Genomic DNA, 57,671 nt, shown 5'->3' with positions numbered 1-57,671 from the left:
GACTCGGGCTGCAGCGCGGTGTTGATCATCCAGTACAGCGGGAACAGCATCACGCACAGGATGAGGATGCCGGCCACCGCCGTGCCCCAGCGGCGCTTCGGCCTGCCGGCGGCCGGGGCCGGGGCGGCGGGAGTGGTGCTCGTCATGCCGGTCACTTCCCCTCGTTGCGGTTGGCCCGCAGGTAGAACACCGCGAACACGGCGGAGATCAGGATCAGGATGTTGCCGACCACGGCGCCGGCCCCGAAGTCCAGTTGGACGAAGGAGTTCTGGTAGGTCAGCGTGCCCAGGGTCTGCGTGGAGTCGGCGGGGCCGCCGTCGGTGAGCGCCAGGACCAGGTCGAGGATCTTGACCGTGGACATGAAGCCCAGCACGAGCACGACCGTGATGACGGGTTTCAGCAGCGGCAACGTGACCGAGCGGAACGTGCGCCAGGCGGTGGCGCCGTCGAGCGAGGCGGCCTCGTAGATCTCGCGCGGGACCTCTTGGAGGCCGCCGTAGAGGATCACCATGTTGAACGGTATGCCGATCCAGATGTTCACCAGGATCACCGCGAGCAGCGCCACGTGGGTGCTGGTCAGCCAGGGGGTGTGGCCGATGCCGAACAGTCCGAGGAAGGAGTTCAGCACGCCGGTGTCCTGGTCCAGGATGCGCCGCCAGACGATGCCGGACACGACCATCGGCACCAGCCAGGGCAGAAGGATCAGCGCGCGCAGGACCCCGCCCAGCGGAAACCTGCGGTTGAAGAACACCGCCAGAGCCAGACCGATGCAGAACTGCCCGATCAGCGAGCCGAGCGTGAAGACGATCGTCTGCCACAGGGCCTTGCCGAACAGATCGTCGCCGAAGACGTTGCGCCAGTTGTCCAGCCCGTTGAAGGGCGCCTTGCCGGTGAAGAAGGTCGACGGCGTGTAGTGCTGGAAGCTCATCACGATGTTGCGCACGAGCGGGTAGCCGAAGAACAGCAGCATGAACAGCACGGCGGGGGCCACGAAGCCCCACTGCGCGAGTGTGCGGCGTCGGCGGGTGCGGGCCGGGTCGGGCGTGGCTTCGGCCGTCGTACCGGTGGCCGCGACGCGAACAGTGGTGGTGGACACGGTGGTTGCCTCACTTCCCGCTCTCCACGCGCGCCTGCGCGTGCTTCAGTGCCGATGCGCTGGAATCGCCGGTGAGCGCCGACTGGAACGCGCTCTGCAGGGCGAGCGAGATCGAGGTCCAGCCGGAGCCGGCCTTGGCGGTGCGCGAGCGCGCCACCGCGACCTGGTCGGCCAGCGAGCTGAGCGAGGGTACCTTCGCGCGCCAGGTGGCGGCGGCCTTCTGGTTGGCCGGGATCATCCAGCTGTTGAGCGCGTAGGTCACTTCCTCCTGCTCGCTCGTCATACAGTTGACGATCTTCGCGGAGGTCTTCTCGCGCGTGGTGTCGCCGATGTCCGGGATGGTCAGTTCACCGCCGCCCAGCGGGCCCACGGAATCGTCCCCTGACTTGGGCACGGGGATCCGTGCGATGCCCCAGTGCAGGCTCTTCTTGGTGTTGAGGGTTTCGACCTGCCACGGACCGTTGATCATCATGGCGGCGTTTCCCGCCATGAACTGGTCGTTGACGTCGGCCTGGGTCCAGTTGATCGTCGACTTCGACAGCGAGCCGTCGGAGAGCAGGGACTTCCAGTAGTCCAGCGCCTGGACCACCTGCGGGCTGTCCAGGTCGGTCTCGTCGCCGCCGTTGGACCACATGAACGGCGTGAACTGGTAGACGCCGTCCTCCGCGCCGCCCGCGCTCAGGGCGATGCCGTACCGGTGTCCCCGGGTGAGTCTCTTGGCCGTGTCGCGCATCTCGTCCCACGTGGTGGGCACCTCGAGGCCGGCCTTGTCGAGGACGTCCTTGTCGTAGAAGAGCGCGAGGGTGTTCACCGTGCGCGCCGCGCCGTAGTACGTGCCCTTGTAGGAGCCGTAGTCGATGATGCCCTGCGGTACGTCGGTGGTGTCGACGCCCAGTTTCCTCAGGTCCATCAGGCCGCCGGTCTCCGCGAAGGTCGGCATCTCGGAGCCGTCGAACTGGATGATGTCCGGCAACGACTTCGAGGACGCCATCCGCAGCGACTTGGTCATGACCTGGTCGGCCGGGACCGACTGCTGCCGCACGGTGACGCCGAGCCGCTTGCTGCAGCGTTCGAGGGTCGCCGCGTCCCAGCCGTGGTACGAGTCGTCCGTCGAGGAGTTCAGGACGGTGTACACCTCGGGGTCGCGGGACTGGCCGCAGCCGGCCAGTGCGACGGTCCCGGCGAGCGTGGCGGCGACGGCGAGCGGGACGAGGACGCGCCGACGGACCCGCCGGCGTCGGGGGCGCGCCCCGTTCGGAAGGTGTGCTGTCACGATGATGCCCTTGTGTGGGAGGGGTACCGGTTCCGGCGGACGCCCGTGCCCGGCGGAAGGGAAGGAAAGGGGGCGGGCCACTGGCCCCCCGACGCGGCTCCGGCGGACGCGCGTCCGGGACGGTGGCTCACACCTGCGTGTCCGGCGCGGCGCGGCACACGGAAGGGTGGCCCGTCAGCGAGCTCTCAGCAGGTGGTCCGGGGCGAGCCGGTCCGGCCGCCCCAAGGGCGTCCCGCGCGCGGCGGCGCCGCGGTCCTCCGACGCCGAGCCGTCGGACGGCAGCGCCCGCAGACCGTCCGGGGCTGTGACGTACGGCGCACGCGGAGCGTGGCGGTACGCGTCCCGCCCCTGCCGGCCGATGTCCATGGGCCGGCGATGACCCTGCCCTCGGACGGGGATGTTGAAGCGCTTCGACATGTTCGACATGTGTGGCCCTTGCTGTCGCGCAGTCCAGCGGCGTTGCCGGACGGTTTTGTTTGACGGGATGACTAATACGCCAAGAGACTGCCCGCGCGCTAGCCCCGTGCGACCGCTTTCTTCCTTCGCGGATCACAGCGAGGACCGGAATCACCCCTTCGACTACGCCTGGTCGGAGCCGTCTACGCCCGCTCCGGGCGGCTTCCTGGGGCTGGTGGAGGAATTTGTTTTGTGTACGATCAAATTCGCCGTGGCGATGCCCGTGCCCCAGCTCGACAGCCTCCGCTACTCCTGAGGAAGATCATGAAGTTCACCGACGGCTTCTGGCGTGTTCGCGATGGCGTACGGATCGCCTACGCCACCGAAGTGCGTGACGTCCGCCTTGAATCGAAGCGCTTCACCGCCCATGCCGCTGTGCAACGGGTGACGCGGAGGGGCGACACCCTCAACGCGCCCCTCATCTCCGTCGACTGCTTCTCGCCCGCCGAGGGCGTCATCGGCGTCCGCCTCACCCATCACTCCGGCAAGCGCCGGACGGGCCCCGAGTTCACGCTCGGCGGTGACAAGGGCGGTGCGGGCGAGGTCCGCACCGAGGGCTCGGTCACCGAGCTGACCAGCGGCCCCCTCAGCCTGCGTCTGGACACCTCCGCCCCCTTCACGCTGAGCTTCCTCGACGCCGACGGCCGCGAGCTGACCCGGGCGGGCGCCAAGGGCGCCGCCTTCGCCACCACCGATCAGGGTGAGCACCACATGGTGGGCAAGCTCGCGCTCGGTGTCGGCGAGCAGGTCTACGGTCTCGGCGAGCGCTTCACCCCGTTCGTCAAGAACGGGCAGGTCGTCGACATGTGGCAGGCCGACGGCGGCACCAGCAGCGAGCAGGCGTACAAGAACATCCCGTTCTACCTCTCCTCGCGCGGTTACGGCGTCTTCGTCAACCACCCCGGCAAGGTCTCCTTCGAGGTCGGCTCGGAATCCGTCGGCCAGGTGCAGTTCAGCGTCGAGGACCAGTCCCTGGAGTACTACGTCGTCGCGGGCCCCGCCCCGAAGGACGTCCTCACCCGGTACACGGCTCTCACCGGGCGCCCGGCCCTGCCGCCGGCCTGGTCCTTCGGGCTGTGGCTGACCACCTCCTTCACCACCTCCTACGACGAGGCGACCGTGATGTCGTTCGTCGACGGCATGGCCGAGCGCGGTATCCCGCTGTCCGTGTTCCATTTCGACTGCTTCTGGATGCGCGAGTACCAGTGGTGCGACTTCCAGTGGGACCCGGACGTCTTCCCCGACCCCACGGGCATGCTCGCTCGGCTGAAGGCCAAGGGCTTGAGGATCAGCGCCTGGATCAACCCCTACATCGCCCAGAAGTCCCCGCTCTTCGAGGAGGCTGCCGAGCTGGGGCACCTGGTACGCCGCGCCGACGGCGACGTGTGGCAGTGGGACCTGTGGCAGGCGGGCATGGGCCTGGTCGACTTCACCAGTCCCGAGGCCTGCGCCTGGTTCCAGTCCAAGCTCCGACCGCTGCTGGACCAGGGCGTCGACTGCTTCAAGACCGACTTCGGCGAGCGCGTCCCCACCGACGTCGTCTGGCACGACGGCTCGGACCCCGAACGGATGCACAACTACTACACCGAGCTGTACAACAAGACCGTCTTCGAACTGCTGGAGAAGGAGCGCGGGCGGGGCGAGGCCGTGCTGTTCGCCCGCTCCGCGACCGCGGGCGGCCAGCAGTACCCGGTGCACTGGGGCGGTGACTGCTGGTCCTCCTTCGAAGCCATGGCCGAGTCGCTGCGCGGCGGGCTCTCACTGTCGCTGAGCGGTTTCGGCTTCTGGAGCCACGACATCGGCGGCTTCGAGGGCACCCCCGACGCGTCGGTGTTCAAGCGCTGGCTGGCCTTCGGCCTGCTGTCCTCGCACAGCCGTCTGCACGGCTCGTCCTCCTACCGCGTGCCGTGGGAGTTCGGCGACGAGGCCGTGGACGTCGCACGCCGCTTCACTCTGCTCAAACACCGTCTGATGCCGTACCTGTACGGCGTCGCCGTCGAGGCCCACCGCACCGGCGTGCCCTCGATGCGCCCGATGCTGCTGGAGTTCCCCGGCGACCCGGCCTGCCGCCCGCTGGACCGTCAGTACATGCTCGGCGCCGACCTGCTGGTCGCGCCGGTCTTCAGCGAGGACGGCGAGGTCGAGGTCTACCTGCCCGAGGGCGCCTGGACACAGCTGCTCACCGGCGAGACGGTCACCGGCCCGGCCTGGCGCACCGAGCGCCACGGCTACGAGAGCCTTCCGCTGTACGTCCGCGAGGGAGCCGTCCTGCCACTGGCCGCCGACGGCCGGCGCCCCGACGGCGACTGGCTGGACGGCATCACGCTGCTGGTCCACCCGACGGGCGAGGACGGCTACGAGCGGACGGTGACCGTCCCGGACCAGTCCGGCGTCGCCGGCGCCACGTTCCGCGTCCGGCGGGAGGGCGACACGTTGCACGTCACCGCGCAGGGCGCGGAGGGCGGCGTCAAGCCGTTCACCGTGCGGGTCATGGGCGGCCCGAGCGCCACCGGGACCGGTGAGGTCACGGTGCACCTGGCCTGAGGGGTCATCGCGTCCCGCCCGGTGGGTGGGGGCCGCGACGGGGATGACCGAGCGGCCGGCGGACGGGGCGCGAGACGTTCCCGGCAGGCGGTGCCGGGCACACGCGGGGCGAAGGGAGGGGAGCCGCGGCGGGAGGCCCGTGCGTGCGCGCGGGCGGCGGCACGGGCGGTAGTACGGGGCGGTCGGTACGGGGCGGTCGGCGGCGCGGGCGGTACGAAGGCAGCCGCGGCCGGCGGGGCAGGGCGCGGCGGGGCAGTCCGGGACCGTCGAGGGCGCCGGAAGGCCGTGATCCGGACGGGCGCCGCACGGTGCCCGTCCGGATGACGGGAGAGTGAGCCGGGAAGGGTCAGGGCGTGGCCGGCGCCCGTCCCGAGCTGGCCCGGACGGTGAGTTCCGGGGCGATGAGCACCACGTCGTCCGCGCCCCGCCCGTCGAGCTTGCCCACCAGGAGCTCGACCGCGCGCCGGCCCATCTCCTGGGCGGGGACGGCGACCGAGGTGAGCCGCACCGAGGCCTGGACGGCGACCTGTTCGGGGCAGACGGCGACCACCGACACGTCCTCGGGCACGGCCCGCCCCCGCTGGCGCAACAGGGCGAGCAGGGGTTCCACCGCTGACTCGTTCTGCACGACGAAGCCCGTGGTGCCCGGACGCTCGTCGAAGATCCGGGCCAGGGTCGCCGCCATGGCGTCGTAGCCGCCCTCGCAGGGCCGGTGCAGCACCGCCGGCCCGAGGTCGCGCGCTCGCGAGCGCAGCCCGTCCAGGGTGCGTTCCGCGAAGCCGGTGTGCCGCTCGTAGACGGCGGGGGCCTCACCGACGAAGGCGACGTCCCGGTGGCCGAGCTGTGCCAGATGTTCCACGCAGAGCGCGCCCGTCGCGCCCCAGTCCAGATCGACGCAGGTCAGACCGGTGGTGTCAGTGGGAAGACCGATCAGCACGGAAGGCTGGTCGCTGTCCCGCAGCAAGGGCAGCCGTTCGTCCTCGAGCTCGACGTCCATGAGGATCATCGCGTCGGCGAGTCCGCTGCCGGTGACCCGGCGCACCGCGTCGGGGCCCTCCTCGCCGGTGAGCAGCAGGATGTCGTAGCCGTGCGCGCGGGCGGTGGTCGTCACGGCGACGGCGATCTGCATCATCACCGGGACGTACATGTCCGTACGCAGGGGGATCATCAGGGCGATGATGTTCGAGCGGTTGCTGGCCAACGCGCGGGCGCCCGCGTTCGGGTGGTAGCCCAGTACCCGGATGCTCTGTTCGACCCGCTGCCGTGTGCCCGCGGAGATGGACCGCTTGCCGCTGAGTACGTAGCTCACCGTGCTCGCCGAGACTCCGGCGTGCTGGGCGACCTCGGCGAGGGTGACCATCCGGCTCTCCAAGCGTAGTGAAGCGCTTCGACAGTGCGCGCGGACCACAGAGGATGTGGCAGGGACGTCCGACCTTAACGCCAGTCGCGACGGAGTGTCCATTGAGCATCGAATCGCTTCAATGGGTCTTCCGCGAGGGCCATCGCTCCGCGGTCCGGATCCGCCCTCCGCGCACACGAGAACGCCCCCGGAAGCAGCCCGCCCCCAGATCCTCACCCCTCGCGCGCTTCCGGTTCCTGCCTGCGCGCGGCCCCTCGTCAGGGATCACCGGTGGTGGACCAGGGCTGGGCCGGTCCGTCGGCCGCGCCGGTGGCGGCATCAGGCGCCCCGCCCGCGATCGCCCGCAGGGCCGCCTGCCGGACGCGGGCCGCCGCGTGTCCGGGCAGGTATCGGTCGCCGTGCAGACGAGTCGCGGCGCTGACCACGGCGTTCCTGTGGGCCCGGTCGGTGAGCAGGTCGGCGCAGTGCCGCGCCAGGCCCTCGGCGGTGTCGGCGATCGCCAGGTGCTCACCGGCGACGACGTCGAGGCCCTCGGCGCCGATCGTGGTGCTGACCACCGGCACACCGTGCGCGAACGCTTCGAGGATCTTGATGCGGGTGCCGCTGCCCACGCGCAGCGGCACCACCACCACGTCGGCGGACCGCAGATGGGGTGTCATGCTCGGCACCGCGCCGGTCACCTCGACGTGCGGACCGGCCAGTGCCGCGGTCCGCGGGGTGGAGGCGCCCGCCAGCACGACCCTCGCACCCGGTATCCGCTCATGGATCAGCGGGAGGATCTCGCGGGTGAGCCAGCCGGCGGCGTCCGCGTTGGGGGCCCAGTCGAAGGAGCCCTGGAACAGGAGGGTCGCGCCGCCGGGGCGCGGCGGTCCCGGCGGACGAGCGGGGTAGGCGTTCGGCACCACCACGGCCGTCGCCCGCGCGCCGCCCAGCCGGACCGCGTCCCCGGCGCAGGCGGCCACGGCCACGTCCGCCTCCCGCGCCGCCCGCCGGTGGACCCGGCGCCACCAGGCGATCGAACGGCGCGCCTGCACCCGCTGCCACGGGGTCAGCGGCGCCCCCCACACGCCCTGGCCGAGCCGTGCCCAGCGGCGGATCAGCACGTCCTCGAAGTCGTCCACGTCGACGACGGTGCGGCCGGTGAACCGGCCGCGCAGGGGCAGCCAGGTGCGCTCGCGGTTGAACCACACGAGGTCGTAGCGGGTGTCGGTCGACCAGTGGGGCAGTTGCCGGCCGAGTGTGCGCCGCTGATGGGCGGCGTAGGCGGCGGACGGTCCGCGCGCCGTGATCTCCAGCAGCGCGCGGGCCCCCGTGTACGGCGGAACGGCGGCCACGCCGGTGCGGGTGAAGCGGGTGGTCTCCCGCGGTGGCAATGTCGTGCCGGGCGGCGCGAGGAAGAGCGCGTCCACCGGGCCCAGCCCTGCCAGGGCGCCGGTGACCACGTCCATCCTCCGCACCGCGCCCCCGGCGGGACGGCGGGGCAGGATGTCGCTGACGAACAGGGAGCGGATCACCGGCTGCCCTCGCTTTCCGACGTCGCCACCGGGCTGACCTCCGTGTCGTGGCAGTGGCCGCGCTCGGCCGGACCTTTCCTGTGCCGGGCGGCGGCCAGGAGTGTGTACGCCAGGCCCACGACCCAGCCGATCACCGTCGCCCACATGACGCCGTCGACTCCCCCCGCGTGGCCCAGCCCGTAGGACAGCGGCAGCCGGACCACGCCCAGCGACAGCACCGTGCAGACCAGCGGCACCACGGTGCGGGCGATGCCGTTGAACCAGCCGTGCAGCACGACCGTCAGCGTGTAGCACAGGAAGAACGGCGCCGTGATGAGGATGTACCGCTCGGTGATCAGCCGGGTCTCGGCGCTGCCGGAGAACAGCGCGGCGATCGGCCCGCGACCGGCGAGCAGCAGCAGGGACACCACCGCGGTGAGGGCGACGCCCAGCCACACGGAGTGGCGGACGCCGTCGCGGACGCGCTCGGCCTGCCCGGCGCCGGTGTTCTGCGCGGTGAACACCATCAGCGCGCCGGACAGGTTCAGGAACAACGCGCTGGTCAGCAGCTCCAGTCGGGAGACGACGGTCAGCGCCGCGAGCGCCTCGTCCCCGAACGGCGTGATGATCCACACCAGGACCAGGACACCGACTCCGATCAGCAGGTACTGGACGGCCATCGGGGCTCCGATCCGCAGGCCGCGCCGGACCTCGGCGCGCACCGTGCCGGCGGTGACCGTGCCCGCCGTGGACGGCCGCCGCAGTTGCTCGCGCACCAGCCGGGCCAGGCCCGCCGCCGCGGCCAGCGCGTTCGCGGCCGTCACGGCCAGGGCCGCGCCCGCGACGCCGAGCCGGCAGGGGCCGACGAACAGCCAGGCGAGCAGCGCGTTCAGCACGCTCGCGGCGATCATCAGGCCGGTGGCCCGGCGGGCGTCGCCGCGGCCGGTCAAAACCGCGCACACCGCGCCGAGCGCGTACACGGCGATCATGCCCGAGCACAGCGTCACCACGAAGGTGCGCGCCTCGGCGGCGACCTCGCCCCGCACGCCCGCCAGGGCCAACAGCGGCGCCGTGACCAGCATGGCGGCCACGGCGCAGACCGCCGACCACACGACGGTGCAGACCGCGAGCGCCCGCAGCGCGCTGGGGTCGTCGCGCCGGCCGGCGCCGGCGAGGTGCCCGAGCCGTACCGAGAACGCGCCCGACACTCCCGTGAACAGTGAGGTCAGGATCGCGTACAGCGGTTGCGCCGCACCCATCGCCGCCAGCCCGGTGACGCCCACGTAACGGCCGACGACCGCGCTGTCGACCAACAGGTAGCCCTGCTGGAGGAGGCTGGCCAGGGCCAGCGGGGCCGCGATGCCGACGACGCCCGTCAGGACCGGGCCCCGCGTCAGGTCCGGCACGTCACTCCCCGGGCATGGTCAGCAGCTCGTCGAGCCACGCGTCGTCGGAGTCGTCGACGTCGTCGCCCAGCGCGTCCGCGTCGTACTTGGTCTCGATGAGCCGGGCCACGGCGACCACGGTGCGCTCGCTCATCAGGTCGATGGCGTCGAACTGGCGGCCGATGCAGGCGGAGATGCTGCTGCCGATGGTCAGCGCCATGATGGAGTCGGCTCCCAGGTCCCGGAAGTCGGCGTGGACGTCGATCTCCGGGTGTCCGAGGACGTGCGCCAGGCAGCGGCCCACCATCCGTTCCGTGTCCGTGTAGTCGCCGTCCGGCTGTCCGGTGAGCCGTACCTCGGTGGACTCCACGGCCTCACGGACGCGGGCCAGGTTCTTCTTGGTCCGCTCCGCGAGCGCGGCCAGGCCCGTCGCGATCTTTTCCTGGACGTCCTCGGAGAGGGCGACGTCGTACGTCGGCAGGACGCTCATCAGGTCGCTGTCGTAGTTGACCTCGCCGGCGAAGAAGCCCGGCCGGTCGCCGCGCAGCGCCGCGTCGATCAGGCCGAGGCCGGCGCGAGTGCGCAGCGAACGGAACGCCAGGTCCTCGTTGACGCCGGTGGCGACCGCCATGCCGACCTCCCGCCAGGCCACCCATTCGACGCTGACCACGCGGTGCTCCGGAGTGTCCAGGGCGCGGGCCAGGTGGTCCAGGTAGTAGTTCGCGGCCGCGTAGTCGGCCTGTCCGAGGGCCGGGAACACCGCGGCCACCGAGGACATGTGCAGCACGAAGTCGGGCCGGTCGTCCCGCGTCAGGTGGTGCAGCAGGAACGCGCCGCGCAGCTTGGGCCGCAGAACGGCCGTGAAACCGGGTACCTCGCGGTAGGCGATGAGGCTGTCGCCGGGCACACCGGCGGCGTGGACGATGCCGTCGACGCGACCGTGCGCGGCGCGGATCGTGTCCAGCACGGCCGCCAGCGCTGCCTCGTCGGCTGTGTCCGCGGCCACCGGGTGCACGGTGGCGCCGAGTTCGGCCATCTCGCGGACCGCCGTGACGCGCGCCGCCGCGGGGTGCTGCGGGTCGGCGGCGACGGCGTCCCACTCGGACTCGGGCGGCAGCGCGGTGCGCCCGAGCAGGTACAGGTGGACGCCGGGAGCGGTGGCCGCGAAGTGCCGGGCCGTCTCCAGACCGATGCCGCCGAGACCGCCCGTCAGCAGATAGGCGCCGCCGGGCCGCAGGTACGTGTCGCGGACCGCTTCGATCTCCGGCAGTTCCGCGAAGGACTCCTGGAACTTGGCCGTGCCGCGCAGCGCGTACACGCCGGCCTGCCGGGCGAGGATCTCCTCGCGCAGCACCGCGGGCGGCACCGCGTCGTCGGCGTCGACCAGCCGGACGGTCACGTACGGGTACTCGCGGGCGATCGCCTTGACCAGCCCGGCGAGTGCCGCGTGTTCCGTGACGACGCCCGCCTCGCCCGGCGCGACCGCCAGCGCCCGCCGGGTCAGCACCACCAGGTCGACCGTCGCGCTCGCGTGCATCAGCGCCTTCGCCAGTCGGAACAGGCCGGTCAGGTCCTCGTCGACGCGGCGGTCCAGCTCCGCGGGATCGGCGGCCGGTCCGTCACCGAAGGCGGGAGCGTACACGAGGTGGGTGTATCCCTCGTCGACGAGTTCCTCGGCCAGTTCCTCCGGCTCGGTCCCGGGGGCGCCCGGCGTGCGCAGCACAGCGTCCGGCGGCAGGGCGGCGGCCACGACGTCGGTCGCTCCGGGGGCCACCAGCGCCAGCACGCGGGACGACGCCGCGTCGTACCGCGCGAGGGGCGCCGAGGTGAACTCCACCGCGTGGGTCAGCGGATGCGCCGCCCGCGGCCCGGCCGACGCGAACCGGTCACGCCAGTCCTCGGGGAAGTCGACCCAGGCCCGGGACTCGTCGAACTCGTACGGCGGCAGGTGCACGGTCCGCGGACCGAGCCCGTCGTACTGCGCGCTCAGGTCGAACGCGCCGCCATCGGCCCAGTGACGGGCGGCGTCGGTGCGGGCGGCGTCCGGCACGTCGCCCGCCTCGGTGGCCGCCAGCGCCGCCCGCAGGGCGGGCAGGTCGGTGACCGTGTAGGCGAGCCGGTGGCGGTGGTGGGCGCGGGAGACGTTCGACGTCCAGCACACGTCCCGGATGTCACCCTCGATCCGGCCCGCGTCGATCGCCTCGCGGTGACGGACGACCAGCCGGCCGAGCGACGCCGGGCTCTGCGCGCTGAGCGTGAACAGGTAGGGCGGCCGGCCCTCCGCCGGCTTCGGCGGCTCCGCGGTGAACTCCTCCAGCACGACGTGCGCGTTGGCCCCGCCGAGGCCGAACGCGCTGACCCCGGCGCGGCGCGGGGCGATCCCGTCCGGCCATTCCTGTGCCTCCCGCGGCACGTACACCGGGCCGCTCGCGAGGTCGATCGCCTCGTTGGGCCGCGTGTAGTTCGCCAGCGGCGGGATCGTGCGGTGTCGCAGCGCCAGCGCGGCCTTGATCACGCCCATCACGCCCGACCCCTCGAAGAGGTGGCCGATGTTCGCCTTCACCGTGCCCACCGCGCAGAACCGCCGGTCGTCGGTCCGGGCCGCGAACGCCCGCCGCAGTCCCTCGAACTCGATCGGGTCGCCGACCCTGGTGGCGGTGCCGTGCACCTCCAGATAGCCGATCGTTCGGGGGTCGACGCCCGCGTTGCGCCACGCGGCGTCCAGCAGATCGGCCTGGGCCCCGGCGTCCGGCGCGGTCATCATCTCCGAGCGGCCGTCGTGGTTGACCGCGCTCCCCTTGACGACCGCGTACACCTGGTCGCCGTCCGCCAGCGCCCGGTCCAGCCGCTTCAGCACGACCGCCCCGGAGCCCTCGCCGAAGCCGGTGCCGTCCGCGTTCTCGTCGAAGGTGCGGGTCACGCCGTCGGAGGACTCGATGCCGATACGGGTGTGCGGGTGCTGCACCGGCGCCATCACCACGCGGGTGCCGGCCACCACGGCCATCTCGCAGTCGCCCAGCAGCAGCGCGGCCCTGGCCTGGTGCAGCGCCAGCAGCGACGCCGAGCAGGCGCTGTCGATCACCATACTGGGACCGCGCAGGTCCAGCAGGTAGGAGATCCGGTTGGCCAGCATCGTCACGATGTTGCCGGTGATGCCGAGCTGGCCCAGTGCGGGATCGATGCGGCAGAAGTAGTCCAGGTAGGACCCGCCCGGGTTGCCGGCGTAGCCGATGTACACGCCGGTGCTGCTGCCCGCCAGCCGCTCGCCGGTGTACCCGGCGTCCTCGAGCGCGCGGTACATCGTGCGCAGGACCAGCCGCTGGTGCGGGTCGGTGACCGCGGCCTGCCTCGGGGTCATGCCGAAGAAGTCGTGGTCGAAGAGGTCGATCCGGTCCAGGAAGCTGCCGTCGTGGAACGCGACGCGCTCCTCGTCCGGCACCAGGGCCGATTCCCGGTGGTAGCGCAGGAACTCCTCGACGTCCCGGCGCCGCCGCGCGGGGAAGGGACGGGTGAGGCTGCGGCCGGTGCGGACGACGTCCCAGAAGGAGTGCTGGTCCGGCGCGTCGGGCACTTCGACGGACAGTCCGACGATGGCGATGTCCGTGGTCATACGTGTTCCTCCGTGGGCTGTGCCGCGATCCGTGCGATGAAGGCGGTGAGAGTGGTGCCGTCGGCCTCGTCGAAGTGGGTGACGCCGGCCGCGCGCAGGGCGCGGACCGTACGCACCCACTCCACCGGGCGGGAGATCTGCCGGCTGAGCAGTCGGACGGCCTGGCCGGCGTCGAACTCGGCCCCGGTGACGCTGGACATCACCGGTGTGTGCCCGGCGCGGAACTCGTGGTCGCGCAGGACGTCCGCGAAGGCCCGGCCGGCCGGGGCCATCGCCGGTGTGTGGAACGGGCCGCTGACGCGCACCGGCAGGACCCGGACGCCCGGGCCGCGCAGCGCCTTGGCCGCGAGCGCCAGTTGCCGCCGGTCACCGGCCACCGTCACCTGCTTGTCGCTGTTGCGGTTGGCGACGTGCACCAGGTTGAACCCGGCGGTGCGCAGCGTCGCCTCGACCCGTGCCGAGTCCAGACCGACGACCGCGACCATCGCGCCACCGGTGACGCCGGCCATCAGTTCGGCGCGGCGCCGGACCAGGGCGAGGCCGTCCATGAGGCCGACGACACCGGCGGCCACCAGCGCGTTGAACTCGCCCAGGCTGTGCCCGGCGAAGTAGTCGTACCGCCGGCCGGCCCGCTCCCGGTCCATCCAGGACAGCGCGTTGACGAGGAAGACGGCCGGCTGCGCGTACCGGGTGTCGGCGAGCCGGTCCTCGGGGTCCTCGCGGCACAGCTCCGCGACGGAACACCCGAGCAGCTCCGAGGCGGCCGCGGTCTCCCGCGGGTACCGTTCGAACAGTCCTTCCCCCATGCCTCTGCGCTGTACGCCCTGACCGGGGAAGACCAGACAGTGCATTCGTGCACGCTCCTCTTTCAGGCTGCTGGTGCGGGGATGCTGCGGTAGCGCAACCCGTTGCGGCTGCCGCGCAGGCTCTCCCGGGTGAAGACCCGGGCCGAGGGGCCCGGGCCGAAGTCGACGATCCTGTCGGGCCGGCAGCCGTCGATCGCCGCGCGGACCGTGCCGGGCCAGTCCAGTGGCCGGCACACCGCGTGGGCGAGGACGTCCGGCAACAGGTCACCGCGGTGCTGGAGGTTGACCGGGGCATCGGCGACGTACACCGGCAGGTGCAGCCGGTCGCCGGTCAGTGGATACGTCATCAGACGGCGGTCCTCGAGCGTCGCACGCACCGCGGCGTTCAGCAGCGGTGTGTGGAACGGCGCGGTGCTGCGCAGGTAGGCCCAGCGCACCCCGGCTTCGGCGAGCCGCCGCGCGTTCCGTGCCCGGAAGCCGGCGAGGTCCGCCGGATCACCGGCCAGCACGTGCGAGCGGCCGGAGTTGGCGAGGGCCAGGTGCACCGGGGAGTCCTGCGTGAGAGCGCTCAGTTCCTCGGCCGGCATGCCCGTCACCGCCGCCATCGGTGTGGCCTCGCCGGTCCGCGGCGGTGCCAGTTGGTGGCAGCGGATCAGGGCCAGCGCGGTCATGGTGATCATGTCGTGGCAGAAGGCCGTGTACTGCCGGCGACTGGTGATGCGGTACCCGGCGACCACCGCGCCGATCAGGCCCAGGCTGTGGCCGATGGCCGCCACCGGCGCCGGCCGGTCGCCGTCCGCGCCGCCGATCGCGGGCTGCAGCAGGCAGAGTTGGTAGAGGTGGGCGCACAGACCGTCGACGATGGAGTGGTCCAGGACGGCGGCGTCGGGTGACTCGCCGCGCAGCCAGGCGGTCAGCGGGATGCCACCGGGCAGTTCCCGGCGGTAGGCGTCCGCGCCGACGTGATCTAGCACTCCCGCCACCGCCTCGGCGGCAGTGGTGAAGTACCGGGCGTTCTCGGGGCGCGCGTAGAGCGCCCGCAGCGCGGCGAGCGGCGGGCCTTGCATGCCCGCCATGCCGCTGAACAGGTATAAGTCTCGCACGTGTCATTCCCTGAGGTGGTACTACCGGCCACTGGCCGGAGTCGGCAGGAGCTGCGGGAGGGCCGCCCCCTCGTCGACCAGCCGCCGTGCCGCCCGCTGTTCGAGCTGACGCAGGCGTTCGAGTCCGCGTCGGAGCCGATCCGCCGGCAGCGCGGGCAGCCCGGCCTGGAAGGCGGTGACCCGGTCCGACAACACGGTGGCCGTCTGCGCGATGCGGGCGTAGGCGGCGCGCACCTGCTCACCGTGCGCGGTGTGGGCCAGGAACCGGGAGAACAGTGCGCGGGAACCGGCCAGCAGGGCCAAGCTGTTGACTCCGGGCGCGCGGTACGCGGGTGACACCGAGGCGCGCTCCACGACCAGGTTGTCGCCGATGACGTCGTAGAGTTCGAAGCCGTCACGGAACCGGCCGAGGAAGGCACGGTAGGCGGCCTCGAACCCGTCGCGGTCCGGCGCGGAGATCTGCCGGACGGTGGCGCAGCCGGTGAACCAGCGGTCGGGTTCCCGGGCGTAACCGTCGCGCAGCACGTCCCAGCTCACGGTCAGCGGGAAGTACTCGTGGTCGTCGGCGACGTTGTCGACCAGCAGGACGTCTGTGCCGCTCGCTCCGCACAGCAGGAACGAGTGCAACAGGCCGTACTCCTCGGGAACGGTACCGGCCCGGCGCATGAACTCCACCCAGTACGGGAAGTGGTGCCGTGGCGCGTAGAAGAGAACCGGTTGTCCGGCGGCGAGGAACGCGGTCACACCGGACTCGAAGCGGGCCAGGTCCACGGTACCCGCCGAGAGCACCTCGAAGCCGAGCAGGCGCAGGTCGTCGTCGGTCACGTACGGGGTGTCGAAGGCCCAGCGGTCCTCGCCCCGCAGGTAGCAGTGGCGGTGGATGGCGGAGGTGGAGCCCAGCGCGCCGTACATCAACAGGTCGGACCAGCGGGTGCGGCCGCCGACGCAGGCCAGGAGCTGGCTCTTGCGGCAGTGCAGGTGGTTGTTGGGATCGCGGGTGCGGATCAGGTCCACGCCCGATAACTTGATCGACTGATCGATGGACAACAGCGTCAACCTCCGTTCGGCGGGCCCGCGTCGCGGATGGCGGAGCGAGGAGACACACCCCTCACCGAGGGCTGCGGGTCTCACGGGTCGGCTCCGTCCGCGTCGGGACGACGACGCCGGGCAGGTGTCCACGGGTTCACCGTGGTCGCACATCGATGTGCGGATTCCTCTCGCAGCTCACGCCGTGGACTTCCCGCCGTTGGGTGACCTGGGCGCGGCGTGCGGCAAGGAGGGGCGGATGGGTTGGTGGGGACCCGTCGATGGCGTCTTCGGCAGCGACACAGGCAACCGCTCAGGTGTTCGCCTGGTGTGCTCCATGATGTCAGCGGCGCAGGCACCGGTCAATAAAAGTCATACGATTTAGCGTCCGTGACCGCCGACTTCACCTCAAAGGTGATGGTTCGTCATGCGCTGTGCAGCCATGCGGAGTTGGCCGTGTGACACCTCCGCATGCGGAGACAGGTGTGAACACTCCATGGGCCGGGCCTCCTGCCGCACCCGCCGGTGCCCCGTCGCCACCGCCCGTCCTTGCGAGCGGCGGGAAGGTCGCGGAGACCGGTCAGGCGGGCAACGGCGATCAGCGGGGCGACGCGGCCTGAGGCGTGCCGGCACGGCCCGGAGCGATCCGAGGTCCTCCCGGGCCCGGGAGGGTACCGTGCCTCCTCCCCTTCGGGCAGCGGTCGTGCCCCGGCGACTCGTGACGTGCGCGGGGGGCCGGCCATAGCGTCGACAGGTGAGCCTTTGGACTTCCCTGGAGCCCGCCTCCGCGACCGTGGATCCGGGTGGCAGTACGCGTGTGCGGCTGCGGTTGCGCAACACGGGTGACGTCGTCGACGAGTACCGTTTCGAGCCGGTCGGTGACATCGCGCCCTGGACGACGGTGGAGCCGCAGACGCTGCGGTTGTTCCCCGGTACGACGGGGACGGTGGAGCTGACGTTCGCGCCGCCCCGTACGCCGGACGCGACGGCGGGCCCGAATCCGTACGCGGTGCGGATCACGCCGACCGAGCATCCGGAGGCCGTCACCGTCCCGGAGGGCAATCTCACGATCACCCCGTTCACGGAGGTGCGGGCGGAACTGGTGCCGCCGACGGTCAAGGGCCGTTTCCGGGGCCGTCCCCGCCTGGCGGTGGACAACCTGGGCAACACCAAGGTCACCGCGTCGGTGAGCGGCAGCGACAACGGCGACCAGTTGTCGTACGACATCCACCCGAGCAATGTGCAGATCGAGCCGGGCCGGGCCGCGTTCGTGAAGGCCACGCTGAAGCCCCGGAAGGTCATCTGGTTCGGGGGGAAGGAGCAGCGGCCGTACACCCTGGCGGTGCAGCGCTCCGGCGCGAAGCCCCTTCCCGTGGAGGGCACGTATCTCCAGCGCGGGTTCCTGCCCCGGTGGCTCGCCACGTTCTTCGGCGTGCTGATGGCTCTCGGCATCACCTTCGTGATGCTGTGGATCGCCTACAAGCCGAACGTCGGCAGCGGTGCCACCGAGAAGGTCGCCGAGGCGGGCAGCACCCTCGCGCCCGCCCCCTCCGCCACGGCACCACAGCCGCCGCCTCTCAGCTCAGCACCCGAGACGCCCTCCCTGCCGCCGCAGGAAGCGAAGGACGGCGCCGACGCGGGACAGAAGGGCGGGGACGACGGGGACAGCGGGGACGGCGGGGGTGGAGAGGCCCCTGCGGCCACCGTGACCGCCAAGCCTCCGGCGGACACCGCCGCCACCGCCGTGCGGCGGCTGGCCAAGGACGACCCGGGCGGCCGGCACATCTGCTATCGCGCCTTCGTCGCCGGAGAAGGCTGGCAGAAGCCGGTGTGCGACGGCACGATGACCGGCCGGACGGGCAGCGACGCCAAGATCAAAGCACTGAACGTCTCCACGACGGGAGTGGACGGCTCGGCCGCCAACGCCTATGTCAACGACCCCCAGTCGACCGACGGCAAGGGCCACTACGTGAAGTGGACGGCCATCGTCGCGGACGGCGAGGACAATTACATCGGCAGCGCCGACGACGACGCCCCGAGCATGTCGGGCTTCGCGATCAACGTCGGCAACGGCCGGATCTGCCAGACCTCCAGTGTCTGGAGTCGAGCCTGGGGCTCCCAGACGTGCGGTGACCAGCGCCCGGGCCTCGTCTTCGCGGGCACCTTGGACAACGGCGTCTGGCTCGAGGCCGTGAAGCTCACGGTCTGACAGCGGAGGCGGCGGGCTCCCCGGAGCCGTGCTCGCGGACGTGCCGGTGCGTGGCCGCCAGGCCGTGGTGTCGGTGCGCTCCGCCACCGCCGCCCGCGTGCGTCATGCGCCGCGGCCGCCGACGGGCCGTGTGCTCGCTCATCCTCGTCGCGGCAGCCGACTCCGTGCGGCCGAGTCTGCCGTCGTCGCCGAGCGCGAACCGGCAGAGCATGGTCCTGTGGGGCCCGGCACAGCGAGCGGCCCCGCCGGAACACCTCCCGGCGGGGCCGCTCGTCGCGCTGCCGCTAGTTGCCGCGGCTCGCGGGATCGTGGGCGACGTTGTCGTGGCCCTCGCCCTCGTGGGCCGGGATCGCGCCGGCTGAGCCGGTCCCGGTGCCGGCGGCCCGGTCACCGTGCCCCGGCCACCAGGCCGCGTGCCCGATGAGCGCGGTGAGACTGGGTGTGAAGAACATCGACATCACGAAGGCGGCGACCGCGATGCCGAAGGAGACGGCGAAACCCATCTCCGTGAGCAGCGAGTTGCCCGCCAGCATCATCGTGGCGAAGGTGGCCGCCAGGATGAAGCCGGCCGCGGCGACGGTCGGCCCGGCGTGCCGGAGTGCCATGCCGGCGGCCTCGCGCGGCTCGCGGCCCTCGCGGGCCTCCTCGCGCAACCGGGCGATCATGAGGATGTTGTAGTCCGTGCCGATGGCGACCACGAAGAGATACATGATCACCGGCAGCATGAACATCAGGCCCGAATGCCCCTGGCCGTTCTGGAAGATCCACACGGTGGCACCGAGAGTGGCGCCGAAGCCGAGGCCCACGGAGGCCATCAGGTACCAGGGTGCGACCACACTGCGCAGCAGCAGCCCCAGAATGATCATGATGAGGATCGCGGCGACGGGGAAGACCGTGCGGTAGTCGTGGTTGACCGCGGCGTCGATGTCCTTGTAGATCGAGGACATGCCGCCGACCAGGGCCTCGGTGCCGTCGGGGGCGTCGGCGTGCGCGGCGTCGCGCACCCGGCCCACGGCGTCGATGGCCTTGTCCGTCGACGCCTCGTACTTCAGCGTGACCGTGAAGTCCGCGGTGGTGCCCGCCTTGTTGACCTGGGTCATCCGGGCGTCCGCGACCCCGTCCACGGCGCCGAGCTTGCCCGCGTAGGCGTCGAACGCGGCCCGGTCCAGCGGCTTGCCGTCGGTGCTGGACAGGTAGACGTCGGTGGGAGCGGCCGCGCCCGCCGAGTACGCCTTCTGCATCTCGTCCTGGGCGACCATGGACTCCTTTGTCTTGGGCATGGACCCGGACGCCAGGTCGAAGGTGGCGTTGAAGTTCAGGATGCCCAGCGACAGGACGACCAGGACGAGTCCGGACAGTCCGGCGGTCAGCGCCGGGCGGCGCTGCACCCCGCGGCCGAGGGCGGCGAAGCGGGCGTTCTCCGGTTCCCGCTGCCAGGACTTGGACGGCCAGAAGACCTTCGGCCCGATGAGCGAGACCACGGCCGGGATCAGGGTCAGGCCCGCGACCAGCGTGGCGGCGACCGCGATGGCGAGCGCCGGCCCCATCTGCTTGAGGAAGCCGAGTGTGGACAGCACCAGCGCGAGGAAGGCGATGATGACCGCCCCGGCGGCCGAGGCGATGGCCTCACCGACCCGGTCGACCGCGTTGACCATGGCCTGCTTGGGTTCGTCGCCGGCGCGCAGGCGTTCGCGGTAGCGGAACATCAGGAACAGGAAGTAGTCCGTGCCCACGCCGAAGAGCACGACGATCAGGATCGACGAGATCGAGCTGTTGGCCTGGAGGCCGAACAGCTTGGTGGCGTAGGCGATCAGCCCGTTGGCGACGGCGGACACCAGGCCGATCAGGATCAGCGGCAGGATGGCGAGGATCGGCGCCCGGAAGATGATGAGCAGCGTCACCAGGATGATGACGAAGGTGCCGATGCCGATCAGTGCCTGTCCGCGTTTGGACGAGTCCTGTTGGTCGAGTGCCTGGGCCGCGGAGCCACCCAGTTTGACCTCCAGGTGCGTGCCCTTGGCCAGCTGCTTGACGCTTTCGCGCAACACCTTGGCCGCGTCGGCCTGTTCGGGCTGGCCGGCCTTCTTGCTGTCCATCTGGACCAGGGTCAGGTCGTACCTGCCGTCCTTGGACGGCTGGCCGGGGACGACCTTCTGCACCTGGTCGATGTGCTTCTTGCCCAGCTCGGTGGTGATCCGGGCGACGTCCTGCTTGTCGGCGTCCGTCAGCCGGCCGCCGTCGGTGCGCTGGTACAGCGCGATCGCGGACGGCGTGAAGGCGCTGGGGAACGCCTTCTGCTGCAGGTCCGCCGCTCTGATGGACTCGTAACTCTTCGGCAGGAAACTGCTCTCGTCACTGTTCGAAGGCAGGCCGGGAGCGGTGGCGACGATCGCCACCGCGGCGATCAGCCAGGCCACGATCGTCCAGACAGGATGTCGGACGACTGCGTTGCCTATTCGTCGGAACATGCGGGGGGTCCTCCTGGACAGGAAGATCACCGCAGCCCGGGGAGCCGGTCCCCGGCATCGGCGACCCCGGCCGACGCGCGTCCAACGCACCGGCCGAATGGTTGTCTAAGGGCCACATGGTAGTGACCATCCGACGGGATCATTCCAGCAGGCGCGCCCTGACACGAACGGATATCGGGCGGCCGGGACTTCCAGGTCGGACGCCCGCACTCAGCAGTCGAAGCTCTTGAGCGTCTTCGCGGCACCGGTGGCCGACTTCAGGTAGTCGTTCTCCGACTTCAAGATCTCGTTCTCCGCCGCCGACTCCGCCAACTGCACGACCAGTCCGGCAGCCATGGACAGGAGCCCTTCGTGCGCTGCCCGGAGCCCTTCGTGCTCCGCCTGAAGCTCCTCGTGCTCTTCCTGAAGCCCCTTGTACTTCTTCCAGGCGAAGACTCCGACGGTGGTGGCGGCGACCAGAACGCCGCCGCCGACCTTGACCATGGCCTTGGCTCTGCCGAACCTGCCTCCGGCCGGCCCGGCCCCGTCCTTGCCGATGCACACGTGGCCCGTCCGGCGCGAGTGCTGTTGAGCGTCATCGAGACGGTCGCTCCGATGCGAGCACGATCCGCATGGGTAATGGGTCAACAGTCGTTCCTCTCCCCCAAACCGTGAGCTTGCCACAATTCACGAGCTTTCGGCGACCACTTGGTCATCCTCCGTACGCCCACTGACGCCGAGGGAAGGATGCGCACCTGCACGGGCGGGCGGAGCTGGACGCCGCGGATGACGAGGATGGGCGGTCGGTGGCGCCGGCGACGCGTGGCCGCAGGCGGGACAGGCGGCAGTGGCTACCTTCGGCGGGCGAGACGGCCGCCGCCTGAACTGGGCCGACGCACCTTGCTCAGGTCGCCCACGGTAGTCGATCATTCTTGGATGAGACCCGAGATCCAGGCGTTCGTCGGCGCCGGCCCCCTCCCGGGCTGGGACGCCGACGAGGAGGAGATCGACCGCCGAGTCAGTCAACTCGAGGCGATCTCCGCACCCGTCACACCTGACGAGGGGCAGGCCCTGGCTGCCTGCTTCGGCCCCGACGACTGCTACGGCGTCGCCTGGTCGCTGCTGCACCTGATCGAGACCAGCCCGGGCCCGGTGCCGGCGGTCACACCGCCCGGACCCGATGCCAGTGACTGGCACCACACGCTCTGGAACCGCTGGGGAACCACGGACCCACCGACAAGGACGTGACGCGTTAGCATCGGTGCCCCCCGTTGTGCGTCCAGTCCTCGTGGCACATGGTGGCCGGCCAGGTCAGGCCGGAGTCGGCGTCGTCGAACAGCTTCATCCGCAGCTCTTACGTCGGGAAAGCGGTCCGGGCCGCATCGGCAAGGCTCGGAGCGAGGGAGGCCAAGAGCTCGACGGCCTCGGTGATGCAACGGTGGGCCGTGATTCCGGATCCGAACCCGGCTGCGAGCTGGGCATACGGGTGGCCGTTGCGCAGATGAACGAGAGGGAGCAGGGCCTGTCGGCCGAAGCGCCTGTCAGCGCCGTATCGGCCCCGCGGATGGAACGGACCCCTCCGCATCGGAGCCTTGCTCTTGCCACTGGATGCACGTGGGGCGCACTCCTCCAGAGGAGAGGAACTCCTTCACAGCCTGACGCACAAGAGCGATGGGAATTGCCGAACGCTCCGGGAACTCCCGCTCGCCACCCGACACGTAGTAGGAGACTTCTCCTCGACACACGTAGCAGGAGACTTCTCCTCGACCTCGCGTGGGGTCGAAGGAGAAGAAGTTGCCGTCATCCATAAAGCTGAGGGCGCCGACCTCTAGGTCCCCGTCCACCCCGACCACCAACTCATGGTCGGGAAATCCTGTCGGCATGAGCGGACGGTCCAGACTGTACAGAGCAGCAGCGTTGTCGAACCGGCCCCCCGCCAGGAGCGCGTCGATCAAAGCGTCGACATCACCCGGATCCTCAAGCAGAACCGGGATACCTCTGTGTTCACTCCGGTAGTACGCCTCTACCTGACGTGACGTCATATGCCGTTCTCGGCAACTGTTCTCACTCTGTTCTCCCGATGACACCGGGCGAATCTATCCTGTCCGCGCGGCCCCGCCCGACACGCGCGCACCGTTTGGACGGCAGAGGCACGCCGGAACAGACGACCCGCTCCGGCATGCCTGGCGACTGGACGGTCCGCGCCGTCCACGCCTCACCGACCGAGGACGCATCGGTGGGGTGGGTGGCCCACCTTCTGCCTCGACGCCCGGAAGAGCCACCGCCCGGTGTCACATCGAGCGACGCCGCGCGAGGCGCGACCGCTGTCGGCGGCACCGGATCCGGTTGCCGCGGGTCACTCGCTGCCGGAGGTGACCAGTTCGCGTACGTTGTCGACGCTGCCGCAGCCGTCGTCCAGGTACTTCGCCCGGGCTGCGCGGAACGCCTCGCCCAACTGGGAACGGCGGTCGTCGGCGACGTTCTCCCGCGCGTCGTTGAGGAGGGTCCGCTCCTCCTCGTCGGCGTGGTGATTGACCGCCGTGACGAGTTCCTCCAGCTTCTCGTCCCACTCGTCGGAGCCGACGTCCTCGACTTCGAGCAGAGCGAGCAGCGCCTCGTTGGCCTCCTGGTGCTCGTGCACGCTGTGTTCGACGTCGTCATCGTCGACGTTCTTGTAGCGGCGCAGGGCCGGATAGACCTCGTCCTCCTCGGCCGAGGCGTGAGCGACGAGCAGATGCGCGAACTCCTCGAGGGCGGCGGCGCGGTCGGCTTCGGCGTTGCGCATGGTGCGGAAGAGGTCTTCCATCCGTCGATGATCCTGCAGGATGAGCTCGACGACATCCGTGGACGGCACGGGTACTCCCTACTGTTCTGGCGACGACGATCCGGTGTGCCGGATACCCCCGCCTGCGCTGCCCAGACGCTCCGCCCTCCACGAGATCGTCCAGGCACACCCTGACGCACAGGGCCGGACCGTCGGCGCTGCTCACTCCCCCGGCGGCGAGTCGCGCCGACGCGGCGGGGCCGTACTCGCGCGAGGGACCCCTCGCGTCGGCACGAGCGTCGTCCCGGGCGGTCGCTCGCCAGGTCCCACCATGGTGACCTCACCCTGGCCCCCTGAGCCCGACTCCGAAGCCGACCGGGACATCGACGTCCGGGAGGGCGGGGGGGGCTCCGGTTCGTGGGTCCGCCTTCGGAGATCATCAGGTGTCGGCTCATGCTGGGGTCACATGTCGTCATGAACCCACCGGTCGAGCGTGGCAGTCACCTGCTCCGCCGGTCCCCGCTCCGCTGCGTGTGCGGTCAGCAGCTGCCGTCCGACGTCGGCAGCCCTCTGCCGGCGCCGGCCGTCCGGCTCACGATGCTGGGCACGCAGCCGGCTGCGTCCAGGTCGTAGGAGTAGGGGACGGTGACCGTGGTGTTGGACTGCGGGTCCGGGCCGGCGGGGTGGTTCTCACTGCCGGTGCCGGACCATGTCACGTTGTCGTAGATGTTGCCGCTGACCTGCCAGTAGCCGAGCTTGTCGGTGTAGAAGGTGCCCAGGACGTCCTTGGAGTCCTTGAAGTAGTTGTTGTCCACCTTGGCGTGGGCCCCGACGCGGGAGTTGATGCCCGACTTGTTCAGGTTCACGTAGTAGTTGTTGTAGATGTGGGCCGTGCCGCCGCGCAGCAGGGGGGCGCGGGAGTCCAGGTTCTCGTAGAGGTTGTGGTGGTACGTGATGAAGGTGCTCGTGAGGTCGCTGTCGCTGTGCCCCACGAGGCCGCCGCGGCCGGAGTCGCGCAGGACGCTGTAGGACAGCGTCACGTAGCGGGTGTTGTTCTTGAGGTCGAAGAGACTGTCGTACCCCTCTTCCTCCCCGCCCGACGCCTCGAGGGTCGCGTGGTCGACCCAGACGTTGTGGACGTCCTTCTCCATGCCGATGGCGTCGCCGCCGTTGGAGACCGGGGAACCGGACTTCTTGACGTTGCGGACGGTGACGTTCTGGATGACGATGTTGCCGGCCTCCCGGACGTGGATGCCGAGTTGGTCGAAGACCGCGCCGCTGCCGACCCCGACGAGGGTGACGTTGCTGACCTGCTTGAGATCGATCACGTCGTCGGCGGTGTCGCAGCTCTTGCCGGACACCCGGCTGGTATTGCCGTGGTTGATGGTTCCCTCGACCTCGATGATGATCGGGGTGCTGCTGCTGGCCCGGTTGCACAGGGCCGCGTTGATCGCGGTTCCCGTGGTGGCCCGCACCGTCTGCCCGCCCGCGCCACCGGTTGTGCCGCCGTTCTGGCTCGCGTAGCCGGAGGCGCCGCTGGTCGCCGCCGACGCCTCGGGCGCCGACAGGACCGCGCCGCCCGCGGCCACGAGGGCCATCGCGGCCAGCGCCGCATGGATCCTGGATGTGACTGGTCCGCTCATCCTTGTCTCCTTCAGTGCTTCGTCGGGTGTCACATGTGCCGGTTGCCGTGCTCCGCGGCGGACGCGGGGGGTGTGCCCGCCGCCGGGTCGGAGGGGTGCCGCCGCGAGGCCGAAGGTTCGCGGCGGCACGGAACACCTCGTCCGGGATACGCGTGGCCGTGGCTCCGGGCAGCGCCGACGGGATGGGCCCGGACGACGGGGCAGCGGACGGCCGCGTCGGTTACGGTGTGACCGCCTTGCCGCCGAAGGTGACGACGAGGTGGCCGTCGGAGGCGAGGGACCAGCCCAGGGCTCCGGTGTAGGAGGAGCAGCGCGACCCGTTCGAGCCGAGCCAGAACTGGTTCGAGGCGTCGGCGTCGGCTCCCGTGCTGATCTTGTCGTTCGTGCCGCTGCCGGTGCGGCACGAGGTGTTGCCGCGGAACACCGAGGTTCCCTCGTCGAACGCGAAGTTGCGGACGCCGTTGTCGACGCCGGCGTTGTTCGAGACGGTCATCGTGCCGGGGTTGCTGTTGTAGGTGAAGCCGTGGTGGCCGTTGCCGTAGGCCACGTTGTGCCGGACGATGTGGTTGACCTTGATGTCGTCGCCGCCGAGCTTGTAGCCGTTGCGGTCGCCGTTCTTGTTCTGGGTGCCGTCGGTGAGGGTGCCGTTCTTGTAGGACAGGGAGTACTCGATGGTGACCGGGCCGATGGGGCCGGTGTCGGTCTTGGTGTAGAGGTCCCAGCCGTCGTCGATGTTGTTGTGGGAGACGTCGTAGCGGAAGACGTTTCCGGTGCCGGTGGTGAGCTTCGCGGCGAAACCGTCGGCGTTCTCGCCGCTGGAGTCCCTGTTGTCGTGGGACTCCGAGCTCACGATGAGGTTGTTCGACGGCCACTTGGACGCGGGGGTGCTGCTGGCGATCCGTCCGAGCTGGAGTCCCGTGTCGCGGTTGTACGCCGTCACCGCGCGCTCGATGACGTTGTTGCTGCCGCCCACGTAGATGCCGTTGTCCCCGGCGTGCTGGACGGTCAGGCCGTACAGGTGCCAGTAGTCGGCCATCAGCTGAAGGCCCCGGTTCGACGAGCCCTCGCTCTGCGCCGAGAAGTCCAGCACCGGCTTCTCGCCTGGATAGGCGGACAGGAGGGTGCGGGCACTGGAGGTGCCGTTGCCGCCGGCCGGGATGGTGATCGTCGACGAGTACTTGTACGTCCCGCCGCGCAGGTAGATCGTCCCGCCCGGGGTGATCCGGCTGATCGCCGAGGTGAGCGTCGTCGGCGCCGACTGCGTTCCGGCCGCACTGTCCTTGCCGTCCGGCGCGACGTAGAGAACGGTGCCCGACGCCGTCACGGCGCCGGCCGCCGCGAGGGGTGCGACGACGCCGTGAACGGGAACGGCCTGTGCCGTGTTGCCGGACAGCGTGACGAGTGCGCCGGTCAGCAGGCTGACCGATGCGATCGCGGCTCTCGAATGCATTGCCTGTCTCCTTGGTCGTGGGGGTGCGCGGGTGGTCGTGATCCCCAGCGGTCGGGCGCGGCACCGGGTCAGCGGTCGGGCGTCGGCCGAGCCCGGATGCGGTGACACAACAGCTGGTCCTCTCGCTCCGCGAGGGCTTCGGCGAGGGACCCACGGGCCGCCCGGTTCCTGAGGGATCACCCGTACGCACGGTGGGGGAAAGCGCTTACTGGAAAGTTAGGAGCCTGTCGTGACCGCGTCAAGAGTTTTGTTTCTGAACGTTGTTCACATTACTGAACCTTGGGACACGGCCCGCGCGGCCGAGGGAGCACTCGCGTGTCTCAGCGCCGCTTCCACGGCGCCCAGTCCCCCAGGTAGGCCTCGCGGGTCGCCGACCTCGCCTGCGCACGGGTGAGCTGGGGGCGGTTCTCCGGTACCGTGACCGCCGCGCCGGGGCCCGTGTCGCGGTACTCCGCGAACCGCTGGTCCTGCCAGGGGTGGGCGGACGACATGTTCGTCCAGGGGGCGGCCGCGTCGATGCCCCGGCCGAGCCAGGTGTCGCGGACCGTGAGCATGGGGCGGGCGGTGGGGTCGGAGCCGGGGACCCAGGGGCGGGCCAGCTTGTAGAAGGCGTCCGGGGCCCCGCTCGTGACGCGGCCGTGGGTGACCAGATAGCCGCGCGGGTTCGCCGCCGCCGTCGAGGGGGCGAAGACGAAGCCGTAGGGGGCCGCGGTGAGGTCCGTGCGGTTCAGGGTGTGGAAGGCACAGTGTTCGAACACCGCCGTCGCGCGGCCGAAGACGAAGTCGACATCGCCCTCCACGTAGCAGTGCGCGTAGTACTGGCGGGCGAAGGCGGTGAGGGCCGTGGAGTCGGCGTACAGGGTGTCCTGGTGGCCCAGGAAGCGGCAGCCGAGAAACGCCGAGCGGTCGCCCTGGGCCTTGATCGCGACGGCCTGGGTGCCGGAGACTTCGGGGTGCTCCGCGCGCAGCCAGTCGTTGGCGAAGGTGATCCGGCGGGCGGTGAAGCCGTCCGCCTGGACGGTGGTCGTGGCCGAGCCGGTGGTGCCGTAGGCGCCCGAACCGTCGGGCTTCTGCGTGCCGGCGGCGTTGCCGTACACGATGACCACGTCGCGGGCGTCCCCGGTGGCGCCGAGCCAGGTCATCTCCGTGCGGTCGGCGGGTACGGCGACCGTCTCCCGGTAGGTGCCGGCGGCCAGGACCAGGGTCCAGCCGGCGCCGGTCGTGGCGTTCACCGCCGCCTGGACGGTGGTGAAGTCGCCCCGGCCGCGCGGGTCGACGTACAGGGTCCGGGGGCCGGGGCGGGCGGCGGGTGAGCCGTGGCGGCCGAACGGGAGACCGCGTGCGGGAGCGGCCTGGGCCCGCGGGGCGGTCAGACCGAGCGTGGCGGTCGCGGCGGCGGAGGCGAGGAGGAGGTGCCGTCTGGAAGGCATACGGGGGTTCCTTCGTGAGGCGGGTGACGGATGTGGGCCGGGGCGGTTCGCGCGGGACGGACCGCCCCGGCCGGCTCACGGGGAGCGTCAGCGCAGGCGGCCCGCGCCCGCGCGGTGGTCGACGAGGGCCGGGACGGCCTTCGGGGAGTCGACGTGGGTGCGCAGGACGGGGGTCCAGCCCGCGCCCGGCTGCAGGATCTCGCCGGGCACCTCGGTGTTGTGGACGGCGATGAGGTCGGTGCGCCTGCCGTTGACGTAGTTGTCGGCGGCCGTCACCGGCGCTTCCTTCCACTTCTTGAGGATCGTGCCCGCGCCGACACCGCTCGGGAGCGTGAACGCGTTGTGCTCGGCGACGAGCTGGGACTCCATCCCGATGCCGTAGCTGTAGCCGTAGTCGGCGCCGGCCACGAAGTGGTTGTTGTAGGAGTCGACCTGGCCGAAGCGGACGCGCGGGGCGCGCTCGACCAGGTCGGCGAACAGGTTGTGGTGGAAGGTGGCCTTGAGGTGGCCCCGGTCGACGGCGGCGGTGGACGCGCTGTCGCTGTTGCCGATCAGGATCGTCTTGTCGTGGTCGGCGAAGACGTTCCAGGAGGCCGTCACGTAGTCCGCGCCCTTGACGATGTCGAGTTCGCCGTCGTGCTGCTCGAAGACGCGGCCGTAGTAGTGCGGCAGGGTGCTGTCGGGGTGGTCGCCGTCGGTGAAGGTGTTGTGGTCCATCCACACGTGGGTGGCGCCGTAGACGACCGCGCTGTCGTACTCGGAGTTCCAGTTGCCGTCGGCGGTGTCGGTCGGGTCCCACTGCGGGAAGCAGTCCAGCGGGCTCTCGAGGGCGAGGTTGCGGACGATGACGTTGTCCACGTCCTTGATCTGCAGGCTCGCGCCCTTGAAGCCGGCGTCCTCGCCGATGCCGACGATGGTGGTGTCGGCGGGAACGTAGGCCTTGATGTAGGCGTCCTGGCGCGCCTGCGAGGCGCGGCGCAGGCCCTCGGGGCTGTTGTCGGGCTCGGCGGAGAGGTCCTTGTCCCGGCCCCAGGTCTCGGGGGCGTAGGTCTGGAGATACGTGTCGAAGTCGTAGCCGGGAACGGCGAAGGAGTCGCAGCCCGGGCCGTCCGCGTCGATGGTCCCCTTGACCTTGATGATCCTCGGGGCGTTCCCGCCGGCGGCGAGGGCGGCCTTGAAGGCATCCCAGGTGCTGACGGTGTAGACGTGTGCGGCGTCGGCCTTCGCACCGCCGGTCGTGCCGGTGCCGTAGGAGGCCCAGCCGTCCTCGGCGGCGAGCACCTGACGGCCGAGGTCCTCGTGGTGGTGACGGGGCTGGGCGGTGGCGGTGCCGGTGACGGCGAGCACCAGGGCGGCGCAGGCCACCGCCACGGTGCTGACGCGCTCATGACATTTCGGTGTGCGCATGGTGCGGGTCTCCTCGCTTACGGGGCCGGAGCCGGCCAGGTGATCGGGGGCGTGGGTGTCTCGTCGTGCGGCCGGACGGTGTCGTGCGGCGCGAGCACGCGGATGCGCGGCGGCTCCCGCGCGACCGGTCGCGCTACGGCGATCGCCCCCGGCGGGTCGAACTGCGTGTCGTCGCGCTGCCCGGGCCGCCCCGGCCGCCGCGAGGGCGGCCGGGACGGCGGCGGGCGCCGTGGAGGTGAGGTGCCTTCGGGTGAGCGGCACGCCGGTGATCAGCCCTTCTGCTGCTTCCACTCGGCCTGCGCCTTGTTCAGCTGGTCGGCCAGGGTGTCCAGGAACTGCTTCGCGGTCATCCGGCCGAGCAGCAGCTTCTGGAAGTTCGGCTCGTTGTCGGCCTTGGAGATGGTGTTCCAGTCGGGCAGGTAGTAGGGCAGCTGCACGATCTTGGTGTGGGCGCCGTTGAGCGCCTCGGCCGCGAGCCTGGTCGGCTCGGCCTGCTGGATCCAGGTGTCCTTGGCCGCGTCGGTGTTGGACGGCACCTGTCCGGCGGCCTCGTTGAACTTGGAGTTCTCCGCGGCGGAGACGGCGAACTCGATGAACTTCCAGGCCGCCGCCTTGTTCTGCCCCGTCTTGAACAGGGCCAGCCCGTCGACCGGGTTGGACACCTGGACCCGGGTGCCGTCGGCGAGGGTGGGGTTGGGGACGCCCCGGAACTTGTCCTTGCCCAGTGCCTTCAGGTGGTCCTGGTAGGAGCCGAGGTTGTGGCTCAGCATGCCGATGGTGCCGGAGTCCCACTGGGCGACCATCTTGGTGAAGTCGTTGTTGACGTCGGCTGACGGGGTGTCCTTCTTGTAGAGCGCGACGTACTTCTCCAGCGCCGCCACGTTCCTGGGGTCGTCGACCGTGGTCCGGTCGCCGTTCCAGAACGAGGTGATGCCGCTCTGCCCGTACACCGCGTCCAGGGCCGGCGCGATGGATCCCTCGCCGCCCCGGATGGTGAAGCCGAACCGGTTCCCGCCCCTGTCGGTGAGCTTGTCGGCGGCCTCGTAGAACTTCGGCCAGGTGGTCGGCGCGTCCAGGCCCGCCTTCGCGAACAGGTCCGTGCGGTACCACAGGGTGCCGTTGTTCACGGAGGTCGGGATCTGGTACAGGGTGTCGCCGCCGCCGGCCGCCTTGCTGACGCCGAGCAGGTTCTGGCTCAGTCTGCCGTTCAGCGCGCTCTTCTCCAGCCGGCCGTCGAGCGGCTCCAGCGCGTTCTGCGCGGCGAGTTCGGCGAGCATCGCGGTGCCGACGCCGCCCACGTCGGGCAGACCGCCGCCCTGGATCGCGGTGTCGTACTTCGACTGGGCGCCGGCCGCGGGGATGCCGACGTACTTGACCTTGATGTCGGGGTTCTTCTTCTCGAAGTCGGCGATGATCTGCTTCCAGATGTCGGTGCGCACACCGCCGTTGTTGTCCCAGAAGGTGATCTCGCCCTTGCCCGCCCCCTCGGAGCCCTTGCCGCCGCCCGAACCGCTGCCGTCGTCGCCACACGCGGTGACGGTCAGCGCGAGCACCGAACCGAGGGCGACGGCCACGGCGGCGCGACGCCCGCTTCTGTGAATGGTGATCTTCATTGATCGGCTCTCTTCTTCTGGATCCAACGAGTGCGTGAAGCTGTGGGGGGACGTGCGTGACCCCTGCGCGGCGGCGATGCGGAACCGCGTGGAGGTGGCCGCGCCGGTGTGTCCCTGACCGGCGGGCGCGAGCGAGAACAGGCCGGGCAGGGCGCCGGCCCCGTGCCGCGGGACGGCGGCGAGGACCTGGCCGGACGGTCGGAAGCGCGTTCCGGCGTCGTAGGAGATCCGGCAGCGGGCCCCCACGCCGGCCTCCACCCGCGGCCGGGCGCGTCCGTCGGGCACGGCCTCCCCGTCGGCGTCCAGGACGGGGTTCGCGCAGGCGCCGTCGCCCAGGTCGGCGCCGGGCGGGCGCAGACGGTTCGCCAGGTTCAGGGGCCCGCAGGCGTTCGCCCCGGTGGCGGGCGCGGGGGTCATGACATCACCGCCTCGTGGGCCAGTGCCCCGGCCTCGTCCCGGCCGAGGCAGCCGTCGGCGACGACGGTGACGATCCGGCGTACGACGGTCTCGCCCGGCTCGATCGCGAGCCGTTCGGCAGACGCCAGTGAGGAGCCCACACCCGGGTACTCCGCCGCCCTCACGAACCACGGATCGGCGCGCGTCGCGGCCGTCGCCCCGGCGAACACCAGTGTCCAGGTACGGCCCGCCAGTGCCAGCCAGTCGGCGTGGGCGCCGTGCGCCGCCGCCTCACCGTCGAGGCCGGCGGTGAAGACCCGCGGGGGCTCCCCCTCCTTGCGCGCCCGCCAGAAGAAGCCGCCGTACGCCGCTCCGGGGCGCCCGTTGGTGGCGGGGCTGCCGATCGAGAGCGATCCCTCGGTGACGTTGGTCAGCGAGAAGGCCAAGTCCAGCGTCCAGGCGGCGGAGGACAGGGCGGCGGCCGTCACCGTGCGGCGCTCGCGCAGCAGTTCGCGGCCGTCGGCCACCCAGCGCAGTTCCTGAACGAAACCGTCCGGGGCGCACACCTGGAACCCGGCGTGCCGCTGGGTGCCGTGGTTGCCCAGCTCGGTGGGACCCTGGTCGCGGACGAAGGTGCGGCCGCCCCAGAAGTTGTGCCCCTCGACGTCGGGAACGGCGACACCGACGCCGAGGTGGTGCGGGTGGTCGGCGGGGCCGAGTTCGGAGACGGCCGTGCCCGACAGGGTGGTGACGGGGTGCAGATACGGACGCGGGGAGAGCCGGGCGGGCAGCTCGGGCCGGGTGACGCAGCGGGCGACGGGGCGGCCGGCGACCCGCAGGACCGGGAAGTCGTGCGAGGTCATCCGAGGGTCGCCTCCTGCGGCAGGGCCCAGCGGGCGCCGAGCTCGGAGTAGAGGGAGAGCGTGTCGGCGGCGGCCGCGACGAGCCCGTCGATGCCGGGTACCACCCGGCGGTGCGCTCGGGTGTCGGCGCGCCAGGCGTCGGCGGGCAGCGGGCGCGGGTCGGGGGCCGTGCGGACCGCCTCGACGACCCGCATGAAGGCGCCGGTGTCGGCGGGCGTGACCAGCGGCTCGGCGCCGGCGGTGACCTGGGCGACCAGGTTCTCGAGCAGGTCGGTGCGGCCGTGCTGGAACTCCTCCGGGCCGTGGCCGGCGCGTTGCAGCAGCACGCGGTCCTGCTTGTACCAGAAGGTGATCCGGCCGCTGCTGCCGTGCACCATGACGTACGGCTCGCCGGGGTGTTCGGCGCACAGGGTCGCGGCGACGGTGACCGGGCCGCGTGCGGTGGTGACGCGGACGCAGGAGGTGTCGTCGGCCTCGATGGCGTTGGCCCGCCACAGTTCGGTCTCGACGCCGGTGACGTCCTCGGCGCGGGTGGCTCCGAGGACGGCGAGGGCCGTGGCGGTGGTGTGGGCGAGGGGGTTGGTGAGGACTCCGTCGACGACGTCGGCGCCGTTCAGCCGGCGTCTGCCCGCCCAGGGCGCGCGTCGGTAGTACGCCTCGTCGCGCGCCCAGGCACCGGCACCGCCGGCCCCGGTCACCTCCCCGATCGCACCCTGGGCGATCAGCTCCCGGATGGCGGGCACCGCGTGCGAGCCGAGCGACTGGAAGCCGATCCGGCAGGCGACGCCGGCCGCGGCGACCGCGTCGGCCATGCGGCGGTACTCGGCGAAGGAGGGGGCGGGCGGCTTCTCCAGGAGGAAGTGCACTCCCCGTTCGGCGGCGGCGAGCGCCAGCTCGGTGTGGGTGGGGATGGGCGTGCAGATCACGGCCGTACGGGCGCCCGTGGTGTCGAGCAGGGCGCCGAAGTCGGCCGACTGCGCCGGCGTGCCGAGCCCGTCGGGGATCTCGTCACCGGTGAGCGGGTTCAGCTCGCAGATGCCCGCGAGCCGCACCAGGCCCTTGGCGCTCAGCCGGCGGATGTTGTCCAGGTGCCAGCGGCCGTGGCCGCGCGCGCCGGCCAGCACGAGCGGGACGGGGGTGGTGGTCATCCCTTCACCGCCCCCGCGCTGAAGCCCGTGATCAGCCACTTCTGGATGAAGGCGAACACGATGACCACGGGCACGGCGGCGATGATGCCGCCCGCGGCCAGGGCGCCGAGGTCGACGCTGTCCGCGCTCATCAGGGTGCTGAGCCCGACCGGGATGGTCTGCTTGCTCTGGTCGGACAGGAACATCAGCGCGAACAGGAAGTGGTTCCAGGCGTGCACGAAGGCGAAGGAGCCGACCGCGATCAGTCCGGGCCGCAGCAGCGGCAGCACCACGATCCGGAAGGCGGCGAACCTGCTGCATCCGTCCACCCAGGCCGCCTCCTCCAGGGCGGGTGACACGTTCCGGATGAAGCCGCTGATCAGGATGATCGACAGCGGCAGCTGGAAGACGGTCTCGGCGATGACGACGCTGCCCAGCGAGTTGATCATCGACAGCTTGGCGAAGATCTGGAACAGCGGGACGAGCAGCAGCGCACCGGGGACGAACTGCGAGCAGAGCAGTGCCAGCATGAACGCGCGTTTCGCCCTGAAGTCGAACCGGGCCAGCGCGTAGCCGCCGGCCAGCGCGACGACCGTGGTGAGGACGAGGGTGGCGAGGCCGACGAGGACGCTGTTCTGGAAGTAGGTGCCGAAGCCGCGCTCGGTCCACACCTTCTGGAAGTGGTCGAAGGTGACCGGCCAGGGCACCAGGGAGGTGGAGCCGGCCGGGCGCAGCGCGAACAGCAGGATCCAGTAGAAGGGGACCAGGGTGAAGACGAGGTAGAGGGAGAGGGGCAGGTAGATCTGCCAGCGGGGGACCTCGTCCCAGGCGCGGCGCCGGCCGCGCGGCCGGGCCGGTGCGGGAGCGGCCCGCTCGGGCGCGGGGGCGATCTCGGTGATCACTTCTCGGCACCTCCGAACTTGCTCAGCCGCAGATAGCAGATCGAGCAGAAGAGCAGGATCACGAACGCCACCGTGGTCAGTGCGGAGGCGTAGCCGAAGTTGTGGGCGTCGACACTGGTGTTGGCGATGTAGAGCGGGAGTGTGGTGGTCTCGCCGGCCGGTCCGCCGCCGGTGAGGGTGTAGAGCAGGTCGACGTTGTTGAACTCCCAGACCGCGCGCAGCAGCGTGGACAGGACGATGGCGTCCTTCAGATGGGGCAGGGTGATGTGCCGGAACTGCTGGAGACGGCCGGCCCCGTCCACCTCGGCGGCCTCGTACAGGTCCTTGGAGACGGACTGGAGGTCGGCGAGGATGAGGATGGCGAAGAAGGGCACGCCGCGCCACAGGTCGGCGATGACGGCCGCCGGGAAGACGGTGGACGTGTCCGACAGCCAGCTGGCGCCGTAGGAGCCGATGCCGAGGTCGGCGAGGTAACGGCTGACGCCTGTCTGGGAGTTGTAGAGCAGCACCCAGATGGCGGAGGTGAGCACGCCGGAGACGGCCCACGGGGAGAACACCAGCGCGCGGCCGAGGGCGCGGCCCACGAAGGTCTGGTTGACGATCAGGGCGAGGACCAGCCCGAGGACGAGCTGGAGCCCGACCTCGACGACGACCCACTTGGCGCTGAAGGTCAGCGTGTCCCAGAACTGCGGGTCCTGGGTGAAGGCGTGGGTGAAGTTGCCGAAGCCGGCCCAGCCGTTGCGCCACGGTTTGGTGGGGTTGTAGTTCCGCAGGCTGTAGTAGAAGACGCTGAGCACCGGGTAGGCGATGAAGCCCAGCATGAGCAGGGCGGCCGGGGCGATCAGCAGGTAGGGCAGTCTGCGCGGCGTGGCGGAGGCACGACGCCGCCGGGGTGGCGCGGGCGGTTTCGCCACGCCTACGGCTTGGGCCACGACTGTTCTCCGTTCGGAGTAGGACAGTTACAGCGAGTACAGGAAGCGCTTGCTAAGTACCTGTGGACAGGTCGCTTCATCAGGAGCTGGGAGGGGGGTGAACGATGCGGAGCGACGGGTGGTCAGCCCGCGTACGGGTCCGGCACTTGGCCCGGCCGGGCCAGGAACTCGAAGTCGCAGCCGGTGTCCGCCTGGGTGATCTGTTCGGAGTAGAGGGCACCGTAGCCGCGCTCGTAGCGCGCGGGCGGCGGTGTCCATTCGGCGCGGCGGCGCGTCAGTTCGTCGTCGTCCACGTCGAGCCGGAGGGTGCGGGCCTCGACGTCGAGGGTGATCAGGTCGCCGGTGCGCACCAGGGCGAGGGGACCGCCGACGTACGACTCGGGGGCCACGTGCAGCACGCAGGCGCCGTAACTGGTGCCGCTCATACGGGCGTCGGAGATCCTCACCATGTCGCGCACACCCTGCTTGAGCAGGCGCCGCGGAATGGGCAGCATGCCGTACTCGGGCATGCCGGGTCCGCCCTTGGGGCCGGCGTTGCGCAGCACCAGCACGCTGTCGGCGGTGATGTCCAGCGCCGGGTCGTCGATGGTGCGCTGCATCGCCTTGTAGTCGTCGAAGACGACGGCGGGACCGGTGTGCTTGAGCAGGTGCGGTGCTGCGGCGATGTGCTTGATGACGGCGCCGTCAGGGCAGAGGTTGCCGCGCAGCACGGCGACACCGCCCTCGCGCGCGACCGGGTTGTCGCGGGTGCGGATCACGTCGTCGTCGTGGACCTGGGCGCCGGCGAGCTGCTCGCGCAGGGTCTCGTGGGCGACGGTCGGCCGGTCCAGGTGGAGCAGGTCCGGGATGCGGGAGAGGAAACCGGGCAGTCCGCCGGCGAAGTGGAAGTCCTCCATGAGGTGTTTTCGGCCGCCGGGGCGGACGTTGGCGAGGACGGGGACGGTGCGGGCGATGCGGTCGAAGTCGTCCAGGGTGAGTCTCACCCCGGCGCGGCCGGCCATGGCGATGAGATGGATGACGGCGTTGGTGGACCCGCCCAGGCCGAGGACGGTGGTGACGGCGTCCGCGAACGCCTCGCGGGTGAGGATGTCGCTCAACGTGCGGTTCGCGTGGACGAGTTCGACGACGGTCATCCCTGCCTTCGCCGCCATCCGCTCGTGCCCGGAGTCCACGGCCGGGATGCTGGAGGCGCCCGGCACGGTCACCCCCAGGGCTTCCGCCGCCGCGGTCAGGGTGGAGGCGGTGCCCATGGTCATGCAGTGGCCGGGCGAGCGGGCCAGGCCGCTCTCCAGTTCGGCCATCTCGCAGTCGCCGATGAGCCCGGCGCGCCGGTCGTCCCAGTACTTCCACATGTCGGTGCCCGACCCCAGCACCTCGCCGCGCCAGTGGCCCGGGAGCATCGGCCCGGCGGGCACGAACACGGTGGGCAGGTCGACCGAGGCGGCGCCCATCAGCAGCGCGGGCGTGGACTTGTCGCAGCCGCCCATCAGGACGGCGCCGTCGACCGGGTAGGAGCGCAGCAGCTCCTCGGTCTCCATGGCGAGCAGATTGCGGTAGAGCATGGGGGTCGGCTTCTGGAAGGTCTCGCTGAGGGTGGAGACCGGGAACTCCAGCGGGAAACCGCCCGCCTGCCACACCCCGCGCTTGACGGCCTGGGCGCGGTCACGCAGGTGGACATGGCAGGGGTTGATGTCGGACCAGGTGTTGAGGATCGCGACGACCGGCTTGCCGAGGTGCTCCTCGGGCAGGTAGCCGAGCTGGCGGGTGCGGGCGCGGTGGCTGAAGGAGCGCAGGCCGTCGGTGCCGTACCACTGGTGGCTGCGCAGGTCCTCCGGGCGCCTGCGGTCGGTCATATCGACCACCCCGCGGCGATGGCGGCGACCTCGGCGCGGGCGTCCTCGGGCAGCGGCTTGCTCGGCGGACGCACGTCCCTGCCGCACAGGCCGAGCGAGGCGAGGGCCTCCTTGACGACGGTGACGTTGTCGGCGGAGCCGTTGGCCGCGCGCAGTTCCTCGAAGCGGCGGATCTGCTCCCACACCTTCATCGCGGCCGGGTAGTCGCCGGCCCGCAACGACTCGATCATGTTCCGGGAGACGGCGGGGGCGACGTTGACCAGGCCGGAGGTGAAGCCGCTGGCGCCGGCGGAGAAGTAGGAGGGGGCGTACGGCTCGGCGAGCCCGGCCACCCACACGAACCGGTCGAGGCCCGCGTCACGGGCGAAGGCGGCGAAGCGGGCCGCGTCCGGGACGGCGTACTTGATGCCGATGACGTTGGGGCAGGCGTCGGCGAGTTCGGCGAGGCGGGCGCCGGGCAGCTGCGCGTTGCGCAGGTAGGGCACGACGCCCAGGTCGGGCACGGCCTCGGCGATGGCCCGGTGGTAGTCGACCCAGCCGCCCTGGGAGACGTAGGGATGGACGGGCTGGTGGACCATGATCATCCGTGCGCCCACTTCGCCGGCGTGCCGGGCGGAGGCGACCGCTGCGGGGACGTCGTGGCCGACGCCGACGAGGACGCTCGCCCGTCCGGCGGCCTCCTCGACGGTGACCTCGGTGACCAGCCGTCGTTCCTCGGGGGTGAGGGCGTAGAACTCGCCGGTGTTGCCGTTGGGAGTGAGGGTGGTGATGCCACCGTCCAGCAGGCGGCGCAGCAGGGCACGGAGGGCCGCGGTGTCGACGGTGTCGTCCGCGGTGAACGGGGTGACCGGGATCGCCACCACGTCGGCGAGGGCCGCCCGCTGGGTCTCGAACGTCACGCTGCTCATGGTTGGCCTTCCTCTTGGCGGACGTCGGCGAGGACCTCGGGAAAGGCCCGGTACACGAACGACGCGATGTGCGCGTGGAGGGCGCGTGCCGCCGCGTCGGCGTCGCCGTCCAGGGCGAGCCGCAGGATCTCCCGGTGCTCGGCGGCCTCGCTCTCCCAGGAGGGGTCGGCGGACCATGCGACGGCGGAGACGAGGGCCGCCTGGTCGCGGATGTCGTCGAGCATCCGGCCGAGCAGCGGGTTGCCGCACGGCAGGTACAAGGCGCGGTGGAACTCGCGGTTGGCGAGGGAGCGTTCGGCGGTGTCCGTGGCCTGGTCGGCGCGGCGCAGGGCGTCCTGGGCCTCGCCGAGGGACGCGCCGCGCCGCACCGAGCGCTTCAGCGCCTCGGGCTCCAGCAGCAGCCGCACGTCGTAGACCTCACGCGCCATGTCCGCGTCCACCATGCGTACCGTGACGCCCTTGTACTGGTTCATCACGACGAGGCCGGTGCCAGCCAGGGTCTTGAGCGCCTCGCGCACCGGGGTCTTGGACACCCCGAACTGGGCGGCGAGTTCGGTTTCCACCAACGCCTGACCAGGCGTCAACTGCCCGGTGAGGATGCGGTGTTTGATTCCCTCCAGCACGAACTGCGTGCGCGAGGGGATCGGGGTGGGCACAGAGGTCATGCGCGCCTCTCGGATCTCGTGGACCACCGCACGGGACCGTGACGGGCACGCCCCCGGGGGCGCACCGCTGTCGTGCGTCGGGTCTCGTGCGGTGGTCTCGCGTATCGCGTCTCATATATGACGTACGAAGTACGACGCGTCGAAGGTAAGAGGGGCACGAAGTTTCGTCAATGCCTCTGACAGAGGAAAGCGCGGCGAGTCCGGCGAGGAGCGTGCGGCCCTGCTGTCGAAGTGTCAGCGACGCGGGAGAGGGCCTACGGGGGCGCGCAGGCGCTCGCCGTCGGCACGACGCCCCAACTCCCGCCGACAGCGACAACCCGTCCCGCTGCGAGAAGAAGCCCTCTTCGGGGCCTGACCGGCGACGCGCGGCCGCGGATCGCCACCCCGCTCCCATCCACCTGCCCCCAGCCACCCAGGACAGCCGCCCCGGCCGCCCCCGCGATCACCGAGGGAGTGTGACCTGGGCCCGGCTCGGAGCCCTCCCGCGGGTGCGGGGTGCGTGCCGTTCCCGCGGCCGCGGGCCAGGACCCACCGGTCATACGTGGACTGGTCGCGTCAGGAGAGGCAGTCGCCCGAGCCGATGAACTCGGGCGTTCCCGTGTTCCCGTCGTAGACGGCCACGGACCAGCGGATGTACTGCCAGGACCGGTTCCTGCTGTACTCGTCCCTCAGCTTCTCGCAGGCAGTCCTGCGGGCGACATCCTGGAAGTTGTCCCGCTGGGCGCGGCCGATCAGCGCTCCATAGGTGTCCTGGATCCACACGTACGCGGCCTTCCCGGCCGGGTCGAACCCGAGGCTGATGTCGTCGTCCGCCGCGGACGGGTCGACGCCGTCGTCCTCGGCGACCCGGGTCTTCCACGCGGCGGTGAGGGCCTTGTCGGTGGCGTCGGCGACGCGGATCTCGTCCTTGTCGGTACTGGGCATCCGCGCGGTCGCCATGCCGGACTCGTCCCCCTGCCACTGCCCGGCGACCTCGTTGTAGCACCCGTCGGTCGCCTGGCCGAAGCCGAGGACGTCCGCCTCGGTGTCGCCGTCGGAGTTCTTCCAGAAGACGGAGTAACGGCCGTAGGGCCAGGTGGTGGGGCTGCCCTGGAGGCGGCGGGCGAGAGCGGTGCAGGATGCCGTCTCCGCCGCTTTGTGGAACACCTCCTGGTCGTCCTCCGGCAGTTGCGAGACCGGCCCGCCTGTCACCATCACGGTCTGCGCACGCCGATCGAACGTGACCGTGGCAGTGAGGTGGTCCAGGCCCTTGGTGGCGAGCATGGACCTCACGTCGCCCTCGATCGCCCGGGCGGTGTCCCTCTCCTCCTGGGTGCTCGCGGTGGTGCTCGCCCTCCACTCGTCGTCCGACGGCTGGGTCTCGTCACCGGCCCGTGTGAAGGCTGGATGGTCCACGCCGGCCAGCGGATCGGTCGGTACGCGGATCTCGCGCGGATCGGCAGCGGTCGGCGTCGCCGCAGCGGGGCCGGGGCCAGAGGTTCCGGCGGGACCGGTGGCGCCGTCGGCGTGCCGGGCCGGGGACACGGTCGACCGGCCGGCGGCGCCCCGCGCGGCGCCTCGCTCTCCACCGTTCGAGAAAGCGGCCGGAAGGGCCAGGGCGCCCCCGGCGAGAGCCCCGATCACGGCGGCGGCCACGAGCACGGTCGTGACGGCCCGCCTGCGGGAGGGCGGGGAGGGTGCGTGCCAGATGGGGTCGTCCACGGCGGGCATCTCCCACACGGCCGTGCCGAGTTCCCCGACCCTGGTGGGTGCCGGTCCGTCGCCGCCCGCGAGGACCTGGGTGGCCTGGGAGGCGAGGAACCGCGAGCACTCCTGGGCGGCCGCGGCGGCGGATATCCGGTCGGCGGGTTCCTTCGCGAGGGCGCTCTCCACGACTTCGCGCAGTTCCTCGGACATCCCGTCCAGGTCAGGGTCCCCGGACATCACACGGAACGCGACCACGTCCGGCGCGCCGGTGCCGAACGGGAGCCGGCCGGTGGCGGCGTAGGCGACGAGCGCGCCCCAGGCGAACATGTCGCCCTCCGGCCCGGCGGTGCCGGCGCGGTAGTACTCGGGGCTGATCCAGCCGGGGGTGCCGGTCATGACGCCCGTCCGGGTCACGCTCGTGCCGTCGGCGGCGCGGGCGATGCCGAAGTCGAGAACGCGAGGGCCGGCCGGGGTGAGGATGACGTTCTGCGGCTTCACGTCCCGGTGGACGACGCCGGCTTCGTGGACGGCCGCCAGTGCTTGGGCCGTTCCCGTCGCGAAGGCGTACAAGGTGCCGCCGGTCAGGGGGCCGTGGTCGGCCAGGTACTGGTTGAGGGTGGGGCCCGGAGCGTAGGCGGTCGCCAGCCAGGGCGCGTCGGCTTCGGGGTCGGCGGCGAGCAGCGGCACGAGGCACGGCCCCTGCACACGCGCGGAGAGCTGTACCTCGCGGCGGAACCGGGCCCGGAACTCCGGGTCTTCGGCCTGCGCGGGGTGGATCACCTTGACAGCGACCCTGAGCCCGTCGGCGGTGAGACCGGCATGGACGGTCCCCATGCCACCGGAGCCGAGGCGGCCGATGATCCGGTAAGGGCCGACACGGGAAGGATCACCTGGGCGGGCGGGCTGCACCCGCCCGCCGGAACCAGCAGCGCTCACGAGAAGTCCCACCCCAGGAAACGAACAGTGAAGAAGATGTGAAGGAGGTGTATATCATGATCACACGAGGACGCGAAACGGCCCACAGCCGTGCTCGACCGCGGACTTGGGAACTCCACCGCCTCGGACCGCGATCGGGATCTGGGCCGGTGACCTCTCGGGGCGCGTTCCAGGCCCGCCCAGGTGATCTGCGACAAGTCCCCGTCGTCGGTGTCTTCGGGCAGCTGGGGCACGCCCGTCCGGACGGGGCGTCGATCCGATCTGCCGCGCTGTGCGCAGGGCCGCGACAGGCAGGAAGGTGATCTGGTTCGGTACCCGCCCACCGCCACGGCCTCGCTCGGCGGGCGCCGTCAGCGTCGAAACTTCTGGCGATGCCGACCTTTCAGTGCGGAGCAGGCGGACCAACTTCAGCGGATCACCGCTCTCGGACGCCTCGTCGACGGACCGGTCACAGACCGTCGATCGTGGGCCGCTTGGGCGAGGCGGCCCTTACCGCGTCCCGTACCGCGCAGGTTTACCTCGCCTTTCATCCCAGCGCCGTATGCGGCCGTGTCGCTGATGCGCTGAAATGACGTCGCCAGGGTACTTGTCCCCGAATCGCGGGAGAGATCATGCGCCTCCGAAAGCTGGCCGTCGCGGCCACGGTCCTGCCCGCGCTCCTGAGCGTCGGCCTCCCGGCCGTCGCTTCGGCTGCCGAGTCGTCGCCGGCCGACGTATCGGCCGCCGCAGGCTGCAGCATCCACTGGAAGACCAGCGGCGGCTACTCCGGATTCACCGCCGGTTACAGCTGGGCCTGGAACACGAACGTGTCGCAGGGCGCCACCGGCAACATGGTCCGTGAGATTCAGTGCCTCCTCAACAACAGCGCTTGGTACGAGGGCGCCGAACTCGCCGTCGACGGCGACTTCGGGCCGGCGACCAAGTCAGCCGTGCGACAGGCGCAGAGCCTCTACCACTCGTACCACTCCAGCTTCCCCGTCGACGGCATCGTCGGCCCGAAGACCTGGCGACTCCTCCGCTCCGCGTAGGACCGCTGCCTCATTCCGATACACCCCGCCTGCCCCCGCACGCGGTGACGGCCCGAGCCGCGGCGACCGAGTCCGCTCGAAGCGGAAGGGGCGCGTGTAGGCCCGTCGCGGCCGGTCGGTGTCCGCCTCGGTGGCGCCGACCGGACCACGACAGCCGAACCTGCGTGGGATGGCGCCGCTCGGCCGGTGGTCGGTGTCCGGGCGGATCAGATCACGGCGCCCTCGGCGATCAGTGCCGGCGCGGACAGATCCCTCCATTCGGAAGGCCGCTACCGCGTAAGGCGGTCACCGAACCGAGTCCCGGGTTCCTTGAAATGCTGCCGCACCTTTCGGAATTCATTTCTTCGACGACATCAAAGGCGACCGAAGGCGGGATCGCCCATAAAACAGAAGGGCGTCGGGAGCGTAATCAGCGATATGCGGGACGGTGGAATGCATAGCACGCCATGCGGTCAGCCGCAATGGATTGTGCCGCAAGGACATGGATTCACCAAGTAAGTCAAGACTTATCTTCAGGGGACTTCGACCGTATGGTGTGGTCCGAATCGAAGGAGTCCCCTGTTGTCGAACATGAATGATCCGGCTGTGCGCGCGGTTGCATCGGAGCGGGATTATGTGTCCTCCTTGTACGCGTTGCTCACCGAGCGGCTTTCCGAGGCGCGAGCGCACCGGGCGGGTGTGCTGAAGGCCCCGGCGGACAGCCCCGCTGAGGCATACGAGAGAGAGATCGCCGCCGAGCGTCTGGCCAAGGAGATCGGCCGGCTGGAGGGTGCCGAGAAGGGGTTGGTCTTCGGACGCATCGACTGGACGGACGGCACGGCCCTGCGCATCGGGCGGATCGGACTGCACACGGAGGAGGACGACCTCCCTCTGCTCGTGGACTGGCGCGCGAACGCGGCGCGGCCCTTCTACGAGGCGACACCGGTCCACCCGATGGACCTGCGGCGGCGCCGGCACCTGCGCCTCGATGAGCGCACCGTCGTCTCGGTGAGCGACGAACTGCTGGACGGGACCGCCCCGACCGACGAGGACGTCGTCGGGGACGGCCCGTTGACCGAGGCCCTGTCGGCACGGCGTACGGGCAGGATGGGCACGGCCGTCGCGACGCTGCAGGCCGAGCAGGACGAGATCGTCCGCTCCGCCCACCGCGGGGTGACCGTGGTGCAGGGCGGGCCCGGCACCGGCAAGACGGTGGTCGCCCTGCACCGGGCGGCCTACGTCCTGTACGCGTTCCCGCGCGCGGCGGAGGAGGGTGTCCTGGTGGTGGGCCCGAACGCCCGGTTCCTCGACTACATCTCCCAGGTTCTTCCCTCGCTCGGGGAGAACGACGTCGTTCTGGCGACCTGCCAAGAACTGGCCGGAGTGTCCACGGACATGGTGGACCCGTTCGACACGGCGCGTCTCAAGGGCAGCTCCGACCTCGCCGACGCCTTGGCCGGCCTGCTGCGTGTCCACCAGTCCCCCGCCGGTGACTTCACCGTGCGGGTCGGGCGGGAACTGGTTCACCTGTCAGGCGAGGAAGTCGCCACGGCACGCGACGCCGCCGTGGCGGCCGCACCGGGGCACAACCCCGCGCGCCAGGTGTTCAAAGAGCTCTTGGTCGACGCCGTCACCGACGCCATGCGACGGGACATGGGCGACCTCCTGGAGCAGATCGACGCCGACGCCGCCAGGATGACGGGCCTGGACCTCGACCGGTTCACGGGAGCCGCCCAGCGCCGTGCCGAAGGCGCGGCCGACTCGGGCCCGGCCCACGAGCTGGACCTGGACGCCATCCGAGCCGATCTCCTCGACGACGCCGGAGTCGACCGGGCGGTCGAGGTGCTGTGGCCGCGGCTGGTACCCGGTGACCTCGTGCAAGCGCTCCTGACGGACGCCGGTGCTCTCGCCGAGCGCCTGCCCCACCTGACCGCGCAGGAGCGGTCCCTTCTGCTGCGCGGTCCGGACGATCCGTGGACCGATGCCGACGTGCCGTTGCTGGACGAGGCGGCGAGCCTGGTCGACGGCCCTCCCGAGCGGACGTACGGGCACGTCGTCGTCGACGAGGCGCAGGAACTGACCGCCATGCAGTGGCGGATGATCGTCCGCCGCTGCCCGGCAAGGGCGATGACGCTGGTGGGTGACTTCGCCCAGGCAGGCCCGGTCGCGACAGCGCGGGACTGGAAGGAAGCGCTGAGCCCCCATGTCGGACCGCGGTTCAAACTGCACAACCTGACCGTCAGCTACCGCACCACGCAGGAGATCCTGGAGAGCGTCCGGGACCTTCTCACACGGATCGCTCCGGACCAGAAGCACACACGGTCACTGCGCAGCGGTGAAAGTCCCCGCACCGTGACCACACCTCCGGACGGGTTGGTCACCGCCGTCGTTCAGGAGCTCCGCGCGCAGAGCACCGCCCACCCGGGCGAACTTCTGGGAGTGATCTGCGCGGACACCAGGGTGAGCGAGCTGACGGCCCGAGGCGTCGCCCACCACGCACGCGTGGTGCCGGCGTCCGAAGCACGCGGCCTGGAGTTCGACGGGGTCGTCGTCATGAACCCCGAGGAAATCATCACGGCCCGCCCCGGTGGGGAACGGGACTTGTACGTGGCCCTGACCCGGGCCACCAAGCGTCTGTGCACCGTCACCGTCCAACCCGCCTGATCACTCGGCGCCCGCGTCGTCGCCGCGGGCGCACCCGGCGCGGTACGGACACCGGCCCGCGCGCACGGAGCTGAGCGCCCCCTCACCGCTCGTGGGCGCACCCGGCATCGCCCGGCCTGGTCCAAGCCGGTGAGCCGGTGAGCCGGTGACGTCCGGATCCCCTTCGCGCGGCAGGGTGCGGTCGACGTCGGGTTTCGGGTCGTACGCGTCGTCCTGGCTACGGCCCGGCGGTGTCCGCGGAGTCCGCGGAGTCCGCGGAGGGGCAGGTGACCTCCCAGGCCGCCTCGATCATCCGGAAGACGTCGTCCACCGCGGCCTGCGGATCGGCCGCCTCACGGGCCACCGCGTAGGCGTCGATCACGAACCTGGCGATCGCCCGGCAGGCCGTGGTGGTCCGTGACAGGTCGGGATCGGCGGCCATGGCCGTTGCCAGCGACTCCGCGTGGCGCAGTCTCATCGACTCCTCGTACTCCCGCAGGGCGGGTGATGCGTCGATCATGCGCCAGATCGGGGCGGCGCTGTCCGCGGTGCAGTGGCGCACCAGGGCCTGGATCTCACCGTGCAGCGCGGGGATGAGCGGCTCGTGCGGCGCCCGGTCGGTGACCGCCCGAGTGAGGCGTTGCTCGAAGTCCTGGTCCTGTTCGAACACCAGGGCCTCTTTCGACGCGAAGTGCGAGAAGAGCGTGGTGACGGCCACGTCGGCCTCGGCGGCCACGTCGCGGATGCCCACCGCGTCGTACCCCCGCTCCAGGAAGAGCCGCAGGGCGGCGTCAGCGATCTTCTGGCGGGTCGCGGCCTTCTTGCGCTCGCGGCGTCCGGTCGGCGTGGTCACGCTCTCACGCTATCAGGTGCGAATCGCTAACCGATACGAAACACTAACCGTTAGTGCTATGGTCTCGGCATGAAGAAGGTGAGCTTCGCCGAGTTCGGCGGTCCGGACGTCCTGCACCTCATGGATGCCGAGGAGCCCCACGCGGGCCCCGGCCAGATACGCGTCGCCGTGCGGGCGGCGGGCGTGAACCCGGTCGACTGGAGGATCCGTGAAGGCCAGGTCCTGGGAGCACATCCGGTCGAGTTGCCGTCCGGGGTGGGCCTGGACGCCTCCGGGGTGGTGGACGAGGTCGGTACGGGCGTCGAAGGGGTCGAGGTCGGCGACCGCGTGTTCGGCGAAGGTTCGAGCACGTACGCCGAGTTCGCCGTGCTGTCGGCCTGGGCCCGTATGCCAGAGGGGCTGACGTTCGAAGAGGCGGCCGGGTACCCCTCCGTGGTGGAGACCGCGCTGCGCGTCATCCGCGAGGTCGGTGTGCGGTCCGGACAGACCCTGCTGGTCAGCGGTGCGTCAGGGGGAGTCGGATCGGCGGTGCTGCAGATCGCCCGTGACCGCGGCATCACGGTGATCGGCACGGCCGGGGCCGCGAACCAGGGCTACCTGCGGAGCTTGGGCGCCCTCGCCACGACGTACGGCGAGGGCTGGGTCGGGCGGGTGCGGGAGCTCGGCCCTGTCGACGCGGCCCTGGACCTGGCCGGCTCGGGCGTGATCCGCGAGCTCGTCGAGCTGACCGGGGATGCGCGGAAGGTGATCTCCATCGCCGATCTCGGTGCGCCAGAGTTCGGTGTCCGATTCTCCGGTGTGGCCGGGAGCGTGCCTGATGCGCTCGCCGAGGCCGTCGGCCTCATCTCGCGGGGGAAGCTCCACATCCCGGTCGAGAAGTCGTACACGCTCGCCGAGGCCGCGGCGGCGCACATCGACAGTCAGGCCGGTCACACGCGCGGGCGCCGGGTTCTGATCGTCTGAAAACCGGCCATGCGTCGCGCTCGACAGAAGGCGAGGGCGACGGATGAGGGTGTGGCTTGACCTCTCGATCAAGCGTTCCGGCCGCTCGGCGGCTGGGGAGTTGGGCGGATGAGTCGCGAAGGCCTCGAAGCGGTCGACGTGGCCCAGACCTCACACGTGTGAGCTCCCGGCCGCCGTGCCGACGTGGCTTGCGACGATCGCCGTCGTCCTGGTTGCGGCGTTGCCGGGTGGCCGGCCGCGCCCTGCCTCGATGAGGATCCTCGAGTTCGCCCATGCATACTTCGGCCATGACGGGTGACTGGCGGACGGACCGGATCGGGGCTGCGCTGAGGGGCGAGAACCCGACCGTGCTGCGACGGATGTCGGCGGGGTTCGCGGTGATCGGGGATGTTCAGTTCCTGCCCGGCTACTCGGTTCTGCTCGTCGACGAGCCGGATGTGCAGCGGCTGTCGGACCTGCCGAAGTCCAAGCGGCTGGCGTTCCTGTCCGACATGGACCAGCTCGGTGAAGCGGTCGAGCGTGTCTGCCGGCGGCTGGACCCGGCCTTCCGACGGGTCAACCTGGAGATCCTGGGGAACACGGACCCGTACCTGCATGCGCATGTGCGACCGCGGTTCGCGTGGGAGCCGGCCGATGTGGTGAACGCCCCGGTGTGGCTCCATCCGCGGGAGCGCTGGAGCGACGGGCACTCCAGACTCGGTCCGCGGCATGACGCGCTGCGGGATGCGATCAGTGGCGAACTGGACCGGCTCCGCTCGGTGGCGTGCCCCTTGGGCACCGCCGAACGTCAGGTCCGCGGCCCCGGCGATCGGCGCCCCGCCGTCGGTCGTCACGGCCGCGCCCGCCGACCTGCCACCGCCGTCGGCATCGGCATCGGCATCGGCATCGGCATCGGCATCGAGCCGGCCGGCCGGCCAGGACCGCCAAGGGCCCGAAGTGGGGATACGCGCGCCCAGCGAGGCCGCTGGGGGGTGATCGACGAACCTCAGTCTGTACGTCCGATATCGTCGCTGGGGTCGATTCACCCTGGTGAGAGGGGGTGAGCGGCCGGCGAGGACCGAGTGTGACAGGGCGGTGGCGATGGGCATGGTGACCGGCTCGATAGGCGAAGACCCAGAAAGCGGCTTGCTGTTGGTGCCGCCTGCTGAGGCGAAGTTCTCCGTCGGGGTGGCGCTGTGGGACGACGCGGACGACGTCTACCGGTCGTTCGTGAGGCAGAGTCTGCCGGACGGGTGGGAGGACAGCGTTCTCGAGGACGCCGTAGCGGGGCGGTCCGAGAGGCAAACGCTGCTGCCCGTGGTCGTGCAGCTCGTCCCCCGGCCGGACAACGACTACAACCCCAAGGCGATCAGCGTGGCCGCGCCGCCGAGCCAGGGAGGTTCGGACCATGAGCGGCACATGGGCTACATGTATGAGCGCAATCTGGTCTCGCTCGGTGGCCCTCTGCGGGCCCTGGCCTCCCTCTCCGACCGACCGGTCGGCTGCCACGCGCTCGTCGAGGTCCACCCGGTGGATGAGCGGTGGGCCGACGAAGACGAGGAGTTCGGCGAACAGTTCCGCATCCGCGGTGCGAGGCGGTCGTACTCGTTCAGTTCCCTGCGGCTGAGGCTGCCCTGGTGGGAGGACCTCCAGGCCATGACAGCCGTGTACTCCCGGTCGGTCCGTCCGGACCTGATATCGCCGTTCATCGGCCACTGGTCCTCCTACAGTGAGGGCGCCCATGAGGAACTTCTCCGGCGAACCGACCAGAAGGAGTTCCCCGTCACCCTCCGGGTGCGGGACGGCCGGCTCACGGCCTCCTACGAAGACCTCGAGTTGTCCGTCCTGGTGCCGTCCGGGCGGGACTTCTTCGACCGCACCATGAGGCAGGTGCAGGAAATGGGCGGTACGGCTACGGCCGTCGCCGAGGAACACAGCGGCGCATTGAAGGTGTTCATCGAGGACAGCGCACCGGTCGGCCTTCCTTCCGGCCCCTGACGGCGGTCCGGGGCCGCTGTCCACCAGGTGAGCGGTGTCCTGCGGACTGCCCAGACGTCCCAGCGGCGTCCGGAGCAGTGCGTGGTCGCGGATCTCGTCGGACATCCAACCTGCTTCGACCGGACCGGAGTTGATTACGTCGGCGGTGATGCCGAGGCGAGCCGCCTCGCCGGGGCGCACAGGGTCGGGGCCCGCCGGTCTCCCCCTTTCAGGGTCCGCCTCTCCACGGAGCCGATCGCGTGGCGGGACCGGTGCTGCTCGCCGCGGGCCCTGAGTTCGTCCGCGACGAGCCGGTGCGGTCGGGCCCATGCCGGTCGCAGGGGAAGCGGCGGCGTCCGCACGCGGGGGGGTGGCCCCCGGCACCGTCCTGCGGGCAGCCCGTCGTCACATCAGGGGGAAAGCCCGATGGGCCGATCCCTTCTCCGGTGGTGGGATGGTCGCCGGACACCGACTCCGAAGGCCGAACCGTCACGGACCTCGGCCCGCGGGGTCCCCGGACGCTCAGGCAACCCGAATCGGAATAGGGGTCATCATGCATATGTCGGTAAGGCGCCGGTGGGGCCCACTCGTCCTGGCCGGACTGGCCGCGATGCTCCTCGCCGTATCGACCGGACCGACGGCGGCGGCGAAGCCGCAGCGGTCCGATCCGCTGCAACATCGGGTGGACGCCATCCAGGACACCGGAGTCGTCGGTGTGTCCGCCGAGGTGATGTCACCGGGCACCCGCGACAGCGCGCGCGCCGGGACGGCCGAGACGGGAACCAGGAGGCCGATGCCGAAGGACGGCAGGTTCCGGATCGGCAGCGCCACCAAGACCTTCACCGCCGCGGTCGTTCTGCAACTCGTCGGCGAAGGGCGGATGTCGCTGGAGGACACCGTCGAGCGCCGGCTGCCGGGAGTGGTCCGCGGCAACGGCAACGACGGACGCCGGATCACGGTACGGCAGCTGCTGCAGCACACCAGCGGCATCCCCGATGTCGGGCCGGACATCCCCGCGCTGCGCAGCGCGGACGGCTACCGGGCTGAGCGGTTCCGCGCCTACACGCCCGAGGAGCTGGTGAGGCTGGCGTTGCGGCACCGTCGCGAGTTCGTCCCCGGCGAGGGCTGGTCGTACTCCAACACCAACTACATCCTCGCCGCGATGATCGTCCATGAAGTCACCGGCCGGAGCTGGGCACAGGAGGTGACGGACCGGATCATCCGCCCGCTGGGCCTGAGGGACACCAGCACGCCCGGCATCGCCCCGTCCATCCAGGGCCCTCACGCCGAGGGCTACGCCGCGTTCCACACCGGCGCCGGCATCGACGTCACGACGCTCAATCCGAGCATGGCGGTCGGCTCGGGCTCGATCATCAGCACCACACACGACCTGAACCGGTTCTACGCCGCACTGCTCGGCGGCCGTCTGCTGGCTCCGGCGCAGCTGGACGAGATGACGACCACCGTGCCGGCCCCCGAACTGGACGCGAGGTACGGACTCGGCCTGGGCGAGATCCCGTTGCCCTGCGGCGGCAGCTACTTCGGCCATCCCGGTGAACTGCTCGGTTATCACTCCTGGGGCGGCGTCACCCGGGACGGGACCCGGACCGCCGTGGTCTACGTCACCAGTGACGGCGGTGAGAACACCCAGGACGCCATGAGCGCGCTGGTGGGCCAGGAGCTGTGCCGGACCCGGTGACGGCCCGGCCCGGTTCCGCGATCCTGTCGCGGAACCGGGCCGGGAGCGGGCGCGGAAGGTCATGCGGTCGGTGACGACGCGCCCGGTGAGTGGTGGGGGCCGGTCCCCGGGGCGAGGACCGGAGGACCCGTCGGCCCTCGTGCGTCCGGGCCGGGTCGCGGGAAGTAGCGGCCGTGGAAGTGGCCGCTCACGACCGCCGCGACATCGCGAGCCGCCCACGAGCGCGAGCCCGTGGGCGGTGGTACCGCGGCGGGTCACACCACGTGGACGGTGACCGTCCTGGAGCGCGTCGGGCCGGACACCACGCGCAGGTGCTCGGTGCCCTTGGCGGCCAGCTTCGTGGTCACCGTGTAGGTGTCGCCCTTCTTGACCACCGTGGTGGCGCGCAGGGTGGTCCACTTGCCGTTGCGCAGGTGCTGGACGGTGAGCTTCGTGCCGGCCGCCAGGTGCGCGGTGCGCCCGGTGAGGGTCACGCTCTGGCCGGCTTTGACGCTGCTGTGGCTGGCCTTGACCGTGATGCTCTTGGTCATGGTGTGCATGGTGTGCGTGGGGCTCGGCTTCGGCATCGGCGCGGTGCCGACAGCGAAGGCTCCTGCCGTTCCGGCCGACACCAGGGCGGCGGACAGGGTGCCCGCGGCGAGGGTGCGCACACAGCGGCGGCGGAGGTTGGCGTGCATGGTGGTCTCCCGTTGTTCGACGGTTTCCCCCTGCGTGGCGAGGCCCCCGTTCGGGGGCCGTCGCGCCCCTCAAGGTTTGCCCGGTCCGGCCCGCCCGGCGACCCGGAGAAGGTGAGAACCACTCGCGAGGTCCCTGTGTTTGATGAAGAAAGCGCAGGTCAGAACAGGCGAGTCCACTTACCGTTTTCTTACTGAGGAGGGGGTCGCTCCCCCGATGCGGTCGCATTCACGTTTGCCAGGCCTTTCGCTGGTTGTCGGGCGGTCTGCCGGCGGACGACATGGGGGACTTCCCGGTATGCCTTCCGGGGCTGTCTTCGGCACCGCAGCAACACGCCGCCCAGCGAACGATGCCGGTGCCCTCCAGCGGCCCCTTCGGGATGTCACCGGCCGGACTCCTGCCGAACAGTTCCATGAGACCACCGTCACCGGCATCCAAAAGATCACTCTCAGTGAGCGTCACATCGCCCTCCTGGCCGTCGGGAGAACCGATCTCTGTCTCCGCCGCGATCTGGCCGCACGCGCCGTGCATCAAGCCGTCACGCGCTGCCACGCGACCCGCAGACCGCGAGTCCGGCGGAGGTACGGAGAGCGACCAGGACAGTGCGACGACCCCGATACGGCACCCGTACGGTCGGTTCTGCCAACGAGCTTGGACTGCGCCTGCCGCGCACCACCACCACTGTTGGGCCAATGGGGTCCCATGGCATCGCCCACCGAAACCGAAGACGATTGACGCCGTGCCCGGCGGAGAACCGCGCGGAGTGGTCGGGAGTCGGTCATGCCGGACGGACCGCGTGCCCCGTCCTCACTACCGACCTGGCCGTCCGCCGGGGGGCGGCACGGGATCGGCTCACCACGCCACTCGGGCCATCAGGCCCGCGTCCATCCGCTCTCGCCCGGGCGTCGGTGCTGCTCGGCGTGGGACGCGCCGGCCGTTGCGGCGTGCCGCCAGACCTGCCGGGCTGAGGTCGCTGTGGGTGGATTCCTGTCGTGACCGCACGATCGTCGCCTGGAGGAGGTGGCATCCCGTGCGGGCCGTTCCACCTGGCCGCGCACTCCGTCGGCCGGCCGGTGGGGGCGCGGTCGGCCGCCGGATCGCGGCGGTCGGACCAGAGGTCCGGCTCACGGACATCGAACGTCTGGAGTCGACATCTGACACTCCTGGGCTAAGGGCTGTCCCGTGATCCCCGGCGGGCGCGCGACGACAGCTACGGCACTCCCCCAAGCTCCTCGAGCAGGGGGCACCCCCACGCCGCGTTGTCGGATCGCCCGAATACGCCCAGTGAGGACGACCCTCCGCCTTGCGATGCACCGCATCTGACGCCGCGCGCTGATCCACCGGGAACTACGGGACAGCCCTTAGGAGCCGGTCGCCCGGCCGTCCTCCGGGCGCCCGGTGAGTCGGGTCGCGAGGCGGTAGACGACCGAAGTGTCGCGGTACTCGACACCGGCGTCGACCTTGTCGGGCAGGTTCGTGCGGTCGCTGTGGGACGTCGACGTCCGCTCGCCGGTGCCGGGGAAGCGGACGTCTGTCAGCGGGGCCTCGGCGAAACGGAGGCGGTCGGAACGGACCGTGGCCTGGAACGCGATGTCCGGGTTCGGGATCGCGTCCTGCTCCGACGGCTGTGCCGCGGCGCCGGGCGCCGGCCCGCAGGCCGTTCATGGCGGCTCGTCCGTCTCCCCGGCCGCGCGGCGGCGACCGGGCCGAGGCGGCAGTTTCCCGTCCTCGCCGCGGATCCGGCGTCCGCGGGCGCCGCCACGCCCCCGGACGGCCGGATCCCGGTGCTCGTCGCCGGGCTCGCGCGCCGCGCTCCGGGCGGGCCGGGCGGCCCGGCGCACGGTGCCGCCCGCCCTACCCGGCGATTCCGCGACGTCCGGCACGTCCATGACCTCCGGCACGTCCTCGACGACTCCGGCGCCTCCGTCCGCCGCATCCTCGACCACCTCGCCGCCGGCCCTCGCGGTGCGCCCGACCGTACTCGCGGTGACGTCACCGGCCGCTTCGCCCGCGTGGGTGACGACCCCGCCCACGGCGCCCGCGGCCTCGTCCACGGTGCGGCCCGCGCCACGGCCCACATCGCCGACGGCGCTCCCGGCGGCCCGCCCGACATCCCCCACCGCCGCGCCGGCGCCGCGACTCACATCCTCGACCCCACGGCCGACACCTCGGCCCACGTCCCGTACCCCCTCGCCCGCACCGCGGCCGACGTCCCGCACGGCGGAGCCGGCTCCCCGGCCGATGTCGCCGACCGCTCTCCCCGTGCCCGCGCCCAGCTCGCCGACGGCCTGCCGCGCCCCGCCCCCGATGTCCTGCACCGCCGAACCGATTCCTCGGGTCAGATCCTCCAGGATCTGCGGGTTGCGGTCGAGCGTGGTGAGGACCCGGTCGATGATCGCGGCCACGTTGTCGAGGCGCACCTTGAGCTGGGCCCGGGCCTCCACTCCCGAGATTCCCAGGTGCACCCGGCCCAGTGCGACGTCGGCGCCGACGTTCAGCTTCAGCAGGTCCAGCACCTCCGCCTGGAGCGAGACGTGCGCCCGCAGGTTCTCGACGTCCAGGTCGATCTCGTCGACCTGGAGCAACGGCACGTCGAGGTACACGTCGGGCTCGGCGTCGGCGGCCCTCCTCCTGGCGACGGGTCCCTCCCCCGGGACGGCCATGTCCTCGGAGCCCTCGTCTGCCGGAACCGCCGCGACCTGATAGACGTCGTCGGCGCCGGCCTCCTGGTCCCCGACGAGGAGGCCGGCCTCTCCGGAGTGGTCGTCCATCTGTTCCTCGTAGTACTCCGGCTCCTCGTCGTCGTACGCACCGGTCCCCGCGTACTCGCCGGCGCCCTCGGCAGCGTCGGGCTCACCGTCGCGCGCGTCGTGCTCCTCGAGGGGGCCTTCATCGTCCTCGGCGCTGTCACGCATCACCGAGCCTCCGCTGGGTCGCCGGACATTTCGTCCATTCTGAGACGGGATGTGCGTCGACGCACGGGCGGGACGGCGCATGCGACACTCGTCGGCGTCAGGGGCGCGGCGAGCGCCGACCCGGCAGGCGCCCGGCCACTCCGAAGACGGTGGTCACGGCGTCCGCGAGCCGGCTCGGTACCTCCCGCGAAGGTCGCACGGAGCCGGTGCGGGAGAGGGAGCACGGTCGGCTAGAGCCACCGCCCGGTGTCACATCGAGCGGCGCCGCGCGAGGTCGGCGTCGGCGCGACCGCTGTCGGCGGCGCCGTCCGGGGCCCCGGTCCGGAGTGCGGCGCTCATGGTGCGCAGCCGGCGGTTCTGCAGCCTGCTGTTGTGGAGCGCCCACCCGTTGAAGACGACGGTGACCACGGCCATGCCGATGGTCTGCCGCGGTCCGGCGGTGAGGGCCGTCAACACGGTGATCGAGCCGAAGAGGACCGCGAGGAAGATCAGTGCCGCCACCCGGTGCCGGGTCCGGTGCAACCGCTGCCCGACCAGGTCGCGCATCGCCTGGCGTTCGCGCGGATCCGACGGCACCTCACCGGTGCGCAGCTTTCGGTCCAGCGCCACCAGGCCGTTCGCCGTACCGCCGGCCGCCCGCTTCTCCCTGCGGCGCGTCGCCAGCGCGACGCCGATGCCGCCGAGCGAGATGACGGCGGTGCGCGCGACCACGAAGGGGAACGGGCGCCCCGGGTAGATCAGGCTGATCAACGCGGCGGCGACGAGCACGGACAGGACGATCTGCACCCACAGGTGCTTGGCGAGGAAGACATTGATCCGTTCCATGGCCGCGCCCTCCTCACATCCGCTTCCCGCGTCGTACGGCGCCGAGCCGCATGGCGCACGCGATCGCTCTCGGTCGCCGACCCGCAGCGCGTCGATCGGCGGCGGGTTCCTCGGTCTTCTCCCGTATCCGCACAGGCCATCACTCCTTACAGCCGGACTGGACTTCCCGGTTACCCGCACCCGTCAGGACCAAAGCGGTAAGTGGCCCTGGTGAAACGGAAGTTGATGGTCCAGTTGTTCGATCTGCCCGTGACCTCCGATCCAGGCGGCGAGTCGGACGCCGGTCGCCGTTCCGGGCGGCAGACGGGGCCGCCACGAGCAGACACGGGTGACCCGCGAGAAGTTCGAGGAGATCACCGCCGAGCTTCTCGACCGCCGGGTGCGCCGGCACCGGGTGGCCGGGGCACGGTCGTGCGCGCCCGGGTGACGGCGTACGCCTCGACGTGTTCATCCGCGGACCGGACGGTGGCGTGCGCGGGCTCACCGGTCTTCCGGCTCCGCCTGTGCCGGTGGAACGGTCGCGAAGAGGGCGCGCAACTCGTCGAAGGCTCGGACGAGATGGGCGTCCAAGCTCTGTGAGGGGTCATCGATCCAGGCCTGGGCCGCTTGGTGGAAGGTGGCCCAGCCGGTGTGGGCGGCCAGGTCGGCCGGCCGGTCGGGGACCGCGCGCCGCCGCAGCGCCTCCGCCACGGCCTCGGTGAGCGAGGCGGCCTTGGCCAGGTCCCGTTCGCGGAGCGCCGGTGTCACCGCGATGATCTTCAGTCGTGGTTCGGAGAACGGACGGTTGTCCTCCAGGATCCGTCCGGCTTTCCGGAAGGCGCAGAGCAGTACGTCGAGCGGGCGCAGGCCATCGGGGGCGTCGGCGACCTCCCTCATCAGCGCGGCTCGGAGGTCGGCTTCGCCGCCGAAGAGCACCTCACGCTTGTCCGGGAAGTGACGGAAGAACGTGCGCTCGTTCACGCCGGCCCGGGCGGCGATCTCCGCCGTGGTGGTCTGGTCGAAACCCCGTTCCTGGTACAGCTCCAGGGCCGCCTGCTGAAGGCGGCGGCGCGCCTCTGCTCCGCTTCTTGGCATCCCTCGAGAATACCGGATGTGTCAGCCACTGGCACTACTTGACGCCAGTCACTGACGCTACCTAGAGTCTGGCCCTACGTAGTGCCAGTCACTGGCGTAAAAAGGGGAGAGTGTCATGCATGTCTTCGTCACCGGCGGTTCCGGCCAGACCGGTCCGGCGGTCGTCGCTGAACTCATCGCGGCCGGCCACTCGGTCACCGCTCTGGCGCGTTCGGATGCCGCCGCTGCCCGGCTGGAGTCCCTGGGGGCCACACCGCACCGGGGCTCCCTGGACGACCTCGACAGTCTGCACAGCGGTGCCGCAGCCGCCGACGGGGTCCTGCACATGGCCTACGGCGGCGACTTCTCCGATCTCGACGACATGACGAGGCGCGACCGGACCGCGATCGAGACGCTCGGCCGGCCGTTGGAGCACTCGGGCAAGCCGCTGGTCGTCACCTCGGGCACCCTGGTCATGCCCGCCGGCCGGGAGACCACCGAGAAGGACGAGCCCGACACGGCAGGACTCGCCGCCTTCCGCATCGCCGGGGAGCGAGCGGGCCTGGGCTTCGCCGCCCAAGGAGTGCGCGCGAGCGTGGTCCGCCTCGCTCCCACCGTCCACGGTCCCGAGGACCACGGCTTCATTCCCCTGCTCATCGCCACCGCGCGAGAGACCGGCGTGTCGGCCTATGTCGGCGACGGCGCCAACCGATGGCCCGCGGTGCACCGGCTCGACGCGGCGGTCCTGTTCCGCCTCGCGCTGGAGAAGGCACCCGCGGGCAGCGTGCTGCACGGAGTCGCCGAAAACGGCGTCACCCTGAAGAGCATCGCGACCACGATCGCCCGCGGCCTGGATCTGCCCACGGTCTCGCTGACCCCCGCCGAAGCCGCCACGCACTTCGTGAGCCCGTTCATGGCCACCGCCTACGGCTTCGACGGACCCGTCTCCAGTGCTCACACCCAGGAGCTGCTCGGCTGGTCGCCCACCCACCCGACACTGCTCGACGACCTGGAGCACGGCGACTACCTGGCCACACCGGTGTCCTGACCTCCTCACACCGGTCCGGAGATCCCCGGCTCGGCTGACGAGTGACGTCGGCCGGGGATTCGGCACCCGCTCACACGGCGGCCCGGCCCTGCGGGCAGTCCTTCTGCGGAGCCACGCAGGCTCGCGGAAGAGCGGGATCCGGCCGGCCTTCGGAAGGGCCCGCGGCACCGCGGGGTCCCGCGCCGGCCCGCCGGCCCGCCGCCCAGGGGCACCGTGCCCTCACACCGTCCCTAGGCCACGGGTACAGGGCACACCTGCTCGGACGGCTCCTCCGACCTGACTCGTCATTTCGTGACACCGATTCCGGAGCGATCGCCGAGGGCGTCGTCACGGGCGCTGTTCGGACGGCAGCTCCACGGGGTAGGGCTCATCGAAGTCCGCCGACCGGCTCACCTTCTCCCAGGCGGTCGCCTCCGCGAGCCGGCAGCGGGAGTGGTCCAGGGCCATGGTCGCGGCGTTCACGCCGAGGAGGAGGTGGCCGGGGACCTGCTCGCGCCCCACGGTCCGCACGATGATCTCGGCGGCGCGGCGGGGGGGCCCCCCCCCCCCCGCCGGGGGGGCCCCCCCCCCCCGGGCGCCCCCCCCCCCCCGGCCGGGGGCGGCGGGGGGGGGGGCGGGGGCCCGCCAGGGGGCGCGCGCCCCCGCGGGGGC

Annotated in this window: 42 protein-coding genes and 4 pseudogenes (1 of these 46 cut by a window edge); 10 read left to right on the top strand and 36 right to left on the bottom strand. The window is 71.2% G+C overall.

Annotation, left to right across the window (positions count from 1 at the left end):
* The 4 genes from ACH5A8_RS13345 to ACH5A8_RS13330 all read right to left on the bottom strand — a co-directional run.
* Positions 1-146, bottom strand: the 5' end (the start) of a protein-coding gene (locus ACH5A8_RS13345) for a carbohydrate ABC transporter permease (protein ID WP_399001195.1). Its footprint begins 703 nt before the window's first position; the window shows 146 of its 849 coding nt (coding positions 1-146); it begins with the start codon at positions 144-146; its stop codon lies off the left edge, out of view.
* A gap of 5 nt (positions 147-151) precedes the next feature.
* Positions 152-1,096: a carbohydrate ABC transporter permease gene (locus ACH5A8_RS13340; RefSeq protein ID WP_399001192.1), complete on the bottom strand. Its 945-nt coding sequence runs from the start codon at positions 1,094-1,096 to the stop codon at positions 152-154.
* 10 nt (positions 1,097-1,106) lie between these two features.
* Positions 1,107-2,369, bottom strand: a complete 1,263-nt coding sequence (locus tag ACH5A8_RS13335) for an ABC transporter substrate-binding protein (protein ID WP_399001190.1) — start codon at positions 2,367-2,369, stop codon at positions 1,107-1,109.
* A gap of 174 nt (positions 2,370-2,543) precedes the next feature.
* Entirely contained in the window at positions 2,544-2,795 is a 252-nt protein-coding gene (locus ACH5A8_RS13330) for a hypothetical protein (protein ID WP_399001188.1), read from the bottom strand.
* Between the two features lie 294 nt (positions 2,796-3,089).
* Between ACH5A8_RS13330 and yicI the strand changes: the two genes are divergently transcribed.
* On the top strand, positions 3,090-5,369 hold the full coding sequence (gene yicI, locus ACH5A8_RS13325; protein ID WP_399001186.1) for an alpha-xylosidase: 2,280 nt from the start codon (positions 3,090-3,092) through the stop codon (positions 5,367-5,369).
* Positions 5,370-5,715: 346 nt separating this feature from the next.
* Here yicI and ACH5A8_RS13320 read toward each other — a convergent pair whose 3' ends face one another.
* The 7 genes from ACH5A8_RS13320 to ACH5A8_RS13290 all read right to left on the bottom strand — a co-directional run bounded on the left by ACH5A8_RS13320 (position 5,716) and on the right by ACH5A8_RS13290 (position 16,173).
* On the bottom strand, positions 5,716-6,729 hold the full coding sequence (locus ACH5A8_RS13320) for a LacI family DNA-binding transcriptional regulator (RefSeq protein WP_399001184.1): 1,014 nt from the start codon (positions 6,727-6,729) through the stop codon (positions 5,716-5,718).
* A gap of 257 nt (positions 6,730-6,986) precedes the next feature.
* Positions 6,987-8,243, bottom strand: a complete 1,257-nt coding sequence (locus ACH5A8_RS13315) for a glycosyltransferase (protein WP_399001182.1) — start codon at positions 8,241-8,243, stop codon at positions 6,987-6,989.
* Entirely contained in the window at positions 8,240-9,628 is a 1,389-nt protein-coding gene (locus tag ACH5A8_RS13310; protein WP_399001180.1) for an MATE family efflux transporter, read from the bottom strand. Before ACH5A8_RS13310 ends, ACH5A8_RS13315 begins: the two co-directional genes overlap by 4 nt.
* A 1-nt stretch (position 9,629) precedes the next feature.
* Positions 9,630-13,217: an SDR family NAD(P)-dependent oxidoreductase gene (locus ACH5A8_RS13305; protein WP_399001179.1), complete on the bottom strand. Its 3,588-nt coding sequence runs from the start codon at positions 13,215-13,217 to the stop codon at positions 9,630-9,632.
* Positions 13,214-14,068: an ACP S-malonyltransferase gene (locus tag ACH5A8_RS13300; RefSeq protein ID WP_399001177.1), complete on the bottom strand. Its 855-nt coding sequence runs from the start codon at positions 14,066-14,068 to the stop codon at positions 13,214-13,216. Before ACH5A8_RS13300 ends, ACH5A8_RS13305 begins: the two co-directional genes overlap by 4 nt.
* Positions 14,069-14,085: 17 nt before the next feature.
* A complete protein-coding gene (locus ACH5A8_RS13295) occupies positions 14,086-15,126 on the bottom strand; it encodes a hypothetical protein (protein WP_399001175.1) in 1,041 nt (346 codons plus the stop codon).
* Between the two features lie 21 nt (positions 15,127-15,147).
* A complete protein-coding gene (locus ACH5A8_RS13290; RefSeq protein WP_399001173.1) occupies positions 15,148-16,173 on the bottom strand; it encodes a hypothetical protein in 1,026 nt (341 codons plus the stop codon).
* A 733-nt stretch (positions 16,174-16,906) separates the two neighbouring features.
* Here ACH5A8_RS13290 and ACH5A8_RS13285 point away from each other — a divergent pair.
* Entirely contained in the window at positions 16,907-18,361 is a 1,455-nt protein-coding gene (locus ACH5A8_RS13285; protein ID WP_399001172.1) for a hydrolase, read from the top strand.
* Between the two features lie 284 nt (positions 18,362-18,645).
* Here ACH5A8_RS13285 and ACH5A8_RS13280 read toward each other — a convergent pair whose 3' ends face one another.
* Both ACH5A8_RS13280 and ACH5A8_RS13275 read right to left on the bottom strand, forming a co-directional pair.
* Entirely contained in the window at positions 18,646-20,829 is a 2,184-nt protein-coding gene (locus tag ACH5A8_RS13280) for an MMPL family transporter (RefSeq protein ID WP_399001170.1), read from the bottom strand.
* Between the two features lie 210 nt (positions 20,830-21,039).
* Positions 21,040-21,372: a hypothetical protein gene (locus ACH5A8_RS13275; RefSeq protein WP_399001168.1), complete on the bottom strand. Its 333-nt coding sequence runs from the start codon at positions 21,370-21,372 to the stop codon at positions 21,040-21,042.
* A 372-nt stretch (positions 21,373-21,744) separates the two neighbouring features.
* Here ACH5A8_RS13275 and ACH5A8_RS13270 point away from each other — a divergent pair, with 372 nt between their 5' ends.
* Positions 21,745-22,056, top strand: coding sequence for a hypothetical protein (locus ACH5A8_RS13270; RefSeq protein WP_399001166.1), 312 nt, complete (start codon positions 21,745-21,747; stop codon positions 22,054-22,056).
* A 118-nt stretch (positions 22,057-22,174) separates the two neighbouring features.
* Here the strand turns inward: ACH5A8_RS13270 and ACH5A8_RS13265 are convergent.
* From ACH5A8_RS13265 to ACH5A8_RS13190, 16 genes and pseudogenes are all read right to left on the bottom strand, one after another.
* A pseudogene (locus ACH5A8_RS13265) lies at positions 22,175-22,336 on the bottom strand (transposase family protein); the annotation flags it as partial.
* Positions 22,337-22,349: 13 nt separating this feature from the next.
* Positions 22,350-22,850 (bottom strand): Imm1 family immunity protein, encoded by a 501-nt coding sequence (locus tag ACH5A8_RS13260; protein WP_399001164.1) that lies wholly within the window; start codon positions 22,848-22,850, stop codon positions 22,350-22,352.
* 314 nt (positions 22,851-23,164) lie between these two features.
* Positions 23,165-23,662 carry a hemerythrin domain-containing protein gene (locus ACH5A8_RS13255; protein WP_399001163.1) on the bottom strand — a complete coding sequence of 166 codons (498 nt, stop codon included), beginning with the start codon at positions 23,660-23,662 and terminating at the stop codon, positions 23,165-23,167.
* 452 nt (positions 23,663-24,114) lie between these two features.
* A pseudogene (locus ACH5A8_RS13250) lies at positions 24,115-25,215 on the bottom strand (polysaccharide lyase family 1 protein); the annotation flags it as partial.
* 220 nt (positions 25,216-25,435) lie between these two features.
* Positions 25,436-26,665, bottom strand: coding sequence for a right-handed parallel beta-helix repeat-containing protein (locus tag ACH5A8_RS13245; RefSeq protein ID WP_399001161.1), 1,230 nt, complete (start codon positions 26,663-26,665; stop codon positions 25,436-25,438).
* Between the two features lie 320 nt (positions 26,666-26,985).
* Positions 26,986-28,095 (bottom strand): pectinesterase family protein, encoded by a 1,110-nt coding sequence (locus tag ACH5A8_RS13240; RefSeq protein ID WP_399001159.1) that lies wholly within the window; start codon positions 28,093-28,095, stop codon positions 26,986-26,988.
* A gap of 87 nt (positions 28,096-28,182) precedes the next feature.
* The gene (locus ACH5A8_RS13235; RefSeq protein WP_399001157.1) at positions 28,183-29,502 is read right to left on the bottom strand and encodes a polysaccharide lyase family 1 protein; all 1,320 of its coding nucleotides are present in this window, start codon (positions 29,500-29,502) and stop codon (positions 28,183-28,185) included.
* A gap of 269 nt (positions 29,503-29,771) precedes the next feature.
* A complete protein-coding gene (locus ACH5A8_RS13230) occupies positions 29,772-31,115 on the bottom strand; it encodes an ABC transporter substrate-binding protein (RefSeq protein WP_399001505.1) in 1,344 nt (447 codons plus the stop codon).
* A 413-nt stretch (positions 31,116-31,528) separates the two neighbouring features.
* Positions 31,529-32,374 (bottom strand): PmoA family protein, encoded by an 846-nt coding sequence (locus ACH5A8_RS13225; protein ID WP_399001155.1) that lies wholly within the window; start codon positions 32,372-32,374, stop codon positions 31,529-31,531.
* Positions 32,371-33,522 (bottom strand): Gfo/Idh/MocA family protein, encoded by a 1,152-nt coding sequence (locus tag ACH5A8_RS13220; RefSeq protein WP_399001153.1) that lies wholly within the window; start codon positions 33,520-33,522, stop codon positions 32,371-32,373. The genes ACH5A8_RS13225 and ACH5A8_RS13220 overlap by 4 nt, the downstream gene beginning before the upstream one ends.
* Positions 33,519-34,403 (bottom strand): carbohydrate ABC transporter permease, encoded by an 885-nt coding sequence (locus ACH5A8_RS13215; RefSeq protein WP_399001151.1) that lies wholly within the window; start codon positions 34,401-34,403, stop codon positions 33,519-33,521. The genes ACH5A8_RS13220 and ACH5A8_RS13215 overlap by 4 nt, the downstream gene beginning before the upstream one ends.
* Positions 34,400-35,335 (bottom strand): carbohydrate ABC transporter permease, encoded by a 936-nt coding sequence (locus ACH5A8_RS13210; RefSeq protein WP_399001150.1) that lies wholly within the window; start codon positions 35,333-35,335, stop codon positions 34,400-34,402. Before ACH5A8_RS13210 ends, ACH5A8_RS13215 begins: the two co-directional genes overlap by 4 nt.
* A 122-nt stretch (positions 35,336-35,457) precedes the next feature.
* Positions 35,458-37,188 (bottom strand): L-arabinonate dehydratase, encoded by a 1,731-nt coding sequence (araD, locus tag ACH5A8_RS13205; protein ID WP_399001147.1) that lies wholly within the window; start codon positions 37,186-37,188, stop codon positions 35,458-35,460.
* A complete protein-coding gene (locus tag ACH5A8_RS13200) occupies positions 37,185-38,096 on the bottom strand; it encodes a dihydrodipicolinate synthase family protein (protein WP_399001144.1) in 912 nt (303 codons plus the stop codon). The genes araD and ACH5A8_RS13200 overlap by 4 nt, the downstream gene beginning before the upstream one ends.
* A complete protein-coding gene (locus tag ACH5A8_RS13195) occupies positions 38,093-38,761 on the bottom strand; it encodes a GntR family transcriptional regulator (protein ID WP_399001142.1) in 669 nt (222 codons plus the stop codon). The genes ACH5A8_RS13200 and ACH5A8_RS13195 overlap by 4 nt, the downstream gene beginning before the upstream one ends.
* 555 nt (positions 38,762-39,316) lie before the next feature.
* The gene (locus tag ACH5A8_RS13190) at positions 39,317-41,356 is read right to left on the bottom strand and encodes a serine/threonine-protein kinase (protein WP_399001503.1); all 2,040 of its coding nucleotides are present in this window, start codon (positions 41,354-41,356) and stop codon (positions 39,317-39,319) included.
* A gap of 638 nt (positions 41,357-41,994) precedes the next feature.
* Between ACH5A8_RS13190 and ACH5A8_RS13185 the strand changes: the two genes are divergently transcribed.
* Together ACH5A8_RS13185 and ACH5A8_RS13180 are read left to right on the top strand one after the other, a co-directional pair.
* Positions 41,995-42,411 carry a peptidoglycan-binding protein gene (locus ACH5A8_RS13185; protein WP_399001141.1) on the top strand — a complete coding sequence of 139 codons (417 nt, stop codon included), beginning with the start codon at positions 41,995-41,997 and terminating at the stop codon, positions 42,409-42,411.
* Positions 42,412-43,026: 615 nt separating this feature from the next.
* Positions 43,027-45,054 carry a HelD family protein gene (locus ACH5A8_RS13180; RefSeq protein WP_399001139.1) on the top strand — a complete coding sequence of 676 codons (2,028 nt, stop codon included), beginning with the start codon at positions 43,027-43,029 and terminating at the stop codon, positions 45,052-45,054.
* 217 nt (positions 45,055-45,271) lie between these two features.
* On the opposite strand, the gene ACH5A8_RS13175 is transcribed toward ACH5A8_RS13180, so the two are convergent.
* Positions 45,272-45,886, bottom strand: coding sequence for a TetR/AcrR family transcriptional regulator (locus tag ACH5A8_RS13175; protein ID WP_399001137.1), 615 nt, complete (start codon positions 45,884-45,886; stop codon positions 45,272-45,274).
* Positions 45,887-45,955: 69 nt separating this feature from the next.
* Here ACH5A8_RS13175 and ACH5A8_RS13170 point away from each other — a divergent pair, with 69 nt between their 5' ends.
* The 4 genes and pseudogenes from ACH5A8_RS13170 (at position 45,956) to ACH5A8_RS13155 (ending at position 50,504) form a co-directional block, all read left to right on the top strand.
* Positions 45,956-46,849 carry an NADP-dependent oxidoreductase gene (locus tag ACH5A8_RS13170; protein WP_399001135.1) on the top strand — a complete coding sequence of 298 codons (894 nt, stop codon included), beginning with the start codon at positions 45,956-45,958 and terminating at the stop codon, positions 46,847-46,849.
* 287 nt (positions 46,850-47,136) lie between these two features.
* Positions 47,137-47,610: pseudogene (locus ACH5A8_RS13165) on the top strand (diadenosine tetraphosphate hydrolase); the annotation flags it as partial.
* Positions 47,611-47,929: 319 nt separating this feature from the next.
* Positions 47,930-48,826 (top strand): hypothetical protein, encoded by an 897-nt coding sequence (locus tag ACH5A8_RS13160; protein ID WP_399001133.1) that lies wholly within the window; start codon positions 47,930-47,932, stop codon positions 48,824-48,826.
* 532 nt (positions 48,827-49,358) lie between these two features.
* The gene (locus ACH5A8_RS13155; protein ID WP_399001131.1) at positions 49,359-50,504 is read left to right on the top strand and encodes a serine hydrolase domain-containing protein; all 1,146 of its coding nucleotides are present in this window, start codon (positions 49,359-49,361) and stop codon (positions 50,502-50,504) included.
* A gap of 254 nt (positions 50,505-50,758) precedes the next feature.
* On the opposite strand, the gene ACH5A8_RS13150 is transcribed toward ACH5A8_RS13155, so the two are convergent.
* The 5 genes from ACH5A8_RS13150 to ACH5A8_RS13130 all read right to left on the bottom strand — a co-directional run bounded on the left by ACH5A8_RS13150 (position 50,759) and on the right by ACH5A8_RS13130 (position 55,993).
* Positions 50,759-51,181 (bottom strand): hypothetical protein, encoded by a 423-nt coding sequence (locus tag ACH5A8_RS13150; protein WP_399001129.1) that lies wholly within the window; start codon positions 51,179-51,181, stop codon positions 50,759-50,761.
* Positions 51,182-51,407: 226 nt separating this feature from the next.
* Positions 51,408-51,731: a hypothetical protein gene (locus ACH5A8_RS13145; RefSeq protein ID WP_399001127.1), complete on the bottom strand. Its 324-nt coding sequence runs from the start codon at positions 51,729-51,731 to the stop codon at positions 51,408-51,410.
* Between the two features lie 1,109 nt (positions 51,732-52,840).
* Positions 52,841-54,094 carry a hypothetical protein gene (locus ACH5A8_RS13140; RefSeq protein WP_399001126.1) on the bottom strand — a complete coding sequence of 418 codons (1,254 nt, stop codon included), beginning with the start codon at positions 54,092-54,094 and terminating at the stop codon, positions 52,841-52,843.
* A gap of 249 nt (positions 54,095-54,343) precedes the next feature.
* Positions 54,344-54,919: a hypothetical protein gene (locus ACH5A8_RS13135; protein ID WP_399001124.1), complete on the bottom strand. Its 576-nt coding sequence runs from the start codon at positions 54,917-54,919 to the stop codon at positions 54,344-54,346.
* Between the two features lie 480 nt (positions 54,920-55,399).
* On the bottom strand, positions 55,400-55,993 hold the full coding sequence (locus ACH5A8_RS13130) for a TetR family transcriptional regulator (protein ID WP_399001122.1): 594 nt from the start codon (positions 55,991-55,993) through the stop codon (positions 55,400-55,402).
* Positions 55,994-56,108: 115 nt separating this feature from the next.
* Here ACH5A8_RS13130 and ACH5A8_RS13125 point away from each other — a divergent pair, with 115 nt between their 5' ends.
* On the top strand, positions 56,109-57,020 hold the full coding sequence (locus ACH5A8_RS13125; RefSeq protein WP_399001119.1) for an SDR family oxidoreductase: 912 nt from the start codon (positions 56,109-56,111) through the stop codon (positions 57,018-57,020).
* A gap of 327 nt (positions 57,021-57,347) precedes the next feature.
* Here ACH5A8_RS13125 and ACH5A8_RS13120 read toward each other — a convergent pair.
* Positions 57,348-57,671: pseudogene (locus ACH5A8_RS13120) on the bottom strand (short-chain dehydrogenase/reductase); the annotation flags it as partial.

This window comes from Streptomyces sp. NPDC018610, from assembly GCF_044391765.1.
Lineage (GTDB): Bacteria > Actinomycetota > Actinomycetes > Streptomycetales > Streptomycetaceae > Streptomyces.
Note: the sequence above shows the minus strand (reverse complement) of the source record. Positions and strands in the feature narration are given on the sequence as shown.

Coding starts and splice junctions, on each gene's coding strand:
- ACH5A8_RS13200 (WP_399001144.1), bottom strand. CDS start 38,096: ATGAGCAGCGTGACGTTCGAGACCCAGCGGGCGGCCCTCGCCGACGTG.
- ACH5A8_RS13260 (WP_399001164.1), bottom strand. CDS start 22,850: ATGACGTCACGTCAGGTAGAGGCGTACTACCGGAGTGAACACAGAGGT.
- ACH5A8_RS13130 (WP_399001122.1), bottom strand. CDS start 55,993: ATGCCAAGAAGCGGAGCAGAGGCGCGCCGCCGCCTTCAGCAGGCGGCC.
- ACH5A8_RS13150 (WP_399001129.1), bottom strand. CDS start 51,181: ATGCACGCCAACCTCCGCCGCCGCTGTGTGCGCACCCTCGCCGCGGGC.
- ACH5A8_RS13170 (WP_399001135.1), top strand. CDS start 45,956: ATGAAGAAGGTGAGCTTCGCCGAGTTCGGCGGTCCGGACGTCCTGCAC.
- ACH5A8_RS13330 (WP_399001188.1), bottom strand. CDS start 2,795: ATGTCGAACATGTCGAAGCGCTTCAACATCCCCGTCCGAGGGCAGGGT.
- ACH5A8_RS13235 (WP_399001157.1), bottom strand. CDS start 29,502: ATGCGCACACCGAAATGTCATGAGCGCGTCAGCACCGTGGCGGTGGCC.
- ACH5A8_RS13270 (WP_399001166.1), top strand. CDS start 21,745: ATGAGACCCGAGATCCAGGCGTTCGTCGGCGCCGGCCCCCTCCCGGGC.
- ACH5A8_RS13155 (WP_399001131.1), top strand. CDS start 49,359: ATGCATATGTCGGTAAGGCGCCGGTGGGGCCCACTCGTCCTGGCCGGA.
- yicI (WP_399001186.1), top strand. CDS start 3,090: ATGAAGTTCACCGACGGCTTCTGGCGTGTTCGCGATGGCGTACGGATC.
- ACH5A8_RS13280 (WP_399001170.1), bottom strand. CDS start 20,829: ATGTTCCGACGAATAGGCAACGCAGTCGTCCGACATCCTGTCTGGACG.
- ACH5A8_RS13125 (WP_399001119.1), top strand. CDS start 56,109: ATGCATGTCTTCGTCACCGGCGGTTCCGGCCAGACCGGTCCGGCGGTC.
- ACH5A8_RS13240 (WP_399001159.1), bottom strand. CDS start 28,095: ATGCCTTCCAGACGGCACCTCCTCCTCGCCTCCGCCGCCGCGACCGCC.
- ACH5A8_RS13140 (WP_399001126.1), bottom strand. CDS start 54,094: ATGCGTGACAGCGCCGAGGACGATGAAGGCCCCCTCGAGGAGCACGAC.
- ACH5A8_RS13135 (WP_399001124.1), bottom strand. CDS start 54,919: ATGGAACGGATCAATGTCTTCCTCGCCAAGCACCTGTGGGTGCAGATC.
- ACH5A8_RS13225 (WP_399001155.1), bottom strand. CDS start 32,374: ATGACCTCGCACGACTTCCCGGTCCTGCGGGTCGCCGGCCGCCCCGTC.
- ACH5A8_RS13245 (WP_399001161.1), bottom strand. CDS start 26,665: ATGCATTCGAGAGCCGCGATCGCATCGGTCAGCCTGCTGACCGGCGCA.
- ACH5A8_RS13300 (WP_399001177.1), bottom strand. CDS start 14,068: ATGCACTGTCTGGTCTTCCCCGGTCAGGGCGTACAGCGCAGAGGCATG.
- araD (WP_399001147.1), bottom strand. CDS start 37,188: ATGACCGACCGCAGGCGCCCGGAGGACCTGCGCAGCCACCAGTGGTAC.
- ACH5A8_RS13185 (WP_399001141.1), top strand. CDS start 41,995: ATGCGCCTCCGAAAGCTGGCCGTCGCGGCCACGGTCCTGCCCGCGCTC.
- ACH5A8_RS13230 (WP_399001505.1), bottom strand. CDS start 31,115: ATGAAGATCACCATTCACAGAAGCGGGCGTCGCGCCGCCGTGGCCGTC.
- ACH5A8_RS13320 (WP_399001184.1), bottom strand. CDS start 6,729: ATGGTCACCCTCGCCGAGGTCGCCCAGCACGCCGGAGTCTCGGCGAGC.
- ACH5A8_RS13160 (WP_399001133.1), top strand. CDS start 47,930: ATGGGCATGGTGACCGGCTCGATAGGCGAAGACCCAGAAAGCGGCTTG.
- ACH5A8_RS13195 (WP_399001142.1), bottom strand. CDS start 38,761: ATGACCTCTGTGCCCACCCCGATCCCCTCGCGCACGCAGTTCGTGCTG.
- ACH5A8_RS13305 (WP_399001179.1), bottom strand. CDS start 13,217: ATGACCACGGACATCGCCATCGTCGGACTGTCCGTCGAAGTGCCCGAC.
- ACH5A8_RS13220 (WP_399001153.1), bottom strand. CDS start 33,522: ATGACCACCACCCCCGTCCCGCTCGTGCTGGCCGGCGCGCGCGGCCAC.